This is a genomic window from Nonomuraea basaltis (assembly GCF_005893125.1).
GTDB lineage: Bacteria > Actinomycetota > Actinomycetes > Streptosporangiales > Streptosporangiaceae > Nonomuraea > Nonomuraea basaltis.
In genome coordinates, this window is the sequence record NZ_VCJS01000076.1 from 1 (window position 1) to 54026 (window position 54026).

A 54026-nucleotide genomic window follows, 5' to 3' on the forward strand; every position below is an offset into this window, starting at 1 on the left:
GGGCTCAGGTTGCGAGCTGCCTGGCGTCGGCTCCGCCAACTATCGCTCACAGCCACACTGCTTGCCGAGGTCCTCGCAGCGATCGTCGCAGAGGACGGGATCACGCTCCCCGCGCTGCCGGAGATTCATGATCAGTGAAGATCACTGCCCGGGACTTAGGGTCCCGCAGGGCAGGAGGCCCAGGGTTTCGGGGGTTTCCCAGGCGGTCAGGTGCCGCTCGGGGTCGGTTTCCTCGTGAGCGCACTGGTTGATCAGCTCAACGAGCGCTCTTCGGTCCTGGCAGGTCCTGAAACAGGGCGATCACAGGGTTCAGCACCGCCATCGAGGCCTCGGGCGTGATGGCGTCGTCGTCGCTGAGATCGAGCTGGATGACGATCTCGGTGAGGGCTTTCGCAACGGTGCGTTCGAGAACGGTCACGATGAGAGCTCCTAGCCAGTTTGTCGCGAGAGGCGTCTTTCCTGGTCAGCCTGTGGTTTCAGTGAGACGAGCTTCCAGGGCGGCGATCATCTGAGCAGCGCCGTCGACGTTGAGCGGGTCCCCGGAGTCGTTGATCGGACGGGGCATCTAACCTCGACGCAGCGATCGCGATTGCAGGCGGCGAACGCAGCTGATGGGATCTACCCATGCTGGATGCCTTGACGTTCCTGGACGCGCCACCGGAGGCGGTCGAGTCGTCCCCGGATCTGGTGGACGATGCGGTGAAGCTTGAATCGGTCAACGTTACCGTGTACGGCGATGCACCCAAGTCTGGCCTGTCGTTCGTTGTCGGAGAGAACGGACGGATCGACGCCGTGCACCTGTATGCCGACGGGCACCAGGGCTATGACGGCTACGTGGGCGTGATCCCATCAGGCATCCGGTTCGACATGTCCCGGGCCCAGGTGCGAGCCATCCTCGGCTCACCGAGCGCTTCGCGTGAGCGGCGCCACATCGAGTACCAAGGGGAATACCCGGCCTGGGATCGATTCGGCCTCGGGGGCGCGTACATGCATCTCGAGTACGTACAGGATCTGCGATCGATCCAGTTGATAACGCTGATGAAGCCGTCGGCGGTTCCTTGACCTGACGCCATGGCGTTCCCCAACGCCTCGTTGCCCTCGGAGGGCCTGCAGGAGGCGATTACCGGCTGGAGCACTTCCATCGTGGCCTTGGGCGTGATGGCGTCGTCGTCGCTGCGATCAAGCCTGATGACGATCTCCGTGAGGGCTTTGGCGAGAGTGCGTTCGAGCGTGGTCATGATGATGCTCTGGGCTGGTCGTTGAGGGGCGATGGGCCCTGGTCAGCCTGCCGTCGGCTCGGTGAGCCGGGCCTCCAAGTCGGCGATCATCTCTGTCAGCAGGCCGGTGTTCTCATGCCGGACCACCTGGGAGCCGACCGTGTCGATGCCGGCGACCTTCGTGATGCACTCGTCGGTGGCTTTGGCCATCGTTGCGAACTCCTTGCGGGCGATCGAGTGTGGCGCATGTAGCGGGTGACTCAGACCCTGCGCCGGGCAGGGTCGATGGAGGGCATGAACCTTTCCAGGCGGTCGCCGCGGGTTGGCCGCGATCACGCGGACGACCCGGACCGCGCGCCGCAGCCGGTGACCGTTAGTGATCCCGGCTCCGGCGGCGATGTCGGCGTAGCTGACCTCGCGCCCGTGGTTGCTGCGCAACCAGATCATCACCTCCGCGACGTCGTTCTCGGCCTGCGTGAATCCCATCGCGTCGCGCCGCCGGCTCATAGCAGCCCGCCGTTCTCGTCCAGGAACTTCGCCAGAGCGGATTCGTCCAGGGCGGAGCCGGTGGCCAGGTCCCGGACGGCGGTGATGGCTGCCTCGGCGCCGTCGCAGAGCTCGGCGATGGCCTGGGCGCGATCGGTGGTGAACCGGATCGGCTGCTTGTGCAGCCACGCCAGCGCCCGCGAGGCGGCCATGCGGATCTCGGCCATGGCGTTGAAGATGTCCATGGACGCGTCGGCCTCGGTCCCGTCACGGGCTGCTCGTGCCTGGGCGGCGAAGGCCTACCGCTCGCGGCGCTGGGCGTCGTGGTATTCGCTCTGCCGCCGACTGGTGATCGCGGCGGCCGCGGCGCGGTCGGCCGCATTGAAGTCGAAGCGCCGCTCATGGAGGCGCATCTGGACGAGCAGCCCGATAACGTGCGTGAAATCCCACAGATCATGATCGAAGGCAGGACGGTCGGCGTCGTCGGGAAGGGCCAGACCCGCCCGGCGGCAGATGTCGGCGCCAGCGAACGGCGAAAACCGGGGCCGCAGCGGGATGGTGAGCGGCGGGCGGCGCTGTCATGCCGTCTTTCCTCAGGGCGTAGCGGGACCTCCTCGTCGGCGCGCGGCGACCTTGGCCGCCGCCGCGACGAGCACGGTGGGGTCGAACCGGCCCAGCACCTGGTCGATCCGTGCGGCATAGGGGTCGAAGACGGCCATGAAATGCGCGGTAGGCATCTGCCGCCGCTGCCGGGAGAAGAACGGCAATCTAGGAACGATCCTTTCCCCGTTGTTTCCTAGTCTTGTTCGTACGCGCCCGTTCGTACGGGTCCTTGACGAGGAGTAGCGCGATGAGCGACGGCATCCAGCCCTTCCGCATCGAGATCCCCCAAGCCGACCTCGACTACTTGCACGACCGGCTGGCCACCGCCCGCTGGCCTGGCGAGCTACCCGGCGTGGGGTGGACTCGCGGCGTACCACTGGACTACCTGAAGGAGCTCGCCGAGTACTGGCGCACGCAGTATGACTGGCGTGCCCAGGAGGCGCGGCTCAACCAGTACCAGCAGTTCACCACCGAGATCGACGGCCAGCGCATCCACTTCTTGCACATCAGATCCGAGCAGGCCGGCGCGAAGCCGCTGCTGATCACGCATGGCTTCCCGAGCTCCGTCGCCGAGTTCCTGCACCTGATCGAGCCGCTGGTCAACCCCGCCGCGGGCCAGGCCTTCCACGTCGTCGCGCCGTCCCTGCCCGGCTACGCCTTCTCCACCCCGCTGGGGGCGACCGGCTGGGCGATGGGCCGTACCGCACGCGCCTGGGTCGAGCTGATGCGCCGGCTCGGCTACGACCGGTACGGCGTGCACGGCGGCGACGTCGGCGCCGGCGTGTCCGGCGCGGTCGCCGGCCTCGACGGCGAACATGTGATCGGCGTACACGTGGTGAGCGATCCGTTGACCGCCGCCAACGTCGCCACCTTCCTGCCCGGGATGGCCGACCGGCTCGACGGCGACGACCCGGTCGACAAGCTGATCCTGGAGCGGATGGACGAGTTCACGAAGGAAGGTTCCGGGTACCTGTCGATCCAGAACAGCCGGCCGCAGACCATCGGCTACGGCCTGGTCGACTCACCCCTGCTGCAGCTCGCCTGGATCGCCGAGAAGGTCCACGAATGGACAGACTTGCCGGTCGATCGCGACCAGCTCCTCACCACGGTCAGCCTGTACTGGTTCACCGGCTCGGGCGCCACCGCCGCGCACACCCTGTACGAGCAGGCGCACTCCTCCGACTGGGGCGCGCCACCCGCCGTACCGCAGGGCTTCGCGATCTTCGGCGCCGACGAGACGGTACGCAAGCTGATGCCCGCACCGGCCGACGCACACTGGACCGAGTTCCCACGCGGCAAACACTTCCCGGCGATGGAGGCCCCCACCGAGCTGGCGTCCGACCTGCAGGCCTTCTTCGGGCCACTGTCGTGACCGATGTCCTGAGCCGGCGTGGCCTCAACCGGGCCACGCCGGCTCGCCAGTACCTGCTGGAACGTGCCCCGGGCACGGGCGATCGGCGCGATCGAGCACCTCGGCCGGACGACGTGAACGTGTTCGTCCTGTACCTGTCCGGTGAATGGATTGCGCTGCTGCTGCAAGGGGCGCAATCGGGTGGCCAGATCGAGGCGCATCGCGTTGGTGAACCCGGTCTTGACCGTGCCGACGTAGGTGAGCCGCCCGGTGCGGTCCAGGACGCCGAGCAGCAACGCACCCACCCGGTGCCCGTCGGGGGCTGCCGGTCGCCAGCCGCCGATCACCACATCCGCGAACCGGGCGCTTTGACCTTGCGCCACGCCGGCGAGCGGTGGCCTGGCCGATAGGGTGCCGAAAGTCTCTTGCACACGATGCCCTCCAGGCCGAGCTGGCGGCTGGCCTCCAGCACCGCCTCAGTATGGCGACGACGACGAGCGGGTTACTGAGCCGACGACTTCATCCGGCTTGAGCCGGGTTGCGCGAAACGATCAGCAGCCGCACTGCTTGGATGCTCCGCCCCTGACCTCGGCGGTCGCTATCGTGCAACGTCATGCCCATGAAGCGAATCGCCGTCGTCGGCTGTGTAGGCAGCGGTAAGTCCCACGTCGCCCGTGAGCTGTCGCTCGATGACAGTCCTCGGTCGCTCCCGCAGGGAAGGGCTCACCAGCGCCTCGCTGCTGCTGGGGGACCTCGTTGATCAGCCCCAAAGTGGCACAGGTAACTGCTCATAACCCAGCCACACTTCCTGATCACCTCTGGCCACAACGGCTCGGCGGTGTCTTCAGGACGGGGAGGGTCGCTCGGCGAGTCAGATGTACGAGGCGCGGGGCGAGGGTGTAACGCGGCCAGGTCCTGCGCGTGTGGGCCAGAAGAAGCGGCGCACCTCCAACTCGATCCGAACCGACCGCCCGCACATCGCCAGATCCCACACGGTCCGGCGATACCGGCTGTGCACCCGGGTCGAGAGCAGCCCACACTCCGGAGATGAGGCCTCGGCCGCCACGGTGCGCGCCGCGATCAGCACCGTGTCACCGACATCCTCAACATCCAATATCCCTGAGAGCAGGGCAGAACAAAGGAAGGCAGCAGGCACCCTCGCCCGCCGGCGGGCGGATGCTGGGCGCTGCCCGCCCACTTGCCCGCGTAGGTGAACGGTGTGGGCGACGCCTTGTGGGCGGGATCGTGCCCGGCTGGGCCCACCACAGCGCCGCGGCGACCGCTCCGGCGACCAGGAGGGCGACGACAGGCCACCGGCGCCAAGCCCTTGTGAGCGCCCGTCTCGTCAGAGAAGCCGGACGCTTCTGGATCGACGTTCCCTGCCCGAAGGGCGATGGTCGATGCGGCCGAGGATCGCCTCGAAGGAGTCGGCGGCGTAGGCGTGCCCGCTCGGGGCTCGGCGGGGAACTCATGCCCGGCCCGGCCTGCATGGTCGGCGTCAGCGGCTGGGTGGCGCCGCCCGCGGCCAGAATGTCCTGTCAACCGACTTGCCGATCGCTGTCGTCCCAGTACTTTCCGCGCAGCTCGTGCTTGAGAATCTTGCCCGCGCCAGAGATGGGCAGGGCCTCGACGAACTCGCAGGAGCGGGGGGCCTTGTAGCCGGCGATGAGGCCCTTCGCGTGCGTGCGGATCTCCTCGGCGGTCGCGGTGGCGCCCGGCTGGAGGACGATGATGGCGTGGACGCGCTCGCCCCACTGCGCGTCCGGTACGCCGATCACCGCGCAGGCGGCGACCGCCGGATGCTGCGAGACGGCGTTCTCCACCTCGGTGGAGTAGACGTTCTCCCCGCCCGTGACGATCATGTCCTTGATCCGGTCGACGATGTACAAGTATCCCCCCTCGTCCATGTAGCCCCCGTCGCCGCTGTGCATCCAGCCGTCGCGCACCACGGCGGCGGTCTCGTCCGGATCGTTCCAGTAGCCGAGCATCACATGGCCGCCACGGACGATTACTTCGCCGACGGTGCCGCGCGGTACATCGTTGCCGTGGGTGTCCACGATCCGTACCTCGCAGTGTGTGGCGGCCCGTCCCGCACTGCGCAGTAGCCTGCCCCCCGCCATGTGGTCTTCGGCCCTCAGCAGGGTCGCCGTCGACGCCAGCTCCGTCATCCCGTAACCCTGGGTGAACCCGGCCGCCGGGAACTCCTTCATGGCGCGGGTCAGGACGTCCTCGGAGATCGGCGAGGCCCCGTAGATGATCGTGGTCATGCTCGACAGGTCGTAGGAACCGAGTTGAGGGTGATCCACCAGGGCCTGGATCATCAAGGGGACCATCAAGGCCGAGGTGACTTCATGCTCCTGGACGGCTTTCATGACGCTCACCGGGTTGAACGCCGGAACCATGACATGGGTGCCGCCGACCAGGTACTGCCCGATCCATGCCGCCAGGCCGGCGATGTGGAACAGCGGGGCGGAGTGGAGCATCCGCCCGCCCGGCACCGCGGGGCCGCCCTGCGCCACGGAGCCCATCGCAGAAACCAGCATGTTGGCATGGCTGAGCATGACGCCCTTGGGACGTCCGCTGGTGCCCCCGGTGTAGAACAGGCCGGCCAGGGAGTCTCCGCCCAGCCGAAGGTCTGCAACCGGATCGGCGTTCGTGATCAGCTCTTCGTATGGCGTCATCCCCTCGGGAGTGGCGCCGTCCCCGCAGTGGATTACGGTGGCCAGGTGCGGGCAGTAGTCGCGCAGCGCCGGGACATGGGTGGCGAAGAGGTCGTCCACCAGCAGGACCCTGGTCTCGGATTCGCGGAGCGAGCATCCGATCTCCACCGGGTTCCAGCGGATGTTGACCGGGTTCACCGCGCCGCCCACCCACCAAACGGCCAGCAGGTACTCGTGGTAGCGGTCGGAGTTGAGCGACAGCATCGCGACCCGGTCTCCCTTGGTCACGCCCAGCCCGCGCAGCGCCCCGGCGAGCCGGGCGACGCGGTCTGCGCTCTCCCGCCAGGTGCGCACTCGGTCTCCGCAGATGGTGGCGGGCAGGTCCGGCGTCAGCTGGACGGCTCGGTGCAGTCCTTGAGTGAGATACACAGCTCTCCTCCTGAGAGAGGTCGGATCCCCGGGGTCGGTTCACATTGGAATGGCATGTCAAAACGGCGCCGAAGCACGCGCATGCCGATCGTGCGTGGCACTTTCCCGGGGGACGACGATGATTGGGGCCGGACCGTAGGGAGGGTAACGCCGGCGATCGCTCACTTACGAGGGCGAGAAGCAGGCCATTCGGTGCTCACTTGTGTTCACTGGATCCGGGCGCACCGTACGAAGTCCTGGGACGAACCGGGATCACGTCCACGGACGTGGTGCGAAGGCGTAGCCATCAGCCGATCAAGTACTCCAGGCTGCCGCCGCGCTGGTGCGCCGCCAGCACCTACCTGAAACTGCTGCACCTGCTCAAAGACGAGATCGACGCCGCCCGGTCAACCTCATCATGGCTAAGACCCGCCACAAGAACCCCCGCACCGTCCGACCCGGCGGCGAAGCCATCGCCGAAGTCACCGGCGTCCTTGCCCCACCCCGCCGCACCCACTGAGCGGCCCCACCAACAAGACGCCAAATACCGCCGGGTAACTCACGCATCAAGCCATCAAAGTCACAGGCGGGGAGGCGCGATTGGGGGGCAGCTGGTTGCGCCGCCGCCACTCGTCGTGCTCGGGCAACTCTTTGGGCATGAAGGAACGCAGCCGGGGTGGGACGAAGACGACCATCAGCTCCACGAGCGGCTCGCTTGGGCCTGGAGGGGGTACCTGCTCCTCCGCCCGCATCGCCGCGATCCGGGCGGGGTCCACGCCGAGCTCGGCCATGCGCTCGTAGGCGCGGTCGAGGATGAAGGACGGCATGGCCTCCACGGAGTCGTCAGATCGTCATAGCGATTGTCGTCCTTCTACTCCGGGAAGCGAGTAGAGGTGAGCATCGCGTGGACTGGTGCGTGAGCAATCATCGCTGCCACGGTGTGCCCGACAGATCAGGCCAGGGGACTTCGGTTATGCGCTCCGGGGCGGTCATCGTTCCAACGTCTGCCACTGGGCCCGGACGCGCATCCGGATGGCCCTCCTTCGACAGAGCGGCATTCATGAGATCGGTTCGTAACGCATACCGCCATTTCGCCGGGTACAAGCGGGGCAACCTCGCCGTGGCGCTCAGCGGATCCTACATCCTGCTCATCATCGGTGTGAGACTCTTCGTGGAGATCTCGGTCCGGCTGCCGGACAACGACGGCCTGGCAGGCGTCTGGCTGTTCGTGGTGACCATGCCGCTGTCCTGGCTGGTAACGCTCGTCGCGCCAGAGCTAGCGCCGACCACGTTCGTGTGGATTCTGACCGCGGCCGGCCTGTTCCAGGCGTCCATGCTCTACTCCGCGGTCCGCGGAAAGAAGATCACGAGCAAGCCGGAAAGCTGACCGCTGTTCATCAGCGGGGCGCTAGATGAGCCGGCCACCCCACCTCGATCCCATGGCGTCCGGCCTCCCAGCGCCTAGGCGCCCGCCAGAAGGTACGCGCGAAGCCCCGCGTCGGCCGGGCGTACGGATGGATCGGGTGTCCCGCTGATCAGTAGTGAGCGCGGCTGAACACCCGTCTGAGCTGTGAAGTGATCAGCGCGCGGTGCGATCGTCTGCGTCTGGCGGTAAAAGGCAGCGCATGGCGCTCCGACGACGCCCCATCGTCTCGTTCACACCCGGACACCCCCATGGAGCCAAGAACCCTTATGACCGGACATATCCGCATGCGATTCGCGCGGCGTATCGCCACGACGGCCGCAGTGGTCAGCGCCTCGATCTCAGCCACCGCCGGCCTCGCCATCGCCGGGACCGGCAGCACGGCCGGTACGGCCGTCACGTCCCGCTACGTCGCCCTCGGCGACTCGTACGCCTCCGGCAGCGGCCTCAGCGGCCAGCAGGACTCCCAGTGCGCGCGCTCCAACAGGAGCTACCCAGCCCTGCTGGCCCTGGTCTACAAGTCCTCGTTCAAGAACGCCACCTGCACCGGCGCCACCACCCGCAGCATCTGGAACCACCAGGGCAGCAAACCGCCGCAGGCCAACTCCCTGTCCGCGGACACGACGCTGGTCACCCTGACCATAGGCGGCAACGACATCGGCTTCTCGGAGATCATCGCCACTTGCATATCGGGCGCCACGAATAACCGCAACGGCAACCCCTGCGAGAAGTACTACGGCGACCAGCTAAGACAGCGGATCGAGAAGCTGTCCCCCCGGATCGGGGCGGTCCTGCAGGACATCAAGCGGCGCAGTCCCCGCGCACGGGTCTTGCTGGTCGGCTACCCCTCGCTGCTACCCGCCAACGGCGCCGACTGCAAGTGGGAGTCCGTGCCCTTCGCCAAGGGCGACATCCCGTACCTCGACCGCACCGTCTTCCAGCTCAACGAGATGCTCAGGCAGCAGGCGGCGTGGAACAGCACGACCTACGTCGACCTGTACACGGCCACCAAGGGCGCGGACATGTGCCAGCCCGCAAACAAGCGGTTCATCGAGCCCGTCATGCCTCTCGGCGCCAAGTCCGCCCACCCCAACTTGACGGGGCACGTCATGATGACTGCCTTCATCAAGAGGACCATCGGCTAGAAGACATGCGGGGGCCGGATTCCCTTTGCCGGGAGCCCGGCCCCCGGCTGATGCGGGAGAGCCTGATCGCAATGACAGCATCTCAGGTGCCCCGGCCGGAGACCTCGCGTCCCATCGCCTCCTTGCTCAGGATCGATGATCACGATCCCGGCGGCCAGGGCGTCGTGGTCGGCATGGTCGGGTAGCCGGTGCCCCTCCGTCCAGTGCCGCCGCCCATCGCGCCCCAGCCCGGCTTCCGGCGTGACCATTTCGCTGGCCGGTGGAGCCTGTCGCCGGCATGAGCGAGATCACGAGGGTCATGACCCCCCATGCAGAGCCGCGCCCGCTACCAGCCACCCTTGGCGAGCTGGCCGCGGACCGCGCCGTCGGGGAACTCGGCGGTGTGCAGGTTGGCGTACCAGTTCTTGGGGTTCTTCGCGATGCTCTTGAGCAGCCCGGAATCTGCACGGGCCACGCCTGCCACGGCGTTGAGCCGGCCGGGCAGTTGCTCCCCGAAGAAGGGTACGGCGACCTTGCCGTTCTTCCCTGTCTTGCCCTGGTGAATATGGAACGCGGTCGGGGCCTCGGTACCACGCCACTGGACGGCGTACTCGATCTTGTCCCCGGTGATGTGGAACAGGGCGAGCGCCCCGCCGTCCTTGTCGCCCGTCCCTACCTCGTCGTCCCCGACCAGGGTGCCGGCGAGATAGACGTCCACGGCCGTCCCCGCGGTCGCCGGTGTCGCCATCAGGCAGCCACTGGCCATGACCGCGGTGGCCACCACGGCGATCGCGCTCGAACGGTTGAACTTGACCATCAGATCCTCCCTGACGTCACGCCTTGTGACGCCGCGCCAAAGCATCGGATGGCGAGTTACTCACTTACCAGGCCACTCGATGCCAACTTCTGCCCGTCCCGACCCTTCGAGGGGCCCCACCTGGACATCCGACCTGGATCGCCGATCGCGGCGGCACGCGCCCGCGCACCTCGGTGCGCGGGCGCGTTCGGTCATTTCGCCGGGACCGCCGGGACGGCCGGCACGCACAGCGGGCCGTCGCCGGGCTCCCGCTTTCCCGCGTCCGCCGCTGGGGCTGAGGCCGGCCCGAGCGCCGGAGACAGCGCGCCGGGCGCCCCGCAAGCGCTGCCGTCGCCTTCCGAGGCGTACGCCACCCCGGCGGCGGTGAGCCCGCCCAGGACGAGGACGCCGATCACTACCGCCGGCTTGAGCCGTATCTTCATTCGCTGCTCCTGTTCGCCGATGTTCTCGCTCGTGGGTGTTCGAGCACCCCCATTGAGCCGGAAGGCGCATTCGGCCAAGGTTTGGAAATCTGGCCATCGGCGCGGTCCGTGAGCAAATGCCGGCCGAACACCGCTTCGGCCAGGATGGGCACAGGAGTGACGGGCACGGTGAAGAGAGTGGGCCAGTGCGGGTTTTGATAGCCGAGGACGAATCACTGCTGGCGCGAACCCTGATGGCGGGCCTGCGCCGCGAGGCCATGGCGGTGGATCTGGCTCCCGACGGCGCCGCGGCGCTGGAGCGGCTCGCCGTCACCGCGTACGACGTGCTGATCCTGGACCGCGACCTGCCCATCGTGCACGGTGACGAGGTGTGCCGGAGACTCGTCGAGAGCGGTTCGGCGTGTCGCATCCTCATGCTGACCGCGGCGCGGACGCTCGACGACACCGTCAGCGGGCTCGGCCTGGGCGCCGATGACTACCTGACCAAGCCGTTCCGGCTCCCCGAGCTGGTCGCGAGGGTACGGGCGCTGCACCGGCGCCCGGCCCAGACCCGCCCGCCGGTGCTGACCGGCGCCGGGATACGGCTCGACCCGCACACCCAGCGCGTCAGCCGTGACGGCCGTGACATCCGGCTGACCCGCAAGGAGTTCGCCGTGCTGGAGATCCTGCTCATCGCCCAGGGTGGCGTGGTCAGCGCCGAGCATCTGCTGGAGAAGGCCTGGGACGAACACGCCGACCCTTTCACCAATGCGGTGCGGATCACCGTGCACTCGCTGCGGCGCAAGCTCGGTGACCCGCCCGCGATCCACACCGAGATCGGCTCCGGCTACCGGCTGGCGCCGTGATGGGCCTGCGCCCCCGCCTGACCATCCGGGCCCGGCTCACCCTGCTGTACTGCGCCACCTTCACCGCGGGTACGGCCGCCGCGCTGGCCATGGTCTACCTGCTGATGTCCCGCCTGCTCACCCCCGCCGTCGCCCCTACGCCGGCCGTGTCCCCGAGCGGGACGGTTCCGGCGCCGGCCGGCGCCGGAACGCAGGTGCTCGACACGCTGCTGCTCGCCTCCGGGGTGGCGCTGGCGGTGTGCGTGCTGGGCGCGGCGGGCGTCGGCTGGCTCGTGGTCGGCCGCATGCTCGCCCCCATCCGCCGGATCACCGCCACCGCGGGGAGGATCGCCGGCGGGAACCTGGACGAGCGGGTCTGGCTGCAGGGGCCGTACGACGAGCTCAGGGAGCTGGCCGACACCTTCGACGGCATGCTCTCCCGTCTCCAGGCCGCCTTCGAGGGGCACCGGCGCTTCGCCGCCAACGCCTCGCACGAGCTGCTCACCCCACTGGCCACCAGTCAGGCCCTCCTGGACCTCGCCGCGGCCGACCCGTCGGCCTGTGACCTGTCCACGCTGCTCGCCGAGCTGACCGAGGTCAACGAGCGCAGCGAGCGGATCGTCACCGCCCTGCTCGACCTCGCCCGCGCCGAGAACGGCGTCGCCACCACGGCACCTGCCGACCTGGCCGGCTTCGCCCGCGACGCCATCGCCATCACGGCAAGGGAGGCTGCCGAGCGCGGCGTGTCGGTGACCGCGCGGCTCGACACGGCACTGGTGGACGGCGATCCGACCCTGCTGCGCCAGCTCGCCGTCAATCTCGTGGCCAACGCGATCCGGCACAACCACCCCGGCGGCCTGGCCATGGTCGAAGTCGGCGCCGACCGGCGCCAGGCCGTCATCACGGTCGCCAACACCGGCCCGCTGGTGACGCCAGAGCAGGTGGAGGTGCTGTTCGAGCCCTTCACCCGCGGCACCGGCCGCACCCGCCACCGCGACGCCGGGCGGCCCGGTGGTCACGGCCTTGGCCTCGCGATCGTCCGCGCGGTCGCCACCGCCCATCGCGGCACGCTCACCGCGACCGCCAACCCCGCCGGCGGCCTCACCGTGCACGTACGCCTCGCCCGTTCAATCCCATGAGCACTCCTGCGTACGGTAACGCCCGCCCGTACGCGTCGGGCCGCTGTCCCACCCGGAAGGTCGAGCGCCGGTGCCGCAGCGGATGAATCGCCCAGCGCAGCCACGTCACCGACCAGCAGTGCCCTTCCGGGTCACCACGGCGCGCCGGCCTGCGACGATCGGCGGTTCGCAGCTCAGTGATGCCTTGCATCCCGCTGATCGGCGCCTGCCCCGTATATCTCCTGGCGCCACAGCGCATCGCAGATTCGCTCCACCCCGCCGGCAAGATGCCGGCGATACGTGCTGAACGGCAGCCCCAGCCGCGCGGCGACCGACTCCTGGGTGGACACGCTGCGCAGGTAGGTGGCCGCGACCGCACGATGGTGCTTCTCGCCGCCCCGCTCCTTGCGCAGCGCTTCGATGGCTTGGGTCAGTACGTCATGCAGCGCCGCACCGTGCTCGACGATCAACCTGCTGCGGGCCAGCGGATTCATCGCGAGCTCCGTCGGCCGCTGCAGCACGCGCAGCGCGTCGCGCACGGCGGCATCGAATTCCGGCCGGTCCAGGACCACGAGTTCGGTGCGCCGGCCCGTGGCGGGCGCCTCAGGAACAAACGGCAGGCCTGACAGTATTAGACGGGTCCGCTCCTCCGCCCATGTCCATACCGGCTGGATCCGCCAGTCGTACCCGAACAGCGTGTAGGTCAGATCGCCGACTCGCGGCCGGTCCGCGATGATCTCGAGGCCAAGACTCGTCATGTACGGAGCCCAGAACTCTCCGGCGCGGATCGCGAGGTACGACCAGGCCAGCCTGGGCCCGGCACGGGCGATCTCGGCCACGATCCGCCACTGATGGAGATCCTCGACCGGCGAGATGGGACTGTCGGGGGTCTTGCGATATTTCGGCGAGGTCACGGAGAAGCGCGCCACGCCGAGATGCTCGCCGTGACGCAGCGAGGCGGAGCTTCGGGCGTGCGCCCAGACCGTCTCGATCACGGGGTCGGCGTCTTCGCCGTACGGCTCGGTCAACCGCAGCCAGGCAGAGAAGCCCACGATCTCGTCGTTCCGCGTCGACCGGCACAGCCGGAACGCCTCCGGCTGTCGGCTCAGCCAGAAACGCGCCAGGGCCGCTGAGTCCGGCCCCTCGACCTCGGCCGTCATGTCGATCACCGTGGCGTGGTCGGCCGGTTCGCAGCGGCTCAGCCACAGCTCGCCCTCGCCACGCCAGGTGGTGTAGTCGGACATGTACCGATCGGTGCGGTACAGATACATGAACGCGCCCACGGCGGGCAGCATCCCGCTCTCGGGGGCCGTCTGGATCCGCTCGAAGAAGTGGCGGCGAAGTTTGCCGTGCAGTTCCGCGTACCCCTCGGGATCACGCCACCGCAGGTCCGCCTCCAGCGCCTCACGCACCACGTCGTGCGGGAATAGACCCTGCTGGGCGGACTCGACAAACGGAAGGCCACGCAACCAGGCGAACATCTGCACCGCCTCGTCGCCGAGCACGGCACGCAGGAGCGACTCCGTGGTGAGATAGGCGTGGGCGCACACTTCCAGAGCCCGGCGGTGCACCGGCGTGGGCACCTCGCCGATCAGCTGGGGCAGCAGCGTCTCGATCACATCCCGGCTGGGCCGCCAGTCCGCCCTCCCCTCTTCGTCCCGCTCGGCCACCGCCGCGGCGAGCGCCAGTGCGAGGGGATGGCCGCCGGTGAAGGCCAGCAGCGCCGCGTGCATCCGCTCCGGCACGCCACGCAGGCGCAGGAAGGCCGTGGCCTCGTCCGGGGCGAGATTCCGCAGGGCCACGGTCCGCAGCAGCTCCGCCCAGCCCGGATCGGTGACCCACCGCACGTCCGGCGGCTGCCGTCCCGCGATGACGACCAGCGCCCCGGCCGGCAGCCGGGTCAGGAACCTGTCCCGCAGCCATCCCTCGAGTCCCTGGCATCGTCCGAAGGTGTCGACGAGCAGGACGGCGCGTTCGCCGGTGAGCACCGTCTCGGCCTCTTTCGCGAACGCCTCCGGAGTGGGCTCGATGAGCCGGCCGTCGATTTCCAGCACACGACGTCCGGCCGCCCGCGCTTCGGCGGCGAAGCGGCGCAGCAGCATGGACTTGCCGATGCCTCCGGGCCCGTGCAGGTACACCACCGCGACAGGCTTCGCGCCGCCGGACAGTGCGGCGCGGAAAACGCCCAGCTCGGCCACCCGCCCCGCGAAGGCACGGTCTCGTGCCGCCTGCACCTGGGCTCCTAACACGCCCACCCCTCCACTGCTCACCAGTCCCCTTCCCTGCCTCCGCCGCACGCCTTGCGAAACGTCGGGATCGCTTTTGATCGAGCGCGTTTCCCTTAGCCAGGAGGGGCGCTGCTCATAATCGCCACGATCGCAGTGGCTCGCGCGCGTTCGCGTCGGCGACTCTTACCTATCCGGTGGGGCTCGGATCGCGTCAAAGGCCGGGCAGCCCCATGAAGCCACGGCGCTCGCCCGACTGTCCGCCCACGAGCTTCCTCGGCTCCGTGATGCCGCGCCGGAGGGCTGGACGACTTAGGAGTTCGCGTCTCAGGGCAGGAGGGTGGCCTCCGCCTTGATCAGCCCCCCGGGCAGAGCCGAGAGCCTGCACGCCCAGTAGGGTGCTGGCGGTCAGCGGCAGACGGAGGCGAAGGTTGAGTGTGACACAGTTGGACGTGCCCGAGAACGCAAGGCGATCAGGGCCGTCTTCGCGTGCTCTCTTCGGCCGGCAGGACGAGATCCGCCGGCTCGATGAGTTGATCGGCTCGGCGCGAGGTGGCCGGGGAGGGGCGCTGGTCCTGCGTGGAGAGCCGGGCATCGGCAAATCCGCGTTGCTGAGGTACGTGCGGGAAGCGGCGTCCGGATTCGAGGTCATGCTCGCTTCCGGGGCGGAGTTCGAGATGGAGCTGCCCTTCGCCGCCCTCCACCAGCTGTGCGCGCCGGTCCTGAGCCATCTTTCCGCGCTGCCGGGTCCGCACCGCAAGGTCCTCGACATCGCCTTCGGGTTGGACACCGGTACGCCGGATCCGTTCCTGGTCGGCGTCGCCACACTGGGGCTGTTGGCCGAGGCGGCGGGAGAAAGCCCTCTGTTGTGCGTGGTCGACGACGCCCAATGGCTGGACCGCGACTCGGCGAAAGCACTGGCCTTTCTCGCCCGCAGGGTCGCCGCGGAACCCGTGGCCGTGGTGTTCGCCCTGCGCCGATCGAGCCCCCTGCCCGAACTCGAAGAGCTCCCGAGCCTGGCCATCGACGGGCTGACCGAGGCGGACGCACGCGCGCTGCTGGCCGCCGAGATCCGCGCTCCGCTCGACGAGCGGGTACGTGACCGCATCCTGGCGGAGGCACGCGGCAACCCGCTGGCGCTGCTGGAGCTTCCCAGAAGCGCGGGCATGGCCGCGATGGCAGGGGGATTCGCCCTCCCCGAGGCCTCCTCGACCTCGGACAAGATCGAGCGGAGCTTCCAGGCCAGGTTGGCGTCCCTGCCTGCCGAGACACGACTGTTGCTCACCATCGCGGCCGCCGAGCCGATCGGTGACCCCAGGCTGGTGTGGCGCGCGGCCGAGTTGCTGGACCTGGACGTGACGGCGGCCGGACCCGCGGAAGCCGCCGCCCTGGCCGAGTTCGGGACACGGATCCGCTTCTGTCATCCACTGGCGCGATCGGCCGCGTACCGAACCGCAGACCTGGCCGTACGCCGCAAGATCCACCACGCGCTGGCCGCGGCCACCGACCCGGCGGCGGACCCGGACCGGCTGGCCTGGCATCGCGCCCAGGCCAGCGCCGGACCCGACGAGGACGTGGCCGCGGAACTCGAACAATCCGCGACCCGTGCTCAGGCGCGCGGTGGCGTGGCGGCCGCGGCGGCCTTCCTCGAACGGGCGGCGGCTCTCTCGCTCGACCCCGACCGGCGTATCGAGCGAGTCCTCGCGGCGGCACAGGCCAAACTCCAGGCGGGCGCGCTGGATGTGGCAGCCGAAACTCCTGACCAGCGTGGCGGCCGGCTCTCTGAACCGGCGCCAGGGCGCACGCGTCGGCCTCCTGCACGGCCGGATCTCCTTCGCCCGGCACCGCGGCGCCGGTGACGCCCCCACCTACCTGCTCCGAGCGGCCCAGGAGCTGGCTGATGTGGACGTGAAATGGTCGCGAGCCTGCTACCTGGACGCGCTGGAGATGGGGATCATCATCGGCCACGTGGGGGACGCCATGGGCGCGATCGTTGACGCGGCCCGTTCGGCGCCGCCGGCTCCGCAGCCACCCGACAGCGCCGATGTCGTACTGGACGCCCTTGTCAGCCTGGCCACCGACGGCCACCGGGCCGCGGTCCCCGTGCTGCGGCCGATCGTCGCTGACGTCGACAACGAGGTGTGGATCCGGCGCCCGTCGCTGGGCTCGTTGCTTTCGGTGGAGCTATGGGACTTCGACGCCTATTTCGACATCGCCGCCCGCGTGGTGGAGGCGGGTCGCGAATCTGGTTCGCATCTCACTCTCTCCATCGGCTTGGCCATGCTGGCCACCGCCTCGGCACACGCCGGCGACCTCAGGACGGCCATCGAGCTGATCTCCGAAGGAGACGCGATCGCCGATGTCACCGGGGCCGCACCGCTGATCTACCCCCGGCTTCATCTGGTGGCCCTGCGCGGTCGCCGCAAGGAGGCCACCGAGCTGATCGAGGCCGCCACCACGGCGAACCCGATGACCCTCAGCGCCCATTGGGCGACGGCCGTGCTGAGCAACGGCCTGGCCGACTACCCGGCGGCGCTCGTCGCAGCGCGGCAGGCCGTCGAGAACGGCGAACTCGCCACGAGCGGGCTCACCCTGCCCGAGCTCATCGAGGCGGCGGTGCGCTGCGGCGAGCGGGAACCGGCCGCGACGGCGCTGGCGGCCCTGGCCGAGCGCACTTCCGCCAGCGGCGCCGCCTGGGGACTGGGCGTGGAGGCGTACTGCCGGGCACTGGTTACCGACGACGAGGACGCCTACCGCGAGGCCCTCACGCACCTCGAAGGCAGCCGGGCGGCCGTTTACCGGGGCCGGGCGCACCTGCTGTACGGGGAGTGGCTGCGGCGGCAGGGGCGGCGGCGAGACGCACGAGAGCAACTCCGCATCGCTCATGAGCTGTTTTCCGGCATGGGCGTGGAGGCGTTCGCCCGCCGCGCCGCCGGCGAACTGCGTGCCACGGGCGAACACGCCCGCAGCCGTTCGTCCAGAGCGGGAGAAGGGCTCACCATGCAGGAGGCGCACATCGCTCGCTTGGTCGCTTCCGGAGAGACCTCCAAGGAGGTCGCCGCCCGATTGTTCCTCAGCCCCCGTACGGTCGACGCTCACCTTCGCAACATCTTCGGCAAGCTGGGCATCACCTCACGCCGGCAGCTCAGGGATCTGCCGGCGATCCAGTGAGGACGCGGGCGGGTTCCGAGCACCCTCGGAACTGCCGGGGACAGCCTGGCCGTCCAAGCTCCCGGCATCACCCACGTGCAGGCGCATCGTGGTGGCGCACGCCTCGTCCGTGAGCATCGTCTCCACCGGGCCCGGCCAGCTCAGCCCGTACTTCACCCGGTAACCATCCGAGACTCTCCGATGGACGGCAGGGTCGTGCACCGGTTCCAGCCGGACGGGAAGGATCGCCCTGGCCGTTTCGATCTCGGCAGGGGCGCCGGCGCGGACCGCGCGGTACCAGGCGCCGCGGCGCCCGAATGCGGAGCGGACGTAGACATCCTGGTCCACCACGACAACCCAAATCGATCTGACGGACCAGGAGCCGTCCGCACGGCGGACCCGCAGGACGATTTCGGCGATTCCTTCAAAGGTGCTCACGAGACCAAGATCTCTTTTCGCTGGCGTCCCTCGCGTCGGCGACGTTCACCTATCCGATTCACCACGGTGAACGTCGGCTTGCCTGAGGTCCGTGGTTGTGAGGTAGGTTGGCCGCTCTCTTGCCGGGCGGCGCGGTGGCGTCCGCGGCCGCACCGTGCGCGGTGGGCGCCCTCTTCATAGTTGCCACCGTGACCGGGGAGCGTCCAGGCTCACCCACGAATATGTGCTCCAGCACGATCGTCGAGGAGACACCGTGTGGCGGCCGAGCCGCCACACGGTGTTCGTTCAGGCGCTCTCGGCGGCCTTCTTGAGGTGGTCGAGCCAGGCGCCCAGCGACCCGTCGAGCGCGGCCCGCATGCCCTCGATGTCGGCGCGGACCGGATCGCCGTCCCAGGACTCCTCGGTGTGTACGCGGACCACGCCGTTCTCCTCATGGAACGTCCACAGGTGGAGGCCGGTGATGCCGTGGGCCGGGCCACCCCACAGAATGCGATTCGGCGCCTCGACCACGTGGACGGTGGAGTCGATGTCCAGCCCGAAGGTGCTCCAGTGGAAGACGGCGCCGGGGACGAGTGCGCCGTCGGCGCGGGCGGCCGTGATGTCGGACTGCCACGCCGGCCAGGCGGGCACGTCGGTGTGCAGGTCCCAGACCCGCTGGAGCGGGGCGTCGATGGTGATGTCGCGGCGGACGACGACGGGGGCGTCATGGTCGATTGCGGTGATCACAGGGAGTCCTCCTGGTCGGCGATCCAGTGGCCGTGGATGCCCGCCGGGACGCGGCGGGGCAGTTCGACGGTGGCGATGGGGGCGTTGTGCAGGTTGCTCGCGTCCAGCACGAGCAGTTGGGAGGCGTCGGCCCTGAGGTCGCTGACGATGGTGAGCAGGTAACCCTCGTCCTCGCCGGTGCCGCCCTCGGCCGGGACGAACACCGCCTCACCGGGCATGCGGTCCGCGCCGTGGGCGAGCAGTTGCCGCTCGCCGGTGACGGTGTCGAACTTGATCGTCGAGTAGCCGTCCAGGCCGGCGCCCGGGAAGGCGATGGCGTAGCTGTAGCGGTTGTAGCTCCCGGTATGGGCGTCGTTGATGCTGGGGAACTCGGTGACCAGGCTGTCCAGGGGCTCGTCGGTGGCCTTTCCGGTGGCGGGGTCCAGGATCCAGCGGTGGAGGGTCGCTCCGGCGTTCGGGGTGGGGCCGTACCCCGGGGCGCCGATCCACCACTTCCACGACGACTCCCAGCCCGCGCGGTCGTAGCGCGGCCCTTCGATCACGACGCGTCCCTGCTGGTCGGCGTAGGCGTTGGTGACGTGCAGCAGCGCGGCCACGTCCACCTCGAACCAGGTGACCTCCGCAGGGCCCGAGCGCGGCAGGACGCCGATGCGCGGCGTGTACGTATCGCTCCACCGGTACGGGATGCCGGAGTGCTCGGCCGGGTCGAACACCACGGGGAAGTTGAGGAAGACGGCGTGGTCCGCGGTGATGGCGAAGTCGTGCATCAGCGACGGACCCGAGCCGTCGACGACCTCGGAACGGATGATCTCGCCCGCGGCCGAAGCCACGAAGTAGGTCAGATAGGGCGGGAACGGGCTGTAACTCAAGAAGTGCAGCTCACCGGTGACCGGGTCCTGCTTGGGGTGGGCGGTCATCGCGCTGGTCAGCTTGCCGCCGAAGTCGTAGGGGCCGATCGTGTCCAGCTCCGCGCTGACCTCCCAGGGCAGGTTGGCCTCCTGCAGCGCCAGATAGCGGCCGCCGTGGAAGATGATGTTGGTGGCGGCCGCGCTGACCTCCAGCTCCGTCCCGGTGAACGGCACACCGTCCAGATAAGGGGTACGCACCCAGCGGTTGCGGTACCACTCGGCCCGCCCCTGGGACAGGCGTACGCCGTGCAGCATGCCCGCGCCGCGGAACCAGTGCGAAGGGGTGACGCCCGGTTGGGGATTGTGGCCGTTGCGGAGGTAACGCCCGTTCAGTTCCGGCGGCAGCGTGCCGTGAACGGTCAGCTCGCGGGCGGTGATCTCGTCGGGAACGGGTGAGTAATGGCCGCTGATGTACGGCTTGGGAAGGTCGGTGCTCATCGAGCGGATTCCTTTCAGTTTCTGATGGTGACGAACGCGAGGAGTACGGTCAGCAGAGTGATCACGGCGGAGGCCAGGAAGGCGGAACCGTACCCGCCCGCGGCGGAGACGGCGGTGAGGACGGCCAGGCCGATCGCCCCGCCGATCTGACGGGTGGCGTTGATCAGCCCACCGGCCAGGCCGCTGTCAGCGGCCGGGACGCCCGCCGACGAGAGCACGGTGAGCTGGACGAACGCCATCCCCAGCCCGGCGCCCACCAGGAGCGAGGGGCCGAGCAGGTCGAGGAGAAAGGTGCCGTCTTCGGGCGCCCTGGAGAGCCACGCCAGCCCGGCGGCGAGCAAGATCAGCGCACCGGCCAGCACGGACCGCGTGGACAGCCGACCCGCCAGCCATGGGGTGATCCAGGAGGCCACGGTGATCGTCAGGGCGAGCGGCAGCTGGGTGAGCCCCGCCTCCATCGGGGTGTATCCGAGCACCCTTTGCTGGTAGAGCGGCAGGAAGAAGAACAGTCCGAGCCAGACCGCGCCCAGCAGCGCCATCAGCAGGTTCGCCGCGCCCACCGCGCCCACCGCGAAGATCCGTGCCGGCACGAGCGCGTCGGCCGTCCGCCGCTGGAGGACGACGAAGATCAGCAGGAGCATGAGTCCGGCGACCAACCCGGGCCACGAGCCGGACAGTCCATAAGTGAGGGCGACCAGGCCGGCCGTCACCGTCAGCGCTCCACCGAGGTCGAGACGGCCACCGCGCGGCCGGTCGGTGGCGACCAGCACCCAGGTGGCGATCATCACGGCGACGGCGACGGGGATCATGACGAAGAACACCGAACGCCAGCCGTAAAGACCGCTGAGCAGCCCGCCCAGCAGAACACCCGCTGCGCCGCCCGACCGCGCCCCACACGCCCAGCGCGGTGCCGCGCCCGCTCCCCTCGGGGAAAATGGTCAGCACCAGAGCCAGCGCGGTCGGCGCGAGCAGCGCCGCCCCCACCCCCTGGGCCGCCCTCGCGGCGATCAGCATCGCGGCCCCTGGAGCCAGTCCCGCGGCCAGGGAAGACAGCGTGAACAGGCCGGCGCCAAGCAGGAAGACGCGGCGCAGGCCGTAGACGTCACCTGATCGGCCGCCGAGCAGCAGCAGCGCGCCGAACACCAGCACATAGGCGTTGACCACCCACGACAACCCCGCCGATGAGAGTCCCAGGCCGGTGCGGATCTCCGGAAGTGCGACGTTCACGATGGAGGTGCTCAGCACGACGAGGAACTGGGCGGTCGCCAGGGCCGCCAGCGGCAACCACGCTCTGGATCGGATGGGCGGCTCTTCGAGTCGGGGGCCGTTCATGACGCAAAGGTCGCATCGCCGCTTCCGCGCTCGCGTCGGTAGAAATCGCCTAAGCAATGCGAGCGCCTACGGCGGCCATACCGGCCTGGGGGTTCCTCGGACCGCCGACTGCCTACGGCCGGCACTGACTAGGCGATAGTCACCGACGCGATGGTCTGCGGCCTGGGAACACGCTGTGCTCATGCAAACGAAGGAAACTCCGACATCAGAGCTCCCGCCGCAGGAAACCGTTACCGAACCCACGCCGTACGAGCCCGACAAGAAGGACAAGCACGGCAAGAAGCGCATGGCCAAGCGTCGTGCCGCCAAGGGCCTGGCCTGGTTCGCCCTGATCTTCATCGCAGTGTTGGTGCTGTCCGAGCCTTGGCTGCTGCTGCCGGCGGCGGCCATGCTCGTCGCGATCAGTCTGTGGGACTGACGCCCGATGTTCGAGCCCCTCTTCCTCACCGACATGGTCCTTGCCCTCGCGGTCATGACCGTGGCCATGATCACGGGCAGGCGCGCGGGGCGGTTGCTCAGCCGTCCCGCCGACACGCAGCGCGCGCTGCTTCGCCTGGCTCTGGCGCTGTACGGCATGGCGGCCCTGATCTTGATCCGCCTGGTCGTGGTGGGTCTGATCGGCACCGGCGGGCTGTCGCTGACCACCTCTCGCCTCAGCTTCGAAGTTCTCCTGGCGGCCGTGCCGGCTGCCGTGGCCATGGTCGCGGTATGGCGGGGATGGTCGCCGGAGAGGATCTCCATGGCCGCCCACGCCACCGCCGTGGGTGGAGCGCTGTCAGCAATCTGGTTGTACATCCCGTTCGCCCAGGCCAGCCCGCTGATCGCATTGATCGCCTCACTACTGGCGATGGGGATGTCTGTTGCGCTCGCACGATGGCGGGCGGCCGGTTCGCGCGGCTCGCGCGCGCCCTGGCTCACGCTCCTGTCCCTGCTGGTGCCCGCCATCGCGCTGGGCCTGGCCTACCAGGACAACCAGACGGCGATGTCGATGGACTGGGGCGGCGGCGCCGTACCCGCTCATGACCATCATTCCGCCGGCGCCCGCAGCGTCGAGCAGCTCACCGGCCCGCGCGACGGAACACCAGACGCCCGCTTCACCTTGACGGCCGCGCAGGGCAAGGTCCGCCTGGCCTCCGGCCGTCAGGTCGACGCACTGACCTTCAACGGCCAGTCTCCGGGACCGGCGATCCGGGTACTTCAGGGACGGCTCGTCGAGGTGACCCTGGTCAACGTCGACGTCCGCGAGGGGGTGACGGTGCACTGGCACGGCGTCGACGTGCCCAACGCCGAGGACGGCGTGCCCGGGGTCACCCAGGAGGCCGTCATGCCGGGCGGCCGGCACGTCTACCGGTTCGTCCCCGATCGCCCGGGCACCTTCTGGTACCACACCCACCGAGACTCGTCCAAGACCGTGGAGCGGGGCCTGTTCGGCGCCCTGATCGTCGAGGACGATCATCAGGCGCCAGAGAAGACAGCGTCCGAGAAGGTGGTGTTCACCCACCTGTGGCCGGGTGCCGACGATCCGATCCCCGCCTTCGACACCGCCGACCAGCCCAGCAAGCAGGCCGTCGCCGCGGGCGAGCCGGTCCTGCTCAGGTTCGTCAACAGCTCGGAGGAGCCGCAGCGCCTGCACCTCAGCGGCGTGGCGTACACGGTGACCGCCATCGACGGAAACCAGGTTCAGGGAGGCATCCCGGTGCCCTCGGGAACCGACCTGCTGCTGGCCGCGGGCGGACGCTACGACGCCGCCTTCACCATGCCGGACGGCACCGTCACCGTGTCGCTCGACACCGCCGAGTTCCCGGGCAACGCCGCCCTCGCCTTCAGCCCCACCGGGCAGAGCCCACCCGCCGCACTCGGCGCCGGGCCACTGTTCGACCCGCTCACCTACGGCACGGGCACACCGCCCGCTCAGGAGCACTACGACCGCACCTTCGACATCGGACTGGACGACGGATTCGGCTTCGCGCAGGGCCGGTTCAACTACGTGAGCAGCTCGATCAACGGCCGCCTCTATCCCGCGGTGCCCATGCTGATGGTCGACGAGGGCGACCGGGTCAAGGTCCGTATCAGCAACCGCAGCCTCATCGATCATCCGATGCACCTGCATGGGCACCGCGTGCGAGTGCTGTCCCGCAACGGCGTCCCGTCCACCGGCAGCCCGTGGTGGACGGACACACTCAACGTGGCGCCGGGTGAGGTGTTCGAGGTCGCCTTCACCGCCGACAATCCCGGCCTGTGGATGGATCACTGCCATAACTTCAAACACGCGTCCGAAGGCATGATCATGCACCTGGGGTACGCGGACGTCACCACCCCTTACACCGAAGACCACATCCCCGAATGATGGCCGGCCTCCTCGTCCGGAGGACGGGCCGGCGGAACCTCGCCGCAGTCAACCTGGACCTAGGCGAGCCGGTTCATGTCCTTTCGTCACCTCATGGAGGAGCGGCAGCCCATCGAGGTATCGTCCGAGTTCGGCGACGACCAGGGCGCCCATGCGGTGCATCTCGGTGCTCGCCGACCCGGCGATGTGCGGTGTGAGCTGGACGTTGGGCAGGGTGAAAGCGGCGAGCCGGGTGGCAGCGGCCACGAAGATCGGCTGGACGGACCTGCTGATCACCCGAAGTCGCCGGGGAGTGCGCCGTGACGCGGTCCAGCTGTGATCGTGAATCGATTCACGGATCAGCATGGCGCAACCATAGTGACGATGTTGCGGCGGTGTCAACAGTCGGTTACGGACGTCTGGCGCTCCGTGTGATCGTTTCACGCGAGGGGGAGGGAGGTCGCGCGGACTACCAGCTCGGGCTCGAAACGTCCCTTCGTGTCCTGCTCACTCTCCATGCCGAGCAGGATCCGCACGGCGCTGGCGCCGAGCGCCGCGGAGGGGTGCCGGATGGTCGTGAGCGGCACGATCGCGAAGTCGGCGAACTCTATGTCGTCGTAGCCGACCAGCGAGAGATTCTCCGGCACCTTGATCCCGCCCACGATCAGCCCGTGCAGCAGGCCCAGGGCGAGCAGGTCGTTGCCCGCGACGATCCCGTCGGGGAAGGTGGACGCCGAGCGCCGGAGCAGCGTCCGGGCGACCGCCTCGCCGACCTTCGCGGTCTGCACCTGGATGCGGATGATCTCAATGGAGGCCGACGCCGGGAACCCGTCTACGGCTCGCTTGGCTCCCGCCAGTCGCAGGTCGACGTGAGGGTGTGCGCCGCCCACGAAAACCAGGCGCCGCCGGCCCTGGGCGAGCAGGTGCGCAGCCGCGAGATAGCCGCCCCGCTCGTTGTCGCCCGAGATCGCCGGGTAGCTGTGCGGGCCGGGGGCGACGCCGACGAGGACGAACGGGGTGCCCCGGCTCCTCATCCCGAGCAGCTCCGCGGGGACGTCGCCGACAGGGGCGGCGATGATGCCGCTCACCTGCTGAGATTCGAAGAACTTCAGGTAGGCGCGCTCGCGCGCGGAGCTCTCGTCGCTGTTGGCGACGAGGATGAAGCGGCCGTGCGCGGCGGCCTCCGCCTCCGCGCCCGCTGCGAGCTCTGCGTAGACGGGGTTGCTCATGCTGGAGACGAGCAGCCCCAGCGCCAGGCTGTGGCCGACCCGGAGCCGCCGAGCCGCTTCGTTGCCGACGTACCCCAGCTCGTCCGCGGCCGCGAGGACGCGCCGGCGCAGGTCGGGCGAGACCCGGTTCGGCTGCGTGAAGGTATAGGAGACGGTCGCTCGCGAGACCCCCGCGCGTTCCGCTACGTCTCCGACCGTGGCGGCGGCGGAATCCCCGGCCTGCGTCTGCTCCGGCACCGGTCCAGAGGTCATCGCACTCCTCACTGACATGTCCACCAGATGCGAGCCTAGTGCATCCGTGAATGGATTCACGAAAACGCCCTGGAGAGCTGCAACTCCGTTGACACGGGTTGGGCGGACGCGTAATCTGCCCGAAACACCGTGAATCGATTCACGATCTAGAACGAGCGGTCCCTATGACGGCCGCGATCATCCCCTCTTCCTCCTCCAAACGCGATCAGGTCACCTGCGAGAGGAGTCACACGTGGCTTTGCCGCATGCGACGACGACACCACCTGACGTGCGCGAGCCTGCCGCGCAGGTCTCACCAGGCCCGGTGCCGAAGGCCCGCCGCAAGGTCGGGGTGCGCGCGCCGTGGTGGTTCGTCGTCCCGGCGATCTCGATCTACCTGTTCATCGTCGTCGTGCCTAGTGCCAACGGCGCGCTGTTCTCTTTCACCGACTGGAACGGCCTGCGTCCCGACTGGTCCTTCGTCGGCCTCGAGAACTTCGCCACCGTCTTCTCCGATCGGACGGCGCGTGACGCGCTGGTCAACACACTGGTTCTGGCGGCGGTGGCCATGGTCGTCCAGAACGTCGTCGGCCTGCTGCTGGCCCTCGGCGTGAACTCCATGGTCAAGAGCCGCTACGTGCTCCGGGTGATCTTCTTCGCGCCGGTGGTGCTCACGCCGCTGGTGGCCGGGTACGTGTGGAGCTTCCTGCTGTCGCCCGACGGCGCCGTCAACGACGCGCTGCGCGCCGTGGGACTGGGCGGCCTGGCGCACGACTGGCTCGGCGATCCCGACACGGCGCTGTACGCGATCGTCCTGGAGATCGTCTGGCAGTTCGCCGGCTACTCCATGGTGATCTACCTGGCCGGGCTGCAGGCGATCCCCGCCGAGGTGCTGGAGGCGGCGACCATCGACGGCGCGGGGGCCTGGAGCAAGTTCCGCCGTGTCGTGCTGCCGCTGCTCAACGGCGCGGTCGTGATCAACGTGATGCTCTGCCTGATCGGCGGGCTCAAGCAGTTCGACCAAGTCATGGCCATGACCGGCGGCGGTCCCGGCACCGCGACCGAGTCGATCTCGACGGCGATCTACAAGAGCGCGTTCTCGCTCGGCGACTTCCCGTTCTCGATCGCCCTGGCCGTCGTCATGACCGTGGTCATCGCGGTCCTGGCCGCCGTGCAGTTCCGCCTGACGCAGAGGAAGGCCTCCTGATGCACGCGCGCTACACCTGGCGGACGCTGACGCGCGAGGCGACGCTGATCCTGCTCGCGCTGGTCTTCCTCGTGCCGCTCGTCGGCCTGCTCAACGTGTCGCTGAAGCCGCAGGACAGCCAGACCAGCGCGCTGGCCTTCGAGTTCCCGCCCACGTTCGACAACTACGCCCAGGCCTGGGACCAAGCCAGCCTCGGCGCGGCGCTGGCCAACAGCTTCGCCATCACGGCCGTCAGCGTCGTCTTGATCATCGCCTTCGCGGCGACGGCCGCCTACCCGCTGGCCCGCGTGACCCGTGGGTGGTCGCGGTACACGTTCTATTTCGTCATCGGGGGCCTGCTCGTCCCCGGCCAGCTCGCCCTGCTGCCGCTGTACGCGTCCATGCGCGACTTCGGCCTGCTCGGCTCGCTCTGGTCGGTGATCCTGATCAACGTCGGCCAGCAGATGCCGTTCTCGGTGTTCCTCTACACGATGTTCCTGCGCGAGCTGCCGCTCGACTACGAGGAGGCCGCGCTGCTGGACGGCTGCGGGCCGCTGCGGTCGTTCATGACCGTGGTGTTCCCGCTGCTGCGCCCGGTCACCGGCACCGTGGTGATCCTCAACGCGGTGGGCATCTGGAACGAGTTCTTCACCCCGCTGCTGTATCTGGGCGGCAGCGACAACACCACGGCCCCGGTGGCGATCTACGGGTTCGTCAGCCAGTACGTATCGCAGTGGCCCCTCATCTTCGCCGGCCTGGTGATCAGTGTGATCCCCATCCTCGTCGTCTACTTCGCTCTGCAGAAGCACATCATCAAGGGCTTCGCCGGCGGCCTCAAAGGCTAGTACCCCCCACCTCGATCGGAGTTTGTCATGAAGTCGGGTAAAACGTTCGCATCCGCAGTGTGCTGCCTCGCCGTCGCGGCTGCCGCGTGCTCCACCTCGGGCGGCGGCGGCACCACGAAGGTCACCGCGTCCGACCAGGTCCTCACGCTGGCCGCGGCCGGTCAGGGGCCGGCCAAGGCGGCGGTGGAGGCGTTCCAGAAGGCCAATCCCGGGGTCACGGTGCAGACCTCGTTCACCGAGGACGACGCCTCCTACCAGCAGCAGCTGCGCACCCAGCTGTCCTCGGGCACCGCGCCCGACGTGTTCCGCATGTGGCCCGGCGGCGGCAACACCATGGCCGTACGGGACCTGGGCGCAGACGGCATGCTGATGGACCTGTCGGGCGAGAGCTGGGCGGGCGGGCTGAGTGCCGATCTCAAGGCCGTCACCAGCGACCCGGCCGGCAAGGTCGTGGCCGTGCCCGTGACGATCGGCGCCATCGGCGCCATCTGGAACGACCAGGCGCTGGCCAAGACCGGGTTGAGCAAGCCCGCCACCTGGCCCGAGGTGCTGGCGTTCTGCAAGGACGCCAAGGCCAAGAACGTCGTGCCGTTCGCCCTCGGTCTCAAGTCAGCGTGGGTGACCCAGCTGGTGCCGTACGCGCTGACCGCCTCCCTGGTCTACGGCCCGAACCCGCAGTTCACCCAGCAGCAGAAGGATGGCAAGGCCACCTTCGCGAACTCGGCGTGGAAACAGGCCATGGACAAGTACCTGCAGATGCGCGACGCGGGCTGCTTCAACGACAGCCCCAACGGCGTCGGGTACGACGAGCAGATGCAGCTGCTCGGGCAGGGCAAGGCGCTGGGCGCCGTCCACGTGTTGTCGGCCGTGCAGTCGGCGCTCAACTTCGCGCCCCAGGGCACCACGTTCTCGATGAGCCCGTTCCCCGCCACCGACAGCGCCGACGGCACTTACCTGCCGGTGTCGGTCGGCATCGTCTACGGCGTCAACGCCAATCCCAAGAACCCGGCGCTGGCCAAGAAGTTCATGGAGTTCCTCGCCTCGCCCGAGGGCCAGGCGCTGTACGCGACCGAGTCCGGCAGCAGCCCGGCGCTGTCCAGCCCGTCCTTCAAGGCCGACGCGCTGCAGCAGCCGGTGCTGGACGCGGTCAACGCGGGCAAGTCCACGCTCTATCCGGACCAGGGCTGGCCCAACCCGAAGGTGCAGCAGGAGCACCTGACCTCCATCCAGGAGCTGTTCAACGGGACGGTCGACGTTCCGACCGTGCTCGGCCGCATGGACAAGGCGTTCGGAGAGGCCAAGTGACGTTCGACCCCTCGCCGCCATCGGACACGGCCATGGAGGCGTGCCTGTGGATCACGCCGAAGATCTTCGACGACCTGCGTGACCCGACGCCCGGGGTGGAGGCGTTCTTCGACCACCACGCCGACTGGCTGGCGGACCGGCCGGTGACGGTGGTCTTCTGCGCGGGCAACGGTGACCACGTCCTCAACTACGCCGGCCGCCACGCGTGGGACGACCGCTTCGACTGGGCCCGCTACAACTGCTTCGCCCTCGCGCCCGGTGGACCGGCCGTCAGTGCGAGGGCGCACAACCGGAACTGGCTGGCCCGGGTGCGCGACGGCGGCGAGCGCTCGGCAAACCCGTACTCCGCCGGGCCGATGTTCATCGTCTCCGAGCAGCCGATGGACTACCGCACGCTGGCCGGGATCTACGCGGCCGTGCGCGCCGAGGCGGAGCGGCGCGGCCTGCGGGTCAACCTGCTGGAGTATCTGGAGCCGGGCCCGGAGTTCTGCCGCAGCGAGTGGAAGACGATACGGCACCCGGAGGTGGCCGCCGGTACCGCCGACGCCGGCGGCCACATCGTCCCAGGCGTGATCGACGTGACAGCTCCGCTCGCGCCCGACCCGCGCCCGTACGCCGCCTTCCCCGCAGGCATTCCGGCCGGGCTGCCGGCCGGGGACTTCGTCGCCGCCCAGACGGCCGCGTTCACGGCCGACTTCGGGCTGGACGGGGTTATGCTCGGCAACCAGTTCGGCCTGGTCGGGTTCTGGCATCCGGACAACGCGCCGCCGCTCACCCCAGAGCGGTCGGCCGGGATCGAGCGGTTCTTCCTGCGGCTGCGCGAAGCCATGGGGAAGGGCCTCGTCTACTGGATGGACACCTACTGGCGGGCCGAGGTGGAGCGGTCGGCCTGGGGCATGACCGACGCCGCCTACCACTCGCTCGACGCGATCCTGATCAGCACGTTCGCCGTGCTGGTGGAGCGTACCGAGATCGTGCCCAACCTGCTCAGCAAGGCCGCGCTGGGCGGCCCGCGCCCGCTGCTCGGCCTGGACTTCGTCGACCCCTGGTACTGGTACCGCACCTACCTCGACGACCGGCGCACCTATCTCTACCAGCGGGAGGCCCTGGCCGCGCATGCCACGTCCGTGGCCGGCGTCTCCTACTTCGCCAACGACACCTTCGGCCACTTCGTCCCCGAACCCGAGCTGGCGGCCACCCTCGATGTGGTGAGGAAGTGCCTAGGCTCATCAGGAACAGCTCCAGTAGGCCTGTTCTGACACTCATCACAAGAGTAGAAGTCCGTGAGCCACCTACATCCACATCCCTGGTGACCGGGCCTTCTCGCTGTCCGTCGTCGCCCTCGAAGACGGCTTCCTCACCGAACTCGCGCAATTCGGCCCCGAGCTGTTCAACCTGCCCGACACCGTGAGCCCGTGCACCAGGACACCAGCCCCGGAGACGCCCAGTGCCCGCAGCCAGCCGTCCAGGACGCGGCTGGGGTCCACCCGCCGGGCCTCGTCGTAGCCCTGCAGGTCGGCGAAGAGGACCCCGCCGGGGAAGCTGTCAAGCGCGCGGTGCGCGGCGTGGACGGCGAGGGCCGTCTTGCCGACCCCGCCCGGGCCGCCGGTCGGCGGCGGGCCGGTGATATCGCGGGCCTGGATCACCGCCCCGTGGAAGGTGCCGCCCTCGATCGTGTTACGCGTCTCGCCCGCCCCGGTGATCGAGGCGGGCTCCGCGGCGGGGTGGGCGAGGCGGCCGCGCTGCGGCGGGCCAGCACCACCCCGTACACCGACACCCCAAGCCCGGCCAGGCCGACGAACGCCCCGATCACGCTGGCCAGCTGATCGGCTTGCGTCAGATCCAGCACAATGAAGACCACGCCCAGCGCGCCGGCCACCATCGGCGGGCAGGAAGCCGCCGGGGACACCCACGGGTCCACAACAGCGCGATCTTGACATTGCAGGCGGCGGCCTGCCAGGGCGGGAAGCGATCAAGTTGTCCTCGGGAAGCGATCTTCTATGCAGGTGCTTCGTCACAGGACAACGCCATTCGTGAACGCCCCAAGCGACGATCGACCGCTGCCGTTCCGCGAACTCCTCCTGCGGCAAGGCCTTCCAGTTGTCGTCGTAGTAGAGAGCATCCAGGAAGGTAACCGGGATGCCCAGCGAAGCGCCGAGCCGGTTGGCCAGCACGGTCTTGCCGCTGCCCCCACACCCGACCACTGCGATCCTGCGCATGCTCCGACTCTAGGGGCGACGACCGTCTCAGTTCCGCAAGACTGCCGAGGTCAGCGTGCACGGCGATCACAACGGACTGCCGTTCCATTCGCTGGGCGACCCCCAACTGCCGGTAAGGCCGTCCGTTGCGGGACAACGGCGATCTCCGAGGCGCGGGCGAAGGATCGAGCGGGCAGGGAGCGTGATTGGCATGGTCGCGGACGATGCTGCTGTCCCTGCGCGCGTGACACGCTCACTGCCGCTGGCGTTCGCCGCCGGCGCGGCGGTGGGCGTGCTGGGCGGCATGATCGGCCTGGGCGGCGCCGAGCTCCGGCTGCCTCCGCTGATCAGCCTGTTCGGATTCGCAGCCCTGGCGGCGGTCATCCTGAACAAGGCGATGAGCCTGATAGTGGTGCTCACTGCGCTGCCCGCGCGGCTGGCCGTCTCCCTCGCCGAGCTGGCCGCGCACTGGACCGTGGCGGCCAACCTGCTGGCCGGCAGCCTACTCGGGGCCTGGACGGGCGCCTCCTGGGCAGTCCGCATGCGCAGCGCCGCCTCTATAAGGTGCTCGCGGCGCTGATGGTGTTGATGGCCGCCGCCCTGGTACTCAGCGCATACCACCACCCTGGGTGCCCTGGCCGTGCCTGGCCTGGCGCGGGCGCTTGCGGGGGACGTGGCGGGGTTGGGCATCGGCGTGGTCGCCGCCGTCATGGGCGTCGCCGGTGGCGAACTCCTGATCCCCACGATCGTGCTGCTCTACTCCGTCGACATCAAGACCGCCGGCAGCCTGTCCCTGGTCGTCTCCTTGCCCACCATGCTGGTGGCCTTCGCCCGCTACAGCCGCGGCGGCAGCTTCGCTGTCTTGGTCGCCAACCTCCGCTTCGTCGCCGTCATGGTCGCCGGCTCCATCACCGGCGCTCTGCTCGGCGGCTTGCTGCTTGGGGTCATTCCTGATCTGGTGCTCATCCCTGTCCTGGCCATTGTGTTGCTGATCTCTGCCATCAAGATGGCCCGCCACGTCTGACGTCGGCGGCCCGGCGTTCCAGGGGGATACATGGCCCGACCTGAGGCCGGGGGAGGCTACTCGATCGATCGTTGCCCGGATCCGTCAGGCCGTGGCCGGTTGGAGACTCCTCGCTCATCAGCATCGCACCATGATTACTCTGCGTGACCTTCAGAGAAGATGGCAACTACAACGCCACCTTGCGGATTCGCTTGGAGGCCTGTGACATGGTGATCTTCATGGACGTGTCCACGTGGGCGGCCCTGCGGGGCCTGGTGTCCCGACGGCTCAAGCACGGCTACGGGCAGGACCAGGCCACCGGCATCTACAACCGCCTCCACTGGGGTGTCTTGACGTATGCCGCCACCTACCGGCGCAGAATGCGCCCTCGAGTCCTCGCGAAGATCGATCAGTACGCTGGCCACGCCGAGGTGGTCTTCCTGCGCGACCGCCGCCATGCCAGCCCCACCCCGATCGCGGACCCGATCACGCCAAAGATGATCGCCCCGCCCTCCAGATAGCGCACCGCCACGATCGGGCCGAGCACCGTGAAACCGGCGCCCCAGCAGGCGTGTAGGTTCCGGCGTGTTGTGGCATAGGCCGGTCCTCTGAACAGGGCGTTGGCTGGTTGTCCAGTTGGTGGCGTGGCGTGGTTCGTCCGGCCTTCATGGCATCCGGGCGACCGTCCGTATGGCCGAGGCCTCAGCTAAGGTGCCGTTGCTGTCGCCGCGTCACGTGGGCGGGCCGCCGGGGGTGCCTGCTCGTTCGAGGATGTCCATGACAGTGGTATTGCATGCGCCGATCTCTTCGGCGATTTCCTGGCGAACCGGAAAGATCGTGTCCCTTCCGGATGAGGTTGGCGGGAGGGACACGCGGTGCTATCACGGCTTCTCGGGACGGGATGCACGGGTGCGAGGCGGGCGCCGATGAGTTTCCGACGCTGCCGGGGTCAGTACCGGCGACGCATCGACTACGCGCGGAGGACGACATGGCGCTGGACCTCTTTGCTGGTATCCCCGTCACCGACTACGCCGCGGCGTTGCCGTGGTACGAGCAGTTCTTCGGCGGGGAGCCCTCGTTCCTGCCGAACGACATCGAGGCGGTGTGGGAGGTGGCCGAGAACCGGTACATCTACATCGTGCAGGACCCGGAACGGGCGGGGAACGCCCTGGTGCTGTCGTTCGTCGACGACCTGGACGACCGGGTCGCCGAGATCGCCCGGCGGGGCATCGAGCCCGCCAAGCGTGAGACGTACGACGGTGGCGTGACCAAGGTGACCTACCGGGACGCGGAAGGCAATGAGATCAGCTTCGGCGGCGTCCCGGGGTGACGCCGCCTCGGACCTGATCATGGATCGCCAAGGATCAATGTCATCGGCCGGACACAGAAGCCGAAGGGATGCCAAGATCACGCGGAAGATGCCGCTGCTAGCCGGACGCTACAAGGCGGACGTCAGTGCCTGCAGGCAGGTCAACACCCACAGCCAACGACGTCGGCCAAAAGCCGAGATCCCCTCCAGCAGCTTCGAGGCGAACCCGCACCGCTCCTGGCGTGCTTGCATTAGCGAGGCCGCACCAGGACGAACACCGCGGCGGAAACCACGAAAGTGCGGTGACCTGCTCGGCATCCACTCTCATCAACTCACCGGTGACGACGAGAGGGCGGTGTCCACGCTGACGAGCCTGGGCAGGGACCGGGCCGTCGCCGGGCAGCCGCGCCCGGCTGCATGGGAAACTGCTGGGGTGACCGCACGACGTATCGCCTACCAGGGCGAGCCCGGCTCGAACTCCCACATGGTGTGCAAGCACCACTACTCCGACTGGCATGCGGTGCCGTGCGCGTCCTTCGAGGACGTGTTCGCGGTGGTGGAGAACGGCGAGGCCGAGCTGGCGATGATTCCGATCGACAACTCGATCGCCGGCCGCGTCGCCGACATCCACCACTTCCTGCCGGCCGCGGACCTGTACATCATCGGCGAGCACTTCCTGCGCATCCAGTTCAACCTGATGGCGCCGCCGGGTGCGACCCTGGGCACGATCAAGGCCGTGCACAGCCACGTGCATGCTCTCGGCCAGTGCCGCCGGATCATCCGCGAGCACGACCTGGTGCCGGTGATCGCCGGTGACACCGCCGGCGCTGCGCGCGAGGTGGCCGAGGCGGACGACCCGACCCAGGCGGCGATTGCGCCGCCGCTCGCGGCGGAGATCTACGGTCTGCACATCCTCGCCCGCGACGTCGAGGACGAGGAGCACAACACCACCCGGTTCGTGGTGCTCAGCCCGGACTTCGTGCAGGCACCGCGCGGCGAGGGCCCGGTGGTCACCTCGTTCGTCTTCAACGTCCGCAACCTGCCGGCCGCGCTTTACAAGGCGCTCGGCGGGTTCGCGACCAACGGCATCAACATGACCAAGCTGGAGAGCTACATGGTCGGCGGCCACTTCGCGGCCACCCAGTTCCTCGCCGAGGTCGACGGGCACCCCGAGGACCCCGGCCTGAAGAACGCGCTGGAGGAGCTGGCGTTCTTCACCACGGACGTGAAGATCCTCGGGGTCTACCCGGCCGACCCGTTCCGCGCCGGCTGAGTCTCGAGACGGGCGCCAGGGCGCCCTCCTGGACCACCGTCTATTCGGCGGGCTGGGCTCTGCAGGATTCCGTGTGGTTTACGCGGGCACGGGCGGCCTTTCAATCGTTATCTTGGGGGTCACCGGCGACGTCGCCGACTTATACGAAAAAGGGCCGGTCCAGCCGCTGGTCGGCCTACCGCTCGCCGAGCATGAGATGAGCCTCGAACCGCTCATCCCGACCTCCGGCACGGCATAGCCATGTGGTGGTGACCCGAGCCCTGGACGGGGGGACTGGCCCTCTTCGCCGACGTCAATCACCTAAATCAGGAGTCTTGGTGCGGAGTCAGGGAGACGCTGCCGGACGGCGAGACCGTATCGCCCTGGGGCCGCCTGTCATGCCATGGTGCTGGACCCTAGGATCCGAGGCGTGGCCAGATACTTCGATCTTCATCCGGACAATCCCCAGCCTCGCCTGATCAGCCAGATCGCCGAGATCCTGCGGGCGGACGGGCTCATCGCCTACCCCACCGACTCGTGCTATGCCCTTGGATGCCGACCGGGCAACAAGGAGGGCCTTGACCGGATCAGAGAGATCCGCGGCCTTGGCAGCGACCACCACTTCACCCTGGTGTGCCGTGACTTCGCCCAATTCGGTCAGTTCGTTCACCTGAGCAATGCGCTGTTCCGCCAGGTCAAGGCGGCGACTCCCGGCGGTTACACGTTCATTCTGCCCGCGACCAAGGAGGTGCCGCGGCGGCTGCTGCATCCCCGGAAGAAGACGGTCGGCGTTCGCATCCCTGATCACGTCGTCACCCAGGCGCTGCTGGCCGAGCTCGGCGAGCCGCTGGTGTCCAGCACCCTGCTGCTGCCCGACGAGACCGAACCTTCGACGCAGGGCTGGGAGATCAAGGAGCGGCTCGACCACGTGGTGGACGCGGTCATCGACTCCGGCGAATGCGGCGCCACTCCGACGACCGTCGTCGACTTCTCGCAGGAGGAACCCGAGATTCTCCGCCGGGGCACGGGAGACACGTCCCTGTTCGAATAGGCGACGGCAGTGGTCCCGCCGGGCACGGCACTCTCTGGATGAGGCAACGCCGCCTGGCCCTGCGCTCGTCGGCAACGCCCACGCCCTCGACCTGAGCACCCCCGAATGGACCTGAACCAGCCCGAGCCGCTCGGAACCTGGCTCCTGCGGCAAGCCCGAAACCGCGGCATCACCGCCGAGCAGGTCGCCGACCTGCTCGGCATACCCGTTCACCGCATCCGCCAATTCACCACCGCCACCGACCTCGACGACCTGCCCGTACGAGCGATCCGGGCCATGGCCAGCCAACTCGACCTGCCCTGGCCCGACTGGCTCCAACCCGTAGACATCCACCCCGACGACCGCACCGACCCAACCAGCCCCGCACATCGTGCTGGCCGGAGCGAGACCGACGCCAAAAACAACGAGATCACCGCATTCCGGCCCGCTCAGCGGAAATTGCTGAGCATGGCCAGGACGTCGTCGTAGGTACCGTTCGCCGTCGCGTCGCGAAAGAACCTGGCACGCTCGACGACGACCTCCCTGGTGTCGGGCCTTTCCCGCAAAAGGTCCAGGGCCTCGGTGAGGTAGTCCTCCAGCGGCATGGACCTCTCGTCGTCCTGCTGGCCGAGGAGGGTGGTGCGCACAGCCGGCGGGATCACCTCGATCACCTGGACGCCGCTGTCGGCGAGCTGCACGCGCAGACTCTCGCAGAAGGCGTGCAGCGCGGCCTTGGTCGCGCTGTAGGTCGGGGTGACCGCCAGCGGCACGAAGCCCATCGCCGAGGTGACGTTCATGACGACCGCGTCGTCCTTGCCCGCGAGCAGGGGCAGGAAGGCGTACGTCATCCGGATCGTGCCGAGCAGATTGATCGCGACGTGGTCCTCGGCGACCGGGAGGGAGGCGGGGTCGAGGAGGTTCTCCCGCAGCATGATGCCGGCGTTGTTGACCAGGACGTTCAGGTCGGGATGCGCGGCCGCCACCGTCTCGGCGGCGCGGATGATCGACGCGGGGTCGGCGACGTCGAGGACGAGCGCCGCGATGCCGGGGTGGGCGGTCGTGATCTCGTCCAGGAGTTCTTTGCGGCGGCCGGCGACGATCACCTTGTTGCCGGCCTCGTGCAGACGCAGCGCCAGGCCGAGCCCGATGCCCGAGGTGCCGCCGGTGATCAGAATCGTGTTGCCGGTCATCTTCATGGGGGTTCTCTCCTTCGCTGGCTGCGGGGCCGGTGAGCGCCCGCAGCCCCGACCGTAGGGGCGCCCGCGCGGAGGCGGGAGGGGAAGGTTCATCCATGGATCGGCGGTCCCTGGCTGGGCCGACGCAAAACGACGACAATGGGAGGCATGGACAGGAAAGAACTGGCGGAGTTCCTGCGCCGGCGGCGCGAGCTGCTGCGCCCCGCCGACGTCGGACTGGTCAAGGGTCCACGTCGGCGCACCCAGGGGCTGCGCCGCGAGGAGGTCGCCCAGCTCGCCGGCATGTCCACCGACTACTACGCCCGCCTGGAGCAGCAGCGCGCTCCGCAGCCGTCCGTCCAGATCACCACCGGCCTCGCCAGGGCCCTGCGCCTGACACCGGACGAACGCGACCACCTCTTCGCCCTCATCGGCCACAACGCCCCGGCCCGCTTCCATCCCTCCGAGCACGTCAGCCCGACCCTCCTGCGGGTCCTGGAACGCCTGAACGCCGACACCCCGGCCCTGGTGCTGACCGACATGGCCGAGACCCTCGCGATGAACCCGATCGCCACCGCCCTGCTCGGCGACCGGACCCGCCATACGGGCCTGGCCCGCAGCTGCTTCTACCGCTGGTTCACCGACCCGGCCGAGCGCCTGTACTACGCCGAAGAAGACCGCCCGCGCCACACCCGCACCCAGGCAGCACGCCTGCGGGCCGCGCTGACAGCCGGCAGCGACGTCGACCGAGCCGCCCGTATGGTCGCCGAACTCCACGAACTCAGCCCCGAGTTCATCCGCGTGTGGGAACTCGGGGAGGTCGCCCGGCGCTATGAGGAGTCCAAGACCATCCTCCACCCCGACCTCGGCCGTATCGACGTCGACGCCCAGTTCCTGTGCACCCAAGACCGCACTCAGACCCTGGTGGTGCTGGCCGCCCGCCCCGGCACCGACAGCCAGGGAAAGCTCGAACTCCTCTCCGTCATAGGACACCAGCAGTTCGCCCCCTAACCGACACCGCCTTGGGGCGAACCAGGGGGGCAGCACTGGCCGGAGAGCGGCCATAGCGATCTTGAAGGTGGTGAGGGAGAGGTATTGGAGGTGTCCGGTAACGTTCGTTCGCTTTACACATCCGGCGGATAGGCAGCGCGCGCCGGTGATGTCAACCGGTGTTACCACGCGCCTCGAGGCGTCCCACGATCGTTCAACCCTCGCCCAACTCTGCGCGAGGGGTACGGCGGCCGTCGCCTTACCAGGGTGGCGATCACTTCTTCTTGTACTTCTTCGTGCTGCCGAACGACTTGGAGATCCCTCCGGGGTTGTCGCCGTTGACCACGGTGACACCGTCTCCGCTCACCACCGTGGTGTTGGTGTAGATGTCCCGTGGCCCAGGTGGAGGGGGCCGTTCGTGTCCTTGATGACGACTCCGACGTCGCCCTGCACGTCGCCGTCGTCGTCGCTGATCCTGATGTTCATGCTGCGGTCCTTTCGCTGTCGGAGGTGGGGGTGAAGCGGGGTACGGGTTGCTACACGACGACCGGCTCGGCGTCAGCCGTGCCACCATCTACCGCCACCTCGATCCCGACAAACCCGTCTCGGCGTAGGAGGGAGCGCGGCGCTGCCCGATCACCTACTACGGGGGATGAGGTTGGGGGAGAAGCTGTCGTGGAGGTGAGGCGGAGGGGTCGAGCAGGTCGCCCGGGACAGGCTTGGGCTTGCCGCTGTCGCAGGAGCCGGCGAAGAACAGTCCGCGAAGGAGGCGCGTTACCTGCGCAAGGTGGCCGCCGAGGGATGGACACCTACAAGCTGCTCTCCTCTCAGGAGGCGCACATCGACAAGGCGCGCTGCGTGCGTGCCTTCGAGGGCAACAGCGTGAGATCGACGCTCCTGCTGACTTGAGCTACGGGGTTCCGGACGCCGGAGTGGCAGAAGCAGATCAAGGAGCGCGGCAGGCCGGAAATTCGATGCCCCTCCGCTGGGGCCGCTGCAAGACTGATCACATGAGTAAGAAGGTCCCCCGCCTCACGAAGCTCTCCGCCGAGCATTGCGCGATCCTGTCGGATGTGCGGGAAAAGTGGCTGCACGTCCCGGACGCTACCGGCCCGGCCGCCCGGGAGCAGGCGGAAGCAGGCGTCGCCGACGCCTACCGGCTGGCTGGGCTGCCGGAACCCGACCGGATCGAGTGGGCCGACTCCCCGATGGCCGCCACCATCGCCGTGGCACGCCACCGGGAGGACAACGTCAGCCGCGAGATTAAGGCCGTGGGCGGCTGGCCGGAGTGGGGCGACCTCTGGGAGACGACCTGGTGGCAGATCTCCGAGCAGGTCAAGACGCCGCTTCGGACCGGGGAGCGGATCGGCGGGATGCTCAAGGACGAGGTGTACGAGCTGCTCACCACGACCCGCTGGAAGGACCTCGGTCTGCCGAAGAAGGCGCACCGGCCCTCGGAAGTGGGAATGCTGCAGGACGGGGCCATCTTGGGCCAGCACGACGTGGCGCGGCTGGCCATGCAGGAGGCGTTCCGCGGCCTCGGGCTGATCGACGCGCCGCCGGCCGACGGGCTGGCGCGGGTCGCCCGCAGCGCGGGGTGGTGGTGGCCGCTGCGCGGCGCCGCCGTGCTGACTGAACGGCCTGTCGAGCTGCACCTCGACGTGTATGGGCAGCCGCACCATGCGTACGGGCCTGCGGTGATCTATCCGGACGGGTTCGGTGTGCACGTGTGGCGGGGCTCCCGGGTCCCCGAGCACGTCATCACCGGCCAGGTCACCGGCACCCAATGGCTGGCGGAGCCGCGCGGCCAGGTGCGACTGATCATCGCCGAGCGCATGGGCTACCAGTGGCTTTTGGACCAGGTCCCGAAAATCAGAATGGGCGCGCGGCTGTGGTGTGTCACGGACCCCGGCAGCAGCGGCTACGGCGTGAGCAGGTCGTGGGTGATGCCCGAGGATATCTGGCTGCTGGAGACGCAGGACGGGCCGCGCCGCGTCCCGCCCGACGTCAAGAACGCCAAGGCCGCCGCCGAATGGCTGCGCAGGTCAGGTAAGGACTACCGCCCGCCGACCCCGAGTTATTGAGGATGTGACTATGTTTCCTTCCCGGCTGGAGCGCAAGCATCCGTTCCGCCAGTGGAAGACCTGGACCATGCCGGGCGGGCTGACGCTCACCGGATACTCGCGGGCCAACGACAAGACGTTCTTCCACGTGCCCGAGCTGAAACTGGCTCTGGACGCCGGGCTCGTGGAAGGCCGGCAGGTCGACACGGTCCTGCTCACGCACACCCACCTCGACCACTCCAAGGACCTCGACTTCCTGGCGACCAGGCCCACCGGGGTGGATATCTACGCTCCCGCGCAGGCGGCCGGCTACGTCCGCGACTACCTGCGCGCCACGACTGCGCTGAACCAGACCGCCGCCTTCGACCCGGCCCAGGCCGAGGGCGTGCGAGTGCACGGGGTATGTCCGGAGGAGGAGTTCGCCATCGGCAAGGGCGGCTCGCACACGGTACGGGTGTTCGCCGCGGAGCACAAGGTGCCCAGCGTCGGCTACTGCGTCGCGGAGAGCCGGCGGGCGCTGGCCCCCGAGTACGCCTCGCTCAAGGAGACTCTGAGCCCGGTGGAGTTCGGGCGGCTGCTCGCCCGGGAACGGGCGGACGGCCGCGAGGTGGAGCGTCCGGTCCGGCGGCCGCTGTTCGCCTATCTGGGCGACACCCACGCCGACGCGCTGCCGCGCACGCCCTGGCTGACCGACTACCCGGTGATCATCACCGAGTGCACGTACCTGGACGACGCGGAGCTGGACCGAGCCAGGCGCGTGGGCCACACGGTGTGGAGCGAGCTGCGGCCGTTCGTGGCGGCGCATCCGGACAACCTGTTCGTGCTGACCCACTTCAGCCTGCGCCACTCGGAGCAGGACGTGGTCGCGTTCTTTGAGAAGGAGGACCTGGCCAACGTCCTGGTGTGGGCGGTCAGGTGAGGACGTCGGCGCCGCTACTGCTCAACGGCCTGCCGGGTCCGCGCATCGGACAACGACACGATCGTACGATGCGGGACCGAACCTGATCGTGCAGGTGACCACGAGGCCAGCGCCCGAGCAGGACATTGACGCCCCCGACCGCATCCACCACGTCCTGACCGCCCAGAGTTTCCAGTCTGCCGAGCACCTGGTCGAGCCCGCCGTGGAAGCCCACGCTCGGCGACGCCCGCCCCGGGCTGTCAGTGCTCTCCGCTCTGGCGAGCGGCCTTGCGGAGCGAGTCCCACAGGGTGTCGATGTGGTCGGGCAGCGTCGTCGGCGTGCCGATGGCGACGCGGATAGCGAAGTGACCGTTGATCGATGTGTGCGTGAGGAAGGAATGCCCTTCGGCGTTGACCGCCTCCATTGCTGCCTTGGTGGCGGTGTCGTTGGGGCGACCGTCCCGGTCGACGAGATACAGGCATACGAGCGCCAGTGACGGCGGGGTGGCCAGGGCGAAGCCCGGCTCATTATCGATCCTGCCGGCCAAAGAGTCGGCCATGGCGACGTGGCCGCGGATGCTTTCGCGCAGTCCTTCCAGTCCGGCGCCGTGCACCACCGACCAGATCTTCAGCGCACGCATACGACGGCCCAGCGGGACCTGCCAGTCGCGATAATCGATGACTTCGCCCGATTCCGTCGCGGCGTTACGCAGGTACTCCGGCGTGATGGACAGCGCTGTCGGTAGCGCTCGAGCATCGCGCACCCACATGAACGAGGCGTCGAAGGCGGTGTAGAACCACTTGTGTGCGTCGGTGCAGAAGGAGTCGGCAAGGTCCACGCCGTCCACGAGCCAGCGGAACTCGGGACACAACGCCGCGACTCCCGCCCATGCTGCGTCGACGTGCACCCACGCTTCGTGCTCACGCGCTGCCAGTGCGACGTCGCTGACGGGGTCGATGGCACCTGTGCCGGTTGTTCCCACGGTCGGACAGACCATGACCGGCCTCCTTCCGGCGGCTGCGTCCTGGGCCAGCATGTCCGCCAGGGCGTCCGCCGACATGGACAGCGTGCCCTCGGTGAAGGGGACGATCCGCAGCGCTCGCGCGCCGAGCCCGGCCACACGCACAGCCTTGGCCAGTGACGAGTGTGTCTCGGCAGTGACGTACACCGTCTCGGTGCCGTCCACGCCGTGCTCGCGCCAGTCCGGGTTGCTGCGCTGCAGCGCGGCCAACAGCGCCACTAGAGATGCCGACGAGGCCGAATCCTGCAGCGAACCGCCTCCGCCCCCGGCGAACGTGAACTCGCTGCCAAGGCCCAGCGCATCCGCTAGACCGTCGAGCAGGACCTGCTCGATCTCCGTCCCGGCCGGCGACGATGACCAGAGCATTCCCTGTGCTCCGATCCCGCCCGACGCGATGTCACCGAGGAGCGACAGCAGTGACGCGTTCGCCGGGAAGTAGCCGAAGAATCCTGGGTGCTGCCAGTGGAGCGACGAGGGGACGATCACATCGTTGAGCAGTGCGACGAGGTCATCACCCAGCGCCTCGGCCGGCTGCTCAGGCAGTTCACGAGGAAGCTGAGCCTTCACGGAGCCCGGTGAGACGTTCGGCTGCACCCGCATGGAGGGGAGCGAGGTGCGGTATTGGGCAACCCAGTCAACCAGCTGGTGGCCCTGGCGACGGAATTCATCTGGCTCGAGATCGGGCACGCTGCGTCCTATGAGGTCGTAATGGTCATGACGATGGGCAACTCAGGCGGCAATGGCGAGGGGCGACGACTACCTGGGCTTTGGGGGCTCAGGTGTCCGGGTGCAGTGGCCGGTGCCGGATTCGAGGGCCTCGATGTCACCGCACCGACTGCTGCCGCGCCAGCGCCTGTAGTCTACAGTTGTAGATTAATAGCTCCAATCTAACCCCCTGATCGGGTTGCTGGGAAGGGGTTCTCGATGAGCGTGTCAAGCCGCCTGCGTGGCCGATGGGACGGAGGTGAAGAGCCTCTTGCCAAGCAAGATCGCCCACGGCACATCCACGCGTCGGCCGGCTTGCGGAAGATCTCGCGGATCTTCCGGCGCGTAGAAGCCCGTACCTTCCGGGGCTCCGCTTCCCGCGCCGAGCCTGGCGCCGTCGGACTGTGCCTTTCTCCTCCGCATGGCTGGCCTTCCCACATCGTGATCGCCTGCGGGGCAGTCAGAGTCCTGGTTTCCTTCCCGACGGCCCGACGCTCTACGCAGGCGGGACGGCGCGTTCTCCAGTCATTGAACGCTTTCGCTTCCACCGCAATGGTGCTGGTCATGGCCACCATGTCGCAGTAATCTAGCCGTTGGTAGGGTGTGTTCATGCCGAAGATCGTGGACCACGACGAGCGGCGTGAAGAGATCATCGAAGCTGTGTGGCGCCTTGTCGCCCGGCGAGGATTCGCGTCGCTGAACATGCGAGATCTCGCAGCCGAAGCGGGGTTCTCCAACGGTGCGCTGGCACGATACTTTCCCACCAAAGCAGCAATTCTGCGGGCCGCGCTGGAGCGCGCGAACGCAGCCACCGAGCAGCGGGCCGCCCGCACCATCGCCCGGTCCAACGGCGTGGACGCATTCCGTAAGTTCTGCATCGAGATCATGCCCCTGGATAACGAGCGTCTCAACGAGGCGCGCGTTGTCATCGGCTTCTGGAATTACGCGGTAGCCGATGAGGAACTGATCGACGTCTACGACCAGGCGATGTCGCGCTGGCGCGATCAGATGCTCTCGTATCTGCGGACTGCGGCTGAAGCGGGAGAGATCAACCCGTCCTGCGATCTCGATGCGTTCTTGGATCTCGTGATGGCCACGCTGATGGGACTCCAGATCAACGCGATCTTCACCGCTGGCCTGACCACACCCACCCGTCAGTTGCGGATACTCGACGGACTCATCGCGGGGTTGCAGACCGGCACCGCTTGATCTGAGCCGCAGGCGTAGGCCGAAGCGGACGAGTGTGGCCAGGCTCATTAGCGCGTGACGGTCACTCGACGCCGGGCAGTACCGCATCGGAGGACAGGGCGGTGCGCAGGCGGCGGCTGGGGGCTCGGAGCTGATCAGCCCGCGAGGAGGACCGCGGCGACGATGCGGTTGGGGAAGAGGGGATACCAGCTGGACCCAGAGCACCTGGTCGGCGGGGTGCAGCAGGATGGGCGCACCGGTCAGCCCGGCGAGCGCGGCGGCGGCGTTGACGTGGTCGTTGTGTGCGTGGGTGCAGGCGATGGCGCACACGCTCCGGTCGCCGACCCGCTCGGCGATCGCCTCGGCGGAGTGGGCGGCGTCGATGACGATCACCTCGCGGTCGTCGCCGACGAGCCAGACGTTGTTGTCCACCTCCCACGTGCCGCCGTCCAGCGAGAACGTCCCGGAGGTGACGACCTGTTCGATCACAGCAGCACCACCGATCGGAGCACCTCGCCGTGACGCATCTTGGCGAACGCCTCTTCCACCTGATCCAGCGCGATCGTCTCGGAGACGAACCTGTCCAGCGGCAGCCGGTCCCGCAGGAACAGGTCGATCAGCATCGGGAAGTCCCGGGAGGGCAGGCAGTCGCCGTACCAGGAGGACTTCAGCGACCCGCCCCGGCCGAAGACGTCCAGCAGGGGCAGGTCGAGGGTCGTCTCCGGCGGCGGCACACCGACCAGGACCACGGTCCCAGCCAGATCCCGCGCGTAGAAGGCCTGTTGGTAGGTCTCCGGGCGGCCGACCGCGTCGATCACGACATCCGCGCCGTGGCCGGTCGTCCACGTCCACGGCGATGACCGTCGCCGCGCCGGCCAGCGACGCTCCGAGGATCGCCGCGTCGCCGACACCGCCGCAGCCGATGACGGCCACGGTGTCGCCGCGGGTGACGCCACCGGTGTTGATCGCCGCGCCGAGCCCGGCCATCACCCCGCAGCCCAGCAGTCCGGCCACCTGTGCCGGTGCCTGGGACGGGACCTTGGTGCACTGCCCCGCCGCGACGAGGGTCTTCTCCGCGAAGGCGCCGATGCCAAGGGCGGGCGAGAGCGCGGTCCCGTCAGCCAGGGTCATCTTCTGCGCGGCGTTGTGGGTGGCGAAGCAGTACCATGGCCGTCCGCGCAGGCAGGCTCGGCACTGCCCGCAGACGGCGCGCCAGTTGAGGATCACGTAGTCGCCCGGCGCCACCTCGGTGGCCCCCTCGCCGACCGCCTCCACCACGCCGGCGGCCTCATGGCCGAGCAGGAAGGGAAAGTCGTCGTTGATGCCGCCCTCCCGGTAGTGCAGGTCGGGGTGGCAGACGCCGCAGGCCTTGACACCGACCACCGCCTCCCCAGACCCGGGATCAGGGACGATCACGCTTTGGCGTGTGTGACGGCTTCCTCCCACCGGCCGGACGAGCGCCAGATGTCCATTGCAGAGGAATGCGTCGGTGTTCGCGAGTAACTGTCGCCACTGGTGTCAGCGTCCAGATCGACTTGTCGGGACCTTGGCCCGCCGTGCTGAGCATGATTCGGCCGCCCCGCCGCGATCGCCGACGTCCCCTCGGGGAAATGCGAATGACCGGCAAGTTGCTCGAGCGCAAGAATGCGTCCCATGTCTCAGGCGATACTGCGTACCGACCGCATCAAGCTTTTTCCACTGTCCGACGAACACCTCGAACACGAGATCGAACTCGACGCCGATCCCGAGGTCATGCGCTACATCACTGGCCGTGCACGTAGCCGTGAGGAAGTTGAGGTCTTCCATCGCCAGCGGCTTGCCGCCGCGGGCCGCGTCGCGGGGCTCGGCTTCTGGGCCGGTTTCGTAGAGGGGCAGTTCGTCGGCTGGTGGATCCTGGAGCCACCCACGCGCGTCGGCCAAGGCCCGATCGAAGGACAGGCCGAACTCGGGTACCGGTTGCTGCGTCGCTGCTGGCGCCAGGGCTTGGCCAGTGAGGGAGCCCGCGAGCTTGTTCGACACGGGTTCGAAGATCTTCGACTGACCCGCGTCTTCGCCGAAACCATGGCGGTCAACACTGCCTCCCGCGCAACGATGACCGCAATTGGCATGCAGCACGTCCGTACGTTCCACTTGGACTGGGAAGAACCGCTCCCAGGCAGTCATCTTGGTGAAGTCGAGTACGCGATCACCCGAGAGCAATGGCTCGCTTACCAAGCGACCAGAGCTTGAGGGCCCGTCAACGACCCCTCTTGTGTCGGGTCACGCCCCTGACGGTCCAACCCTGTCGTCGTCCGGGGCGAGGCTAAGGAACGGGAGAGACATATATTTTCCAAACGCTGTTTCAAAACGATGTTTGGATACGCTACCAGCTCCGCTAGGCTGGTCGTCGTGGGAAGGCCGAGAACAAACGACGACACCGTGAAAGACCGCCTCATCGACTCCGCGACCGAGATGTTCGCCACCCGTCCACGGGAGTCGATCACTATCCGCGCCCTGGCCGCCGCCGCCGGGACCGCGACCGCCGCGGTCTACTCGCTGTTCGACGGCAAGGACGGGCTGATCGCCGAAGTACGCGACAGGGCGGTGGCCGGGCTGTCCCAGGACCTGTCGGCGGTACCGACCTCCGATGACCCCCTCGCCGACCTCTATGCGCTCGCGGTCGCTTACCGGCGATGGGGGCGCGAGCACCGTCACCTCTACACGGTGTTGTTCGGCGGCGTGCAGAGCTTCGACCCGTCCGGCGACATGGGTGCCGCAGATCCCGTCAGGCCGCTCATCGAGGCGATAGACCGCGCTCGGTCGGCCTCCGCGCTCTCGGGTGACGCGACCTCCATCGCGCTCTCCCTCTGGGTGACCCTGCACGGTCTGGTGACTCTCGAACTGGCCGGGGCCCTCGATACCGCCACGGCCGAGACCACGTTCCGCTCGACGATCCCCGCCGCGCTGCGCGGCTGGGCGGCCTGACTTCGCAGCGTCAGCCAACGCAGCGCTCTCAGGCTGTCCCCCGCCTGACGGGGCTACGCGGACGTCGCCCAGCGGGGACGGCTCATGGCGCTCGCCGATGAGGTTTTGGCCGCGATACGCGGCCAAAACCTTCGGCCCACGGAGACCCGCAACGGAACCGTTTCGTACGGTAAGCGCATTCCCGCCCGGAGACACATCGGCGCCCTCACGCGTCTACGGTTTGAGGGCGCGCGGTCAGGAGAACGTTTCCGGGTGGGCGAGGGCAAGGCTGGCCGCGCCGTGAGCGTGCTGGCTGTCGTGCCATGGCCGGACGATCACTTTGACGTGGTGGGCGGCGGCGACCGGGCTGGCCTGCATCGCTTCGAGGAATCCGGGCTCCAGCCCTGGCCACAGGTCGTGGTTCTCGCCGATGACGGCGATGGCGGGCGTGCCGAGCAGGTTGACGACGCCGGCGATCGCCCGGCCGAGGATTGTGCCGATCTCGGCGAGGAGTTCGATGATCGCCGGCTCACCGGATGCTGATCGGGTACGGACCGCCTCGATGCTCGTGTCCGCGTCGGCCAGGCCCTTGCGCCGGGCGGCGCGCAGGATTCCGCGGTCACTGGTGAAGGTTTCCAGGCAACCCCGGGCGCCGCACGGGCATCGCGGGCCGGTGGAGCTGACCGGTGTGTGGCCGAACTCGCCGGACAGGCCATTGGGGCTACGGTGTACGCGCCGGTGCAGGACCGCGCCGAGCCCTACGCCGTCGCCGATGCCGAGCACCAGGAAGTCGTCGTGCTCGCGTCCGGCCCCATACAGCAGCTCGGCGGTGGTGCTGGCTCTGATGACGTTGTCGACCAGCACCGGAATCGGCAGTTCGGCGCGTAGCCGCTGGCCGAGTGGAAGGTCGGTCCAGCCGAATCGAGGGCTGAATCGGATGTAACCGGTCGCAGGGTCGACGGGATCGGGTACGGCGACTCCGACGCCCTTCAGGCGCGGCCCGACGGATGGGTCCCCCAGATACCGGCGGATCGCGTCGAGCAGTTGAGGCACTGGATCCGAGTGGTGGTCGAACGAAGATTGATCGGATGTCATGATCCGGCCGTCGAGCCCGACGACGACAGAGACGAGATGGTCGGCCGCGACGCGTATGCCGATGGTGGCGGCGGCCTCGGGCACGACCTGCAGCGGGATGCGGGGTCGGCCGACGGTGCCGGTCTGCGGGGCGAGGGCCCGCAGATAGCCAGAGGACAGCAGTCGCCCGGTGTGCTCGTGCACCGTGGCTATGCCGAGCCGCAGGCGGGTCGCGATCTGCCGCCGGTCCAGGGCACCGGCGGTGCCGAGCAGCGCCAGGATCTCGACGGGGGTCAGATCGCCACGAAGAGTGCTTCGCCGCTGATTCATCGGTTGTTTCCTATCACAGTCTTATTGACATCGCAGTGGCGCGAAGCCTATGTTTCCTCCTAATTAACTCGGCCCCGAGCTTATTGAGTGGAGCTGCGATGGGCAAGGGCAGAATCAAGGGCGGCCCGCGATCGTCAACGATCGCCGTCGCCATGGTCATCACGACGGGGCTCGTCAGCGGGTGCGGAGGCGACGACCAGGGTTCAGGCGGCAGCAAGGCCACCAATGGCGCGGTCACTCTCACGTGGTCGATGTGGGCCTCCGGCACGGAAGACCGGGACGCCTGGCAGAAGGTGGCCGACGACGTCGCCGCAGAACACCCGAACATCAAGATCACGTTAGAAACGGCGCCGTTCAACGACTACTTCACCAAGCTCGGCACGCGCCTGGCCGGAGGCAGCGCGCCCTGCATCGTCTCGATGCAGAGCCTGCGGACAGGTGGATACACCAGCGGGATGCGCCCACTGGACGACCTCATTGCGAAGAACGCGCTCGACGTCGGCGACTTCGACACATCGATCATGGCCGGGCTCGCCTCCGGCGGCAAGCAGTACGCGCTGCCGTACGACCTCGGCTCGCTGGTCATCACTTACAACAAGGACCTGTTCAAGGCTGCGGACGTGCCGGCGCCGAAGGTCGGCTGGACCATGGCCGACTTCGAGTCGGCGGCCAAGGCGTTGACGCGCGACGGCAAGCACGGTTTCGTGGCCTATCCCACGGACCTGTACATGTTCCCGATGCTGCTCTCGCGGACCGGCGCCGAGCCGGTCGACGCGTCCGGCAAACTCGCCCTCACCGCCGATCCGATGGTGACCGCCTTCCAGTGGTACGCGGACCTGGCCGCCAAGGACGGCGTGGCACCGAAGGTTCCCGGCGTGGACAACAACTTCCCCGACACCCAGTTCCTCAACGGCAGCGTGGCGATGTCGGTCAACGGGCCATGGTCGGTGCTCTCGCTCAAACAGCAGGCCAAGTTCGGCGTGGGCCTGGCGACCATTCCCGCCGGACCCGGCGGGTCCAAGACCTACTCGGCCGGATCCGGCTTCGGCATCTCCCAGTCCTGCCCCTACCCGGATGAGGCGTTCACGGCGATCAGCGTGATGACCGGCGCCAAGGTGCTCGGGCAGCTCGGCGAGCTCGGACGCGCCTACCCGGCTCGCAAGTCCGTCCAGGACAAGTGGTACAAGAACGCTTTCGAAGGCGCCAAGGAGGTCATCGACGCCGCCAACGCGTCGGCGAAGCCGTTCCGGACGACCGGCAACTGGGATCAGGTGACCAAGACGCTCAATCAGTACGGCGTGCAGGCCTTCAATGGCCAGGCGACCGCGGCGGACGTTCTCCAGCAGGTCCAGCAGCAAGCCGCCCGATAGCCGGAGGACGGATGGACAGGGCGCCGGGCGGACACTCCCGGCGCCCTGGACTCCATGGACGCCCGGGACTCCATGGACAGGGAGCGACCGTGTACAACGACGCCATATCCAGGCCGTCGGCGCCGCCAAGCCTGGGCAGGCGCAGGGGCCGTCGCCGCGGTGACGGCCGGATCGCGGCCTTCTTCGCCGCGCCCAGCGTGATCGGCCTGGCGCTCTTCACTCTCTTCCCGATCGTGATGTCGCTGGTGATCGCGTTCTTCCAGTGGCCTGCGGTCGGCACCCGTACCTTCACCGGGCTCGGCAACTTCGCGACGCTGTTCGACGATCCCGTCTTCCGCCGGGCGCTGCTCAACACCTTGCTCTTCGTCGTGCTCTACCTGCCGCTCAACCTGATCGTCTCGGTCGGGCTGGCGGTCTGGATCTCGCCTCGCATCAAGGGCCGCAGAGCCTTGCGCGTCGTATTCTTTCTCCCCGTGGTCACGCCCATGGTGGCCAATGCGATCGTCTGGCGTCTGATCTACCAGCCAGGTGGACTCATCGACGGCTCGCTGCAGTCGATCACCGGTGCGCATGCGCCGAACTTCCTCGGCGAACAGGGCTGGGCCATGTTCGCCGTCGTCGCCATGAGCGTGTGGCAGGGGTTCGGCTACAACATGCTGGTCTTCTCCGCCGCGCTGGACGCCATCCCCCCGCACATTCTGGAGGCGGCGCAGATCGACGGCGCCGGCCCGTGGCGGCTGTTCTTCCGCGTCACGCTGCCGATGATCTCACCGTCGATGTTCTTCGCCACGACCATGACGCTCATCACGTCGTTCCAGGTCTTCACCCAGCCGTTCCTGCTGACCGGGGGCGGGCCCGGAATCGATACGGAGACGCTCATGATGTTCGTCTACGACCAGGGATTCTCCATCTATCAGTTCGGGCTGGCCTCCGCCGGAGCCTGGATCCTGTTCGTGCTGATCTTGGGCGTGACCGGGTTGCAGTTCGCCGGCCAGCGCAGATGGGTCACCTACGATGCCTGAGCACGCGCACGCCGTGCCGTCCTGGAACTCTCGGCGGGCGAGGAGGACCAGGCTGGTCATCTCCCATCTCGCGCTCTATCTGGTGGCCGCCGCCTTCGTGTCGCCGCTGGTGTACATGGTGTCCACTTCGCTCAAGCCCGCTGACGAGGTCTTCGCCTCGCCGCCGAGCCTGCTGGGATCCGTGCTGCGCTGGCAGAACTATCGGGAGGCGTTCGAGTTCCTGCCGTTCGGCCGCTTCGTGGTCAACGGCTTCGCCGTCGCCGTCTGCGGGACGATCGTGGTCCTGGTGGCGTCCAGCATGTCGGCGTACGCCTTCGCCAAGCTGCGCTGGCGCGGCCGCGACAGCCTCTTCCTCGTCTTCCTGGCCACCCTGATGATCCCCCAGGAGGTCCTTGTCGTACCGATGTTCATGCTGATGCGCTGGCTCGGCTGGGTGGACAGTTATCAGGCGCTGATCTTTCCCTGGGCGTTCACCGCATTCGGCACCTTCATGCTGCGCCAGTTCTTCCTGACCATCCCCCGCGAGATGGAGGAGAGCGCCCGCCTGGACGGGGCAGGCGCCGTGCGCGTCTTCACCCACATCATGCTGCCGCTGGTCAAACCGGCGCTCGCGGTCCTGGCCGTCTTCACGTTCATCAACTACTGGAACAGCTTCCTGTGGCCGCTGATCATCATCAACTCGGTGGACGAGAAGGCCACTGTCCCGTTGGGACTGCAACTGTTCTTCGGGCAGCAGGGCACTCAGTGGAATCTGGTCATGGCCGCGTCCGTGATCTCCATGGCGCCCACCACGGCGCTCCTCATCATCCTGCAGAAACACCTCGTGCGCGGGATCGCGACGAGCGGCCTCGGCGGCCGGTGAACCACCGCGTCCGCCCTTGGCCATGAAGGGAACACCATGCAGCACCCGTCCACCGCAGCCGACCACGCCTGGTTCTCCGAGTCCCGCTTCGGCATGTTCGTCCACTGGGGACTGTATTCTCTCGCCGCTCGCCACGAGTGGGTCAAAAGCCGCGAGCGCCTGACCGACGAGGAATACCAGCCCTACTTCGACCACTTCGACCCCGACCTGTACGACCCCGCGCAGTGGGCGCGACTGGCGAAGAGCGCCGGCATGCGTTATATCGTCATCACCACCAAACACCATGACGGATTCTGTCTATGGGACTCCTCGCACACGGACTACAAGGCGACTCGCACCCCCTATGGCAAGGATCTGATCGCGCCGCTGGTGGGAGCCGTCCGGGCCGAGGGCCTGCGGGTCGGTTTCTACCACTCATTGATCGACTGGCATCACCCTGAATTTCCCGTCGACTGCCACCATCCGCAGCGCGACGACGAAGCCTTCAAGGCGGCCACCGCCGGCCGAGACATGGCGAAGTACACCGACTACCTGCACGCTCAGGTACGCGAACTGCTCACCGAGTACGGCACGATCGACTACTTGTTCTTCGACTTCTCCTACCAGGGCAGGCCCGGGAGATGGGGCGGTAAGGGCGCGGCCGACTGGCGATCGCCCGAACTGCTCGCGATGGTCCGGCGACTCCAGCCGGGCATCATGGTCAACGACCGGCTCGACATCCCCGGGGACTTCCTCACCCCCGAGCAGTACCAGCCCTCCGCACCGCTGAGCGTCGACGGCCGCGAGGTGGCCTGGGAGGCATGCCAGACGATCAACGGCAGCTGGGGGTACGACCGCGACAACCTCGACGACAAGTCCCCGGCTCTGCTTGTCCGCATGCTGATCGACAGCGTCGCCAAGGGCGGCAACCTGCTGCTCAACGTGGGCCCGACCGGGCGCGGACTCATCGACCCCCGCGCGGAGCGGACTCTCGGCGCCATCGGCACCTGGATGCGATCACACTCCCGCTCCGTCTACGGATGCGGCCCCAGCGACTTCACGGCACCTGCCGACTGCCGTTACACCCAGCGAGGCGACCGCCTCTACCTGCACCTGTTCGCGTGGCCCTTCGCCCATCTCCACCTGCCCGGCCTGGCCGGCCGGGTGGAGTATGCGCAATTCCTGCACGACGCATCCGAGATACGTACGCGGATCATCGATCAGCACCAGACGGCCGACACCACGACCATGGCCGCTCCGGCGCCGGACAGCTTGACCCTCGAACTGCCCGTCCAGCGGCCCGACGTCGCCGTACCCGTCATCGAACTGTTCCTATCGCCTGGCAATTCAGGAAACCCGGCACCCTGATACGTCCGAATCACCCAGCCCCACGGCCGACACCTGCAGGCCTTGTCCCAGCGTCCTGATATGCATCACTACCTCCTGTGTATCGGTCAACAGCCGCCGCTTGCCCGCCTGATCAGTCCGTGAGGCGGACGTTGCCGAGCCGGCTGACCACGCCGGGATCGCGGTGGTCGAAGAACAGCGAGGCGCCCGTGTCCAGGCCGGCGATGCGGCTCATCTGGTCGTCGGTGAGCTCGAAGTCAAGAACGTCGAAGTTTCTCGGCCATCCGGTCGGCACGGACCGACTTGGGGATCACGACGACGTCGCGCTGGATGAGCCAGCGCAGCACTACCTGCGCGACCGACTTGCCGTGCTGTTCGGCGATGTCGCTCAGGACGGGATGGGTGAAGAGGCCATTGCGGCCCTCGGCGAACGGTCCCCACGACTCGATCTGGACGCCGCGCTCGCCCATGAGCTGCTGGTCATGCGTGCGCTGGAAGAACGGGTGGGTCTCGATCTGGTTGACCGCGGGTGTGATCTCGTTGTGGTCGATGAGGTCGATGAGCCGGTCGGGATAGAAGTTGGACACCCCGATGGCGCGGGCGCGGCCTTCGCGGTTGAGCTCCTGCATGGCGCGCCAGGATCCGTAGACGTCGCCGAAGGGCTGGTGGATCAGGTACAGGTCGAGGTAGTCCAAGCCGAGCTTGGTCAGGGAGGCGTCGCAGGCGCGCCGGGCGTTCTCCTCGCCGGCGTCGGAGATCCACAGTTTGGTGGTGACGAACAGCTCCTCGCGCGGGATGCCGCTGCTCTTGATCGCGCGACCGACGGCCTCCTCGTTCTGGTACGCGGCCGCGGTGTCGAGCAGCCGGTAGCCTGCCTGGAGGGCGTCGGTGACGGCCTGTTCGGTCTGCTCGGGCGGGATCTGGTAGACGCCGAAGCCGAGGATCGGCATCTCGACGCCGTTGTTCAGGGTGACCGTCCGCATGGACGTCCTTTCTCGTGGCGGATCGAACGGTCAGCGTTCGATCATCTGCATCTGCGCCTCGTTGTGGTGCCCGCCGGCGGCCGGGGGCAGGCTGTCGAGCTTGGCGATCTGCTCGGCGGTCAGGACGAGGTCGTCGGCGGCGGCGTTCTCCTCCAGGCGCGAGACCCGCTTGGTGCCCGGGATGGGGGCGATGTCGTCGCCCTTGCTCAGCAACCAGGCGATCGCGACCTGCGCGGGCGTGGCGCCGGCCTCATGGGCGATGGCTTGCACCTGGTCGGCGAGGGCGAGGTTGCGCTGGAAGTTCTCGCCGGTGAAGCGGGGGTTGCTCGCCCGGAAGTCGTCGGGGCCGAAGTCGCTTTCCGACCGGATCTTCCCGGTCAGGAAGCCGTGGCCGAGGGGGGAGTAGGCGACGAACCCGATGCCCAGCTCGCGCAGCAGCGGCAGCACCTGCGGTTCCTGGTCGCGGGTCCACAGCGAGTACTCCGACTGCA

Annotated in this window: 56 protein-coding genes and 4 pseudogenes; 33 read left to right on the forward strand and 27 right to left on the reverse strand. The window is 68.3% G+C overall.

Features of this window, described 5'->3' with window-relative positions; all coding sequences use genetic code 11:
• Positions 1-256: 256 nt before the first annotated feature.
• On the reverse strand, positions 257-418 hold the full coding sequence (locus tag EJK15_RS71000) for a hypothetical protein (RefSeq protein WP_171074642.1): 162 nt from the start codon (positions 416-418) through the stop codon (positions 257-259).
• A gap of 206 nt (positions 419-624) precedes the next feature.
• Between EJK15_RS71000 and EJK15_RS31495 the strand changes: the two genes are divergently transcribed.
• Together EJK15_RS31495 and EJK15_RS31500 are read left to right on the forward strand one after the other, a co-directional pair.
• Positions 625-1062, forward strand: a complete 438-nt coding sequence (locus tag EJK15_RS31495; protein ID WP_138714120.1) for an outer membrane protein assembly factor BamE — start codon at positions 625-627, stop codon at positions 1060-1062.
• A gap of 9 nt (positions 1063-1071) precedes the next feature.
• Positions 1072-1263 carry a hypothetical protein gene (locus EJK15_RS31500; protein ID WP_138714121.1) on the forward strand — a complete coding sequence of 64 codons (192 nt, stop codon included), beginning with the start codon at positions 1072-1074 and terminating at the stop codon, positions 1261-1263.
• A 17-nt stretch (positions 1264-1280) separates the two neighbouring features.
• On the opposite strand, the gene EJK15_RS31505 is transcribed toward EJK15_RS31500, so the two are convergent.
• The 3 genes from EJK15_RS31505 to EJK15_RS71005 form a co-directional block, all read right to left on the reverse strand.
• Positions 1281-1724: a hypothetical protein gene (locus EJK15_RS31505; RefSeq protein WP_138714122.1), complete on the reverse strand. Its 444-nt coding sequence runs from the start codon at positions 1722-1724 to the stop codon at positions 1281-1283.
• Complete coding sequence (locus EJK15_RS31510; protein WP_138714123.1) at positions 1721-1948, reverse strand: hypothetical protein; 228 nt, start codon at positions 1946-1948, stop codon at positions 1721-1723. Before EJK15_RS31510 ends, EJK15_RS31505 begins: the two co-directional genes overlap by 4 nt.
• A gap of 348 nt (positions 1949-2296) precedes the next feature.
• Entirely contained in the window at positions 2297-2440 is a 144-nt protein-coding gene (locus EJK15_RS71005; protein ID WP_171074641.1) for a hypothetical protein, read from the reverse strand.
• Positions 2441-2553: 113 nt separating this feature from the next.
• Here EJK15_RS71005 and EJK15_RS31515 point away from each other — a divergent pair, with 113 nt between their 5' ends.
• On the forward strand, positions 2554-3678 hold the full coding sequence (locus EJK15_RS31515; protein WP_138714124.1) for an epoxide hydrolase family protein: 1125 nt from the start codon (positions 2554-2556) through the stop codon (positions 3676-3678).
• A 152-nt stretch (positions 3679-3830) separates the two neighbouring features.
• Here the strand turns inward: EJK15_RS31515 and EJK15_RS77750 are convergent.
• From EJK15_RS77750 to EJK15_RS31540, 5 genes and pseudogenes are all read right to left on the reverse strand, one after another.
• Positions 3831-4040, reverse strand: a pseudogene (locus EJK15_RS77750) (ATP dependent DNA ligase); the annotation flags it as partial.
• Positions 4001-4129 (reverse strand): ATP-dependent DNA ligase, encoded by a 129-nt coding sequence (locus EJK15_RS77755; RefSeq protein WP_420847110.1) that lies wholly within the window; start codon positions 4127-4129, stop codon positions 4001-4003. The gene EJK15_RS77755 and the pseudogene EJK15_RS77750, both read right to left, overlap by 40 nt.
• Before the next feature lie 399 nt (positions 4130-4528).
• Complete coding sequence (locus EJK15_RS77760; RefSeq protein WP_420847111.1) at positions 4529-4855, reverse strand: transposase family protein; 327 nt, start codon at positions 4853-4855, stop codon at positions 4529-4531.
• A 340-nt stretch (positions 4856-5195) separates the two neighbouring features.
• Positions 5196-6746: an acyl-CoA synthetase gene (locus EJK15_RS31530; RefSeq protein WP_138714125.1), complete on the reverse strand. Its 1551-nt coding sequence runs from the start codon at positions 6744-6746 to the stop codon at positions 5196-5198.
• 545 nt (positions 6747-7291) lie between these two features.
• Positions 7292-7552 carry a hypothetical protein gene (locus EJK15_RS31540; RefSeq protein WP_138714126.1) on the reverse strand — a complete coding sequence of 87 codons (261 nt, stop codon included), beginning with the start codon at positions 7550-7552 and terminating at the stop codon, positions 7292-7294.
• Positions 7553-7785: 233 nt separating this feature from the next.
• On the opposite strand from EJK15_RS31540, the gene EJK15_RS31545 reads away from it, so the two are divergent.
• Both EJK15_RS31545 and EJK15_RS31550 read left to right on the forward strand, forming a co-directional pair.
• A complete protein-coding gene (locus tag EJK15_RS31545) occupies positions 7786-8112 on the forward strand; it encodes an SCO4225 family membrane protein (RefSeq protein ID WP_138714127.1) in 327 nt (108 codons plus the stop codon).
• 305 nt (positions 8113-8417) lie between these two features.
• Positions 8418-9293 carry an SGNH/GDSL hydrolase family protein gene (locus EJK15_RS31550; protein ID WP_171074644.1) on the forward strand — a complete coding sequence of 292 codons (876 nt, stop codon included), beginning with the start codon at positions 8418-8420 and terminating at the stop codon, positions 9291-9293.
• Between the two features lie 325 nt (positions 9294-9618).
• Here EJK15_RS31550 and EJK15_RS31555 read toward each other — a convergent pair whose 3' ends face one another.
• Entirely contained in the window at positions 9619-10089 is a 471-nt protein-coding gene (locus EJK15_RS31555) for a CHRD domain-containing protein (RefSeq protein ID WP_171074645.1), read from the reverse strand.
• A gap of 191 nt (positions 10090-10280) precedes the next feature.
• A complete protein-coding gene (locus EJK15_RS31560) occupies positions 10281-10511 on the reverse strand; it encodes a hypothetical protein (protein WP_138714130.1) in 231 nt (76 codons plus the stop codon).
• 185 nt (positions 10512-10696) lie between these two features.
• Between EJK15_RS31560 and EJK15_RS31565 the strand changes: the two genes are divergently transcribed.
• Complete coding sequence (locus tag EJK15_RS31565) at positions 10697-11356, forward strand: response regulator transcription factor (RefSeq protein WP_138714131.1); 660 nt, start codon at positions 10697-10699, stop codon at positions 11354-11356.
• Positions 11356-12474: a sensor histidine kinase gene (locus EJK15_RS31570; RefSeq protein ID WP_138714132.1), complete on the forward strand. Its 1119-nt coding sequence runs from the start codon at positions 11356-11358 to the stop codon at positions 12472-12474. The genes EJK15_RS31565 and EJK15_RS31570 overlap by 1 nt, the downstream gene beginning before the upstream one ends.
• Positions 12475-12647: 173 nt before the next feature.
• Here the strand turns inward: EJK15_RS31570 and EJK15_RS31575 are convergent, their stop codons facing one another.
• On the reverse strand, positions 12648-14687 hold the full coding sequence (locus tag EJK15_RS31575; protein ID WP_138714133.1) for a MalT transcriptional regulator family protein: 2040 nt from the start codon (positions 14685-14687) through the stop codon (positions 12648-12650).
• A 428-nt stretch (positions 14688-15115) separates the two neighbouring features.
• Here EJK15_RS31575 and EJK15_RS73035 point away from each other — a divergent pair, with 428 nt between their 5' ends.
• Together EJK15_RS73035 and EJK15_RS73040 are read left to right on the forward strand one after the other, a co-directional pair.
• Positions 15116-16537, forward strand: coding sequence for an AAA family ATPase (locus EJK15_RS73035; RefSeq protein ID WP_206061199.1), 1422 nt, complete (start codon positions 15116-15118; stop codon positions 16535-16537).
• Entirely contained in the window at positions 16419-17849 is a 1431-nt protein-coding gene (locus EJK15_RS73040; protein WP_206061200.1) for a helix-turn-helix transcriptional regulator, read from the forward strand. Before EJK15_RS73035 ends, EJK15_RS73040 begins: the two co-directional genes overlap by 119 nt.
• On the opposite strand, the gene EJK15_RS31585 is transcribed toward EJK15_RS73040, so the two are convergent.
• From EJK15_RS31585 to EJK15_RS73045, 4 genes and pseudogenes are all read right to left on the reverse strand, one after another.
• Positions 17811-18266: a DUF2255 family protein gene (locus tag EJK15_RS31585; protein WP_138714134.1), complete on the reverse strand. Its 456-nt coding sequence runs from the start codon at positions 18264-18266 to the stop codon at positions 17811-17813. The genes EJK15_RS73040 and EJK15_RS31585 overlap by 39 nt on opposite strands.
• 285 nt (positions 18267-18551) lie before the next feature.
• The gene (locus EJK15_RS31590; protein WP_138714135.1) at positions 18552-18992 is read right to left on the reverse strand and encodes an SRPBCC family protein; all 441 of its coding nucleotides are present in this window, start codon (positions 18990-18992) and stop codon (positions 18552-18554) included.
• Positions 18989-20338 carry a carotenoid oxygenase family protein gene (locus tag EJK15_RS31595; RefSeq protein WP_138714136.1) on the reverse strand — a complete coding sequence of 450 codons (1350 nt, stop codon included), beginning with the start codon at positions 20336-20338 and terminating at the stop codon, positions 18989-18991. The genes EJK15_RS31590 and EJK15_RS31595 overlap by 4 nt, the downstream gene beginning before the upstream one ends.
• Before the next feature lie 14 nt (positions 20339-20352).
• Positions 20353-21670: pseudogene (locus EJK15_RS73045) on the reverse strand (MFS transporter).
• A 181-nt stretch (positions 21671-21851) separates the two neighbouring features.
• Here EJK15_RS73045 and EJK15_RS31605 point away from each other — a divergent pair.
• Both EJK15_RS31605 and EJK15_RS31610 read left to right on the forward strand, forming a co-directional pair.
• Positions 21852-22088 (forward strand): hypothetical protein, encoded by a 237-nt coding sequence (locus tag EJK15_RS31605; protein WP_138714137.1) that lies wholly within the window; start codon positions 21852-21854, stop codon positions 22086-22088.
• A gap of 6 nt (positions 22089-22094) precedes the next feature.
• Positions 22095-24017 carry a multicopper oxidase family protein gene (locus EJK15_RS31610; protein WP_138714138.1) on the forward strand — a complete coding sequence of 641 codons (1923 nt, stop codon included), beginning with the start codon at positions 22095-22097 and terminating at the stop codon, positions 24015-24017.
• A gap of 48 nt (positions 24018-24065) precedes the next feature.
• Here the strand turns inward: EJK15_RS31610 and EJK15_RS31615 are convergent, their stop codons facing one another.
• Both EJK15_RS31615 and EJK15_RS31620 read right to left on the reverse strand, forming a co-directional pair.
• Entirely contained in the window at positions 24066-24362 is a 297-nt protein-coding gene (locus EJK15_RS31615; RefSeq protein ID WP_138714139.1) for a hypothetical protein, read from the reverse strand.
• 74 nt (positions 24363-24436) lie between these two features.
• Positions 24437-25477, reverse strand: a complete 1041-nt coding sequence (locus EJK15_RS31620) for a LacI family DNA-binding transcriptional regulator (RefSeq protein ID WP_171074646.1) — start codon at positions 25475-25477, stop codon at positions 24437-24439.
• A 232-nt stretch (positions 25478-25709) separates the two neighbouring features.
• On the opposite strand from EJK15_RS31620, the gene EJK15_RS31625 reads away from it, so the two are divergent.
• From EJK15_RS31625 to EJK15_RS31640, 4 genes are read left to right on the forward strand one after another with little or no spacing between them, the layout of a single operon-like run.
• Positions 25710-26663 carry a carbohydrate ABC transporter permease gene (locus EJK15_RS31625; protein WP_206061201.1) on the forward strand — a complete coding sequence of 318 codons (954 nt, stop codon included), beginning with the start codon at positions 25710-25712 and terminating at the stop codon, positions 26661-26663.
• A complete protein-coding gene (locus EJK15_RS31630) occupies positions 26663-27487 on the forward strand; it encodes a carbohydrate ABC transporter permease (RefSeq protein ID WP_138714141.1) in 825 nt (274 codons plus the stop codon). The genes EJK15_RS31625 and EJK15_RS31630 overlap by 1 nt, the downstream gene beginning before the upstream one ends.
• Before the next feature lie 27 nt (positions 27488-27514).
• On the forward strand, positions 27515-28792 hold the full coding sequence (locus tag EJK15_RS31635) for an ABC transporter substrate-binding protein (protein ID WP_138714142.1): 1278 nt from the start codon (positions 27515-27517) through the stop codon (positions 28790-28792).
• Complete coding sequence (locus EJK15_RS31640) at positions 28789-30051, forward strand: hypothetical protein (RefSeq protein ID WP_138714143.1); 1263 nt, start codon at positions 28789-28791, stop codon at positions 30049-30051. The genes EJK15_RS31635 and EJK15_RS31640 overlap by 4 nt, the downstream gene beginning before the upstream one ends.
• A 33-nt stretch (positions 30052-30084) precedes the next feature.
• On the opposite strand, the gene EJK15_RS31645 is transcribed toward EJK15_RS31640, so the two are convergent.
• Positions 30085-30438 carry a hypothetical protein gene (locus EJK15_RS31645; protein ID WP_138714144.1) on the reverse strand — a complete coding sequence of 118 codons (354 nt, stop codon included), beginning with the start codon at positions 30436-30438 and terminating at the stop codon, positions 30085-30087.
• Between the two features lie 6 nt (positions 30439-30444).
• Here EJK15_RS31645 and EJK15_RS71015 point away from each other — a divergent pair, with 6 nt between their 5' ends.
• The 8 genes from EJK15_RS71015 to EJK15_RS31675 all read left to right on the forward strand — a co-directional run bounded on the left by EJK15_RS71015 (position 30445) and on the right by EJK15_RS31675 (position 36073).
• The gene (locus EJK15_RS71015; RefSeq protein WP_171074647.1) at positions 30445-30618 is read left to right on the forward strand and encodes a hypothetical protein; all 174 of its coding nucleotides are present in this window, start codon (positions 30445-30447) and stop codon (positions 30616-30618) included.
• 616 nt (positions 30619-31234) lie between these two features.
• On the forward strand, positions 31235-31570 hold the full coding sequence (locus tag EJK15_RS73055; protein WP_206061202.1) for a TSUP family transporter: 336 nt from the start codon (positions 31235-31237) through the stop codon (positions 31568-31570).
• 60 nt (positions 31571-31630) lie between these two features.
• A complete protein-coding gene (locus tag EJK15_RS73060; RefSeq protein WP_206061203.1) occupies positions 31631-32014 on the forward strand; it encodes a sulfite exporter TauE/SafE family protein in 384 nt (127 codons plus the stop codon).
• Between the two features lie 143 nt (positions 32015-32157).
• Entirely contained in the window at positions 32158-32514 is a 357-nt protein-coding gene (locus tag EJK15_RS31655) for a P-loop NTPase family protein (protein WP_138714145.1), read from the forward strand.
• A 467-nt stretch (positions 32515-32981) separates the two neighbouring features.
• Positions 32982-33323 carry a VOC family protein gene (locus EJK15_RS31660; protein ID WP_138714146.1) on the forward strand — a complete coding sequence of 114 codons (342 nt, stop codon included), beginning with the start codon at positions 32982-32984 and terminating at the stop codon, positions 33321-33323.
• Positions 33324-33735: 412 nt separating this feature from the next.
• Positions 33736-34575 (forward strand): prephenate dehydratase, encoded by an 840-nt coding sequence (locus tag EJK15_RS31665; RefSeq protein ID WP_138714147.1) that lies wholly within the window; start codon positions 33736-33738, stop codon positions 34573-34575.
• A gap of 409 nt (positions 34576-34984) precedes the next feature.
• The gene (locus EJK15_RS31670) at positions 34985-35605 is read left to right on the forward strand and encodes an L-threonylcarbamoyladenylate synthase (protein WP_138714148.1); all 621 of its coding nucleotides are present in this window, start codon (positions 34985-34987) and stop codon (positions 35603-35605) included.
• A 105-nt stretch (positions 35606-35710) separates the two neighbouring features.
• The gene (locus tag EJK15_RS31675; protein WP_138714149.1) at positions 35711-36073 is read left to right on the forward strand and encodes a helix-turn-helix domain-containing protein; all 363 of its coding nucleotides are present in this window, start codon (positions 35711-35713) and stop codon (positions 36071-36073) included.
• Here EJK15_RS31675 and EJK15_RS31680 read toward each other — a convergent pair.
• Positions 36034-36780 carry an SDR family oxidoreductase gene (locus EJK15_RS31680; protein WP_138714150.1) on the reverse strand — a complete coding sequence of 249 codons (747 nt, stop codon included), beginning with the start codon at positions 36778-36780 and terminating at the stop codon, positions 36034-36036. The two genes, EJK15_RS31675 and EJK15_RS31680, sit on opposite strands and share 40 nt — an antisense overlap.
• A 147-nt stretch (positions 36781-36927) precedes the next feature.
• On the opposite strand from EJK15_RS31680, the gene EJK15_RS31685 reads away from it, so the two are divergent.
• Positions 36928-37770 (forward strand): helix-turn-helix transcriptional regulator, encoded by an 843-nt coding sequence (locus EJK15_RS31685; protein WP_138714151.1) that lies wholly within the window; start codon positions 36928-36930, stop codon positions 37768-37770.
• Positions 37771-38112: 342 nt separating this feature from the next.
• Here EJK15_RS31685 and EJK15_RS76485 read toward each other — a convergent pair whose 3' ends face one another.
• A complete protein-coding gene (locus EJK15_RS76485; RefSeq protein WP_276615445.1) occupies positions 38113-38235 on the reverse strand; it encodes a hypothetical protein in 123 nt (40 codons plus the stop codon).
• Positions 38236-38759: 524 nt separating this feature from the next.
• Between EJK15_RS76485 and EJK15_RS31690 the strand changes: the two genes are divergently transcribed.
• Both EJK15_RS31690 and EJK15_RS31695 read left to right on the forward strand, forming a co-directional pair.
• Positions 38760-39833: a DUF6745 domain-containing protein gene (locus EJK15_RS31690; RefSeq protein ID WP_138714152.1), complete on the forward strand. Its 1074-nt coding sequence runs from the start codon at positions 38760-38762 to the stop codon at positions 39831-39833.
• Positions 39834-39843: 10 nt separating this feature from the next.
• Positions 39844-40731, forward strand: a complete 888-nt coding sequence (locus EJK15_RS31695; protein ID WP_138714153.1) for an MBL fold metallo-hydrolase — start codon at positions 39844-39846, stop codon at positions 40729-40731.
• Positions 40732-40970: 239 nt separating this feature from the next.
• Here the strand turns inward: EJK15_RS31695 and EJK15_RS31700 are convergent, their stop codons facing one another.
• Positions 40971-42419, reverse strand: coding sequence for a pyridoxal phosphate-dependent decarboxylase family protein (locus tag EJK15_RS31700; RefSeq protein ID WP_138714154.1), 1449 nt, complete (start codon positions 42417-42419; stop codon positions 40971-40973).
• A 627-nt stretch (positions 42420-43046) separates the two neighbouring features.
• Here EJK15_RS31700 and EJK15_RS31705 point away from each other — a divergent pair.
• Positions 43047-43646 carry a TetR/AcrR family transcriptional regulator gene (locus EJK15_RS31705; RefSeq protein ID WP_138714155.1) on the forward strand — a complete coding sequence of 200 codons (600 nt, stop codon included), beginning with the start codon at positions 43047-43049 and terminating at the stop codon, positions 43644-43646.
• Positions 43647-43886: 240 nt separating this feature from the next.
• Here EJK15_RS31705 and EJK15_RS31710 read toward each other — a convergent pair.
• Both EJK15_RS31710 and EJK15_RS31715 read right to left on the reverse strand, forming a co-directional pair.
• Positions 43887-44114: pseudogene (locus EJK15_RS31710) on the reverse strand (MBL fold metallo-hydrolase); the annotation flags it as partial.
• Positions 44111-45089, reverse strand: a pseudogene (locus tag EJK15_RS31715) (alcohol dehydrogenase catalytic domain-containing protein). The pseudogenes EJK15_RS31715 and EJK15_RS31710, both read right to left, overlap by 4 nt.
• 189 nt (positions 45090-45278) lie before the next feature.
• On the opposite strand from EJK15_RS31715, the gene EJK15_RS31720 reads away from it, so the two are divergent.
• Positions 45279-45854: a GNAT family N-acetyltransferase gene (locus EJK15_RS31720; RefSeq protein WP_138714156.1), complete on the forward strand. Its 576-nt coding sequence runs from the start codon at positions 45279-45281 to the stop codon at positions 45852-45854.
• Between the two features lie 189 nt (positions 45855-46043).
• Complete coding sequence (locus EJK15_RS31725) at positions 46044-46589, forward strand: TetR-like C-terminal domain-containing protein (RefSeq protein ID WP_206061204.1); 546 nt, start codon at positions 46044-46046, stop codon at positions 46587-46589.
• A 234-nt stretch (positions 46590-46823) separates the two neighbouring features.
• On the opposite strand, the gene EJK15_RS31730 is transcribed toward EJK15_RS31725, so the two are convergent.
• A complete protein-coding gene (locus EJK15_RS31730) occupies positions 46824-47972 on the reverse strand; it encodes an ROK family protein (RefSeq protein WP_138714158.1) in 1149 nt (382 codons plus the stop codon).
• A gap of 98 nt (positions 47973-48070) precedes the next feature.
• On the opposite strand from EJK15_RS31730, the gene EJK15_RS31735 reads away from it, so the two are divergent.
• The 4 genes from EJK15_RS31735 to EJK15_RS31750 all read left to right on the forward strand — a co-directional run bounded on the left by EJK15_RS31735 (position 48071) and on the right by EJK15_RS31750 (position 52573).
• A complete protein-coding gene (locus EJK15_RS31735) occupies positions 48071-49342 on the forward strand; it encodes an ABC transporter substrate-binding protein (RefSeq protein ID WP_138714159.1) in 1272 nt (423 codons plus the stop codon).
• Positions 49343-49431: 89 nt separating this feature from the next.
• Positions 49432-50364 carry a carbohydrate ABC transporter permease gene (locus EJK15_RS31740; protein ID WP_206061205.1) on the forward strand — a complete coding sequence of 311 codons (933 nt, stop codon included), beginning with the start codon at positions 49432-49434 and terminating at the stop codon, positions 50362-50364.
• Complete coding sequence (locus EJK15_RS31745) at positions 50357-51226, forward strand: carbohydrate ABC transporter permease (protein WP_138714161.1); 870 nt, start codon at positions 50357-50359, stop codon at positions 51224-51226. Before EJK15_RS31740 ends, EJK15_RS31745 begins: the two co-directional genes overlap by 8 nt.
• A gap of 36 nt (positions 51227-51262) precedes the next feature.
• The gene (locus EJK15_RS31750; RefSeq protein WP_138714162.1) at positions 51263-52573 is read left to right on the forward strand and encodes an alpha-L-fucosidase; all 1311 of its coding nucleotides are present in this window, start codon (positions 51263-51265) and stop codon (positions 52571-52573) included.
• 236 nt (positions 52574-52809) lie between these two features.
• On the opposite strand, the gene EJK15_RS31755 is transcribed toward EJK15_RS31750, so the two are convergent.
• Entirely contained in the window at positions 52810-53535 is a 726-nt protein-coding gene (locus EJK15_RS31755; RefSeq protein ID WP_338089901.1) for an aldo/keto reductase, read from the reverse strand.
• 30 nt (positions 53536-53565) lie between these two features.
• Positions 53566-54026: aldo/keto reductase (locus EJK15_RS31760; protein WP_138714163.1), on the reverse strand; the 461-nt coding region annotated here is incomplete at its 5' end.

Bases quoted from the DNA above. Each gene is read 5' to 3' on its own strand.
- EJK15_RS31495 (WP_138714120.1), top strand. From the start codon at position 625: ATGCTGGATGCCTTGACGTTCCTGGACGCGCCACCGGAGGCGGTCGAG.
- EJK15_RS31500 (WP_138714121.1), top strand. From the start codon at position 1,072: ATGGCGTTCCCCAACGCCTCGTTGCCCTCGGAGGGCCTGCAGGAGGCG.
- EJK15_RS31505 (WP_138714122.1), bottom strand. From the start codon at position 1,724: ATGAGCCGGCGGCGCGACGCGATGGGATTCACGCAGGCCGAGAACGAC.
- EJK15_RS31510 (WP_138714123.1), bottom strand. From the start codon at position 1,948: ATGGACATCTTCAACGCCATGGCCGAGATCCGCATGGCCGCCTCGCGG.
- EJK15_RS71005 (WP_171074641.1), bottom strand. From the start codon at position 2,440: ATGCCTACCGCGCATTTCATGGCCGTCTTCGACCCCTATGCCGCACGG.
- EJK15_RS31515 (WP_138714124.1), top strand. From the start codon at position 2,554: ATGAGCGACGGCATCCAGCCCTTCCGCATCGAGATCCCCCAAGCCGAC.
- EJK15_RS31540 (WP_138714126.1), bottom strand. From the start codon at position 7,552: ATGCCGTCCTTCATCCTCGACCGCGCCTACGAGCGCATGGCCGAGCTC.
- EJK15_RS31545 (WP_138714127.1), top strand. From the start codon at position 7,786: ATGAGATCGGTTCGTAACGCATACCGCCATTTCGCCGGGTACAAGCGG.
- EJK15_RS31550 (WP_171074644.1), top strand. From the start codon at position 8,418: ATGACCGGACATATCCGCATGCGATTCGCGCGGCGTATCGCCACGACG.
- EJK15_RS31555 (WP_171074645.1), bottom strand. From the start codon at position 10,089: ATGGTCAAGTTCAACCGTTCGAGCGCGATCGCCGTGGTGGCCACCGCG.
- EJK15_RS31560 (WP_138714130.1), bottom strand. From the start codon at position 10,511: ATGAAGATACGGCTCAAGCCGGCGGTAGTGATCGGCGTCCTCGTCCTG.
- EJK15_RS31570 (WP_138714132.1), top strand. From the start codon at position 11,356: ATGGGCCTGCGCCCCCGCCTGACCATCCGGGCCCGGCTCACCCTGCTG.
- EJK15_RS73040 (WP_206061200.1), top strand. From the start codon at position 16,419: ATGTGGCAGCCGAAACTCCTGACCAGCGTGGCGGCCGGCTCTCTGAAC.
- EJK15_RS31595 (WP_138714136.1), bottom strand. From the start codon at position 20,338: ATGAGCACCGACCTTCCCAAGCCGTACATCAGCGGCCATTACTCACCC.
- EJK15_RS31605 (WP_138714137.1), top strand. From the start codon at position 21,852: ATGCAAACGAAGGAAACTCCGACATCAGAGCTCCCGCCGCAGGAAACC.
- EJK15_RS31610 (WP_138714138.1), top strand. From the start codon at position 22,095: ATGTTCGAGCCCCTCTTCCTCACCGACATGGTCCTTGCCCTCGCGGTC.
- EJK15_RS31615 (WP_138714139.1), bottom strand. From the start codon at position 24,362: ATGCTGATCCGTGAATCGATTCACGATCACAGCTGGACCGCGTCACGG.
- EJK15_RS31620 (WP_171074646.1), bottom strand. From the start codon at position 25,477: ATGACCTCTGGACCGGTGCCGGAGCAGACGCAGGCCGGGGATTCCGCC.
- EJK15_RS31630 (WP_138714141.1), top strand. From the start codon at position 26,663: ATGCACGCGCGCTACACCTGGCGGACGCTGACGCGCGAGGCGACGCTG.
- EJK15_RS31635 (WP_138714142.1), top strand. From the start codon at position 27,515: ATGAAGTCGGGTAAAACGTTCGCATCCGCAGTGTGCTGCCTCGCCGTC.
- EJK15_RS31660 (WP_138714146.1), top strand. From the start codon at position 32,982: ATGGCGCTGGACCTCTTTGCTGGTATCCCCGTCACCGACTACGCCGCG.
- EJK15_RS31675 (WP_138714149.1), top strand. From the start codon at position 35,711: ATGGACCTGAACCAGCCCGAGCCGCTCGGAACCTGGCTCCTGCGGCAA.
- EJK15_RS31680 (WP_138714150.1), bottom strand. From the start codon at position 36,780: ATGAAGATGACCGGCAACACGATTCTGATCACCGGCGGCACCTCGGGC.
- EJK15_RS31685 (WP_138714151.1), top strand. From the start codon at position 36,928: ATGGACAGGAAAGAACTGGCGGAGTTCCTGCGCCGGCGGCGCGAGCTG.
- EJK15_RS76485 (WP_276615445.1), bottom strand. From the start codon at position 38,235: ATGAACATCAGGATCAGCGACGACGACGGCGACGTGCAGGGCGACGTC.
- EJK15_RS31690 (WP_138714152.1), top strand. From the start codon at position 38,760: ATGAGTAAGAAGGTCCCCCGCCTCACGAAGCTCTCCGCCGAGCATTGC.
- EJK15_RS31695 (WP_138714153.1), top strand. From the start codon at position 39,844: ATGTTTCCTTCCCGGCTGGAGCGCAAGCATCCGTTCCGCCAGTGGAAG.
- EJK15_RS31705 (WP_138714155.1), top strand. From the start codon at position 43,047: ATGCCGAAGATCGTGGACCACGACGAGCGGCGTGAAGAGATCATCGAA.
- EJK15_RS31720 (WP_138714156.1), top strand. From the start codon at position 45,279: ATGTCTCAGGCGATACTGCGTACCGACCGCATCAAGCTTTTTCCACTG.
- EJK15_RS31730 (WP_138714158.1), bottom strand. From the start codon at position 47,972: ATGAATCAGCGGCGAAGCACTCTTCGTGGCGATCTGACCCCCGTCGAG.
- EJK15_RS31735 (WP_138714159.1), top strand. From the start codon at position 48,071: ATGGGCAAGGGCAGAATCAAGGGCGGCCCGCGATCGTCAACGATCGCC.
- EJK15_RS31745 (WP_138714161.1), top strand. From the start codon at position 50,357: ATGCCTGAGCACGCGCACGCCGTGCCGTCCTGGAACTCTCGGCGGGCG.
- EJK15_RS31750 (WP_138714162.1), top strand. From the start codon at position 51,263: ATGCAGCACCCGTCCACCGCAGCCGACCACGCCTGGTTCTCCGAGTCC.
- EJK15_RS31755 (WP_338089901.1), bottom strand. From the start codon at position 53,535: ATGCGGACGGTCACCCTGAACAACGGCGTCGAGATGCCGATCCTCGGC.